The sequence below is a fragment of the Paenibacillus woosongensis genome (genome assembly GCF_009725165.1).
Classification (GTDB): domain Bacteria; phylum Bacillota; class Bacilli; order Paenibacillales; family Paenibacillaceae; genus Fontibacillus; species Fontibacillus woosongensis.
On sequence record NZ_WNZW01000018.1, the window covers coordinates 1 to 56,284 of the forward strand.

General features: G+C 49.3%; 69 protein-coding genes, 1 rRNA gene and 1 other annotated feature (1 of these 71 cut by a window edge). Of the genes, 4 read left to right on the forward strand and 66 right to left on the reverse strand.

The annotated features are described in order from the left end of the window. The 3 genes from GNP95_RS23830 to GNP95_RS23840 all read right to left on the reverse strand — a co-directional run. Positions 1-201 (reverse strand): 16S ribosomal RNA (locus GNP95_RS23830); the annotation flags it as partial. 309 nt (positions 202-510) lie between these two features. Continuing rightward, complete coding sequence (locus GNP95_RS23835; protein ID WP_155613328.1) at positions 511-741, reverse strand: hypothetical protein; 231 nt, start codon at positions 739-741, stop codon at positions 511-513. 189 nt (positions 742-930) lie between these two features. Then, positions 931-1,542 (reverse strand): stage II sporulation protein M, encoded by a 612-nt coding sequence (locus GNP95_RS23840; protein ID WP_155613329.1) that lies wholly within the window; start codon positions 1,540-1,542, stop codon positions 931-933. Between the two features lie 127 nt (positions 1,543-1,669). Between GNP95_RS23840 and pdaB the strand changes: the two genes are divergently transcribed. Beyond that, positions 1,670-2,479, forward strand: coding sequence for a polysaccharide deacetylase family sporulation protein PdaB (pdaB, locus tag GNP95_RS23845; protein ID WP_155613330.1), 810 nt, complete (start codon positions 1,670-1,672; stop codon positions 2,477-2,479). 144 nt (positions 2,480-2,623) lie between these two features. Here the strand turns inward: pdaB and GNP95_RS23850 are convergent, their stop codons facing one another. Beyond that, positions 2,624-3,232, reverse strand: a complete 609-nt coding sequence (locus tag GNP95_RS23850) for a KinB-signaling pathway activation protein (protein WP_155613331.1) — start codon at positions 3,230-3,232, stop codon at positions 2,624-2,626. A gap of 129 nt (positions 3,233-3,361) precedes the next feature. Here GNP95_RS23850 and gerD point away from each other — a divergent pair, with 129 nt between their 5' ends. Further along, positions 3,362-4,153 (forward strand): spore germination lipoprotein GerD, encoded by a 792-nt coding sequence (gerD, locus tag GNP95_RS23855; protein ID WP_155613332.1) that lies wholly within the window; start codon positions 3,362-3,364, stop codon positions 4,151-4,153. 46 nt (positions 4,154-4,199) lie between these two features. Here gerD and GNP95_RS23860 read toward each other — a convergent pair whose 3' ends face one another. The 39 genes from GNP95_RS23860 to rpsJ all read right to left on the reverse strand — a co-directional run bounded on the left by GNP95_RS23860 (position 4,200) and on the right by rpsJ (position 26,418). After that, on the reverse strand, positions 4,200-5,321 hold the full coding sequence (locus GNP95_RS23860; RefSeq protein ID WP_155613333.1) for an Mrp/NBP35 family ATP-binding protein: 1,122 nt from the start codon (positions 5,319-5,321) through the stop codon (positions 4,200-4,202). 48 nt (positions 5,322-5,369) lie between these two features. Further along, a complete protein-coding gene (gene cwlD / locus GNP95_RS23865; RefSeq protein ID WP_155613334.1) occupies positions 5,370-6,140 on the reverse strand; it encodes an N-acetylmuramoyl-L-alanine amidase CwlD in 771 nt (256 codons plus the stop codon). Positions 6,141-6,225: 85 nt separating this feature from the next. Continuing rightward, complete coding sequence (gene sat / locus GNP95_RS23870) at positions 6,226-7,395, reverse strand: sulfate adenylyltransferase (RefSeq protein WP_155613335.1); 1,170 nt, start codon at positions 7,393-7,395, stop codon at positions 6,226-6,228. A 35-nt stretch (positions 7,396-7,430) separates the two neighbouring features. After that, on the reverse strand, positions 7,431-8,123 hold the full coding sequence (locus GNP95_RS23875; RefSeq protein WP_155613336.1) for a phosphoadenylyl-sulfate reductase: 693 nt from the start codon (positions 8,121-8,123) through the stop codon (positions 7,431-7,433). A 174-nt stretch (positions 8,124-8,297) separates the two neighbouring features. Further along, the gene (gene rpsI, locus GNP95_RS23880) at positions 8,298-8,690 is read right to left on the reverse strand and encodes a 30S ribosomal protein S9 (RefSeq protein ID WP_155613337.1); all 393 of its coding nucleotides are present in this window, start codon (positions 8,688-8,690) and stop codon (positions 8,298-8,300) included. Between the two features lie 20 nt (positions 8,691-8,710). Beyond that, positions 8,711-9,148: a 50S ribosomal protein L13 gene (gene rplM, locus GNP95_RS23885; protein ID WP_155613338.1), complete on the reverse strand. Its 438-nt coding sequence runs from the start codon at positions 9,146-9,148 to the stop codon at positions 8,711-8,713. Positions 9,149-9,403: 255 nt separating this feature from the next. After that, positions 9,404-9,829, reverse strand: coding sequence for a TFIIB-type zinc ribbon-containing protein (locus GNP95_RS23890; protein ID WP_155613339.1), 426 nt, complete (start codon positions 9,827-9,829; stop codon positions 9,404-9,406). Between the two features lie 83 nt (positions 9,830-9,912). Next, positions 9,913-10,686: a tRNA pseudouridine(38-40) synthase TruA gene (gene truA, locus GNP95_RS23895; RefSeq protein WP_330163604.1), complete on the reverse strand. Its 774-nt coding sequence runs from the start codon at positions 10,684-10,686 to the stop codon at positions 9,913-9,915. 301 nt (positions 10,687-10,987) lie between these two features. Then, positions 10,988-11,353 carry a 50S ribosomal protein L17 gene (rplQ, locus tag GNP95_RS23900; RefSeq protein WP_019635795.1) on the reverse strand — a complete coding sequence of 122 codons (366 nt, stop codon included), beginning with the start codon at positions 11,351-11,353 and terminating at the stop codon, positions 10,988-10,990. A gap of 36 nt (positions 11,354-11,389) precedes the next feature. Further along, positions 11,390-12,334, reverse strand: a complete 945-nt coding sequence (locus GNP95_RS23905) for a DNA-directed RNA polymerase subunit alpha (RefSeq protein ID WP_055105094.1) — start codon at positions 12,332-12,334, stop codon at positions 11,390-11,392. 129 nt (positions 12,335-12,463) lie between these two features. Further along, entirely contained in the window at positions 12,464-12,859 is a 396-nt protein-coding gene (gene rpsK, locus GNP95_RS23910) for a 30S ribosomal protein S11 (protein ID WP_019635793.1), read from the reverse strand. A gap of 19 nt (positions 12,860-12,878) precedes the next feature. Then, a complete protein-coding gene (gene rpsM, locus GNP95_RS23915) occupies positions 12,879-13,247 on the reverse strand; it encodes a 30S ribosomal protein S13 (protein WP_019635792.1) in 369 nt (122 codons plus the stop codon). A gap of 21 nt (positions 13,248-13,268) precedes the next feature. Further along, entirely contained in the window at positions 13,269-13,382 is a 114-nt protein-coding gene (rpmJ, locus tag GNP95_RS23920) for a 50S ribosomal protein L36 (RefSeq protein ID WP_068779123.1), read from the reverse strand. A gap of 200 nt (positions 13,383-13,582) precedes the next feature. Beyond that, positions 13,583-13,798, reverse strand: coding sequence for a translation initiation factor IF-1 (gene infA, locus GNP95_RS23925; RefSeq protein WP_019635791.1), 216 nt, complete (start codon positions 13,796-13,798; stop codon positions 13,583-13,585). A gap of 2 nt (positions 13,799-13,800) precedes the next feature. Then, the gene (locus GNP95_RS23930; RefSeq protein WP_155613341.1) at positions 13,801-14,115 is read right to left on the reverse strand and encodes a KOW domain-containing RNA-binding protein; all 315 of its coding nucleotides are present in this window, start codon (positions 14,113-14,115) and stop codon (positions 13,801-13,803) included. 3 nt (positions 14,116-14,118) lie between these two features. After that, positions 14,119-14,871, reverse strand: a complete 753-nt coding sequence (map, locus tag GNP95_RS23935; RefSeq protein WP_155613342.1) for a type I methionyl aminopeptidase — start codon at positions 14,869-14,871, stop codon at positions 14,119-14,121. A gap of 3 nt (positions 14,872-14,874) precedes the next feature. Beyond that, complete coding sequence (locus tag GNP95_RS23940) at positions 14,875-15,519, reverse strand: adenylate kinase (protein WP_155613343.1); 645 nt, start codon at positions 15,517-15,519, stop codon at positions 14,875-14,877. A gap of 99 nt (positions 15,520-15,618) precedes the next feature. Then, complete coding sequence (secY, locus tag GNP95_RS23945; RefSeq protein ID WP_155613344.1) at positions 15,619-16,917, reverse strand: preprotein translocase subunit SecY; 1,299 nt, start codon at positions 16,915-16,917, stop codon at positions 15,619-15,621. Next, positions 16,917-17,357 carry a 50S ribosomal protein L15 gene (rplO, locus tag GNP95_RS23950; RefSeq protein WP_055105088.1) on the reverse strand — a complete coding sequence of 147 codons (441 nt, stop codon included), beginning with the start codon at positions 17,355-17,357 and terminating at the stop codon, positions 16,917-16,919. Before rplO ends, secY begins: the two co-directional genes overlap by 1 nt. Positions 17,358-17,460: 103 nt before the next feature. Beyond that, the gene (gene rpmD / locus GNP95_RS23955; protein ID WP_155613345.1) at positions 17,461-17,646 is read right to left on the reverse strand and encodes a 50S ribosomal protein L30; all 186 of its coding nucleotides are present in this window, start codon (positions 17,644-17,646) and stop codon (positions 17,461-17,463) included. 12 nt (positions 17,647-17,658) lie between these two features. Continuing rightward, entirely contained in the window at positions 17,659-18,156 is a 498-nt protein-coding gene (gene rpsE / locus GNP95_RS23960) for a 30S ribosomal protein S5 (RefSeq protein WP_055105086.1), read from the reverse strand. A 27-nt stretch (positions 18,157-18,183) separates the two neighbouring features. Continuing rightward, positions 18,184-18,549: a 50S ribosomal protein L18 gene (rplR, locus tag GNP95_RS23965; protein ID WP_155613346.1), complete on the reverse strand. Its 366-nt coding sequence runs from the start codon at positions 18,547-18,549 to the stop codon at positions 18,184-18,186. Between the two features lie 83 nt (positions 18,550-18,632). Next, a complete protein-coding gene (gene rplF / locus GNP95_RS23970; protein ID WP_155613347.1) occupies positions 18,633-19,175 on the reverse strand; it encodes a 50S ribosomal protein L6 in 543 nt (180 codons plus the stop codon). Between the two features lie 30 nt (positions 19,176-19,205). Next, complete coding sequence (rpsH, locus tag GNP95_RS23975) at positions 19,206-19,604, reverse strand: 30S ribosomal protein S8 (protein ID WP_155613348.1); 399 nt, start codon at positions 19,602-19,604, stop codon at positions 19,206-19,208. Between the two features lie 31 nt (positions 19,605-19,635). Next, positions 19,636-19,821, reverse strand: a complete 186-nt coding sequence (locus tag GNP95_RS23980; protein ID WP_013312154.1) for a type Z 30S ribosomal protein S14 — start codon at positions 19,819-19,821, stop codon at positions 19,636-19,638. Between the two features lie 48 nt (positions 19,822-19,869). Next, positions 19,870-20,412 (reverse strand): 50S ribosomal protein L5, encoded by a 543-nt coding sequence (rplE, locus tag GNP95_RS23985; protein WP_019635780.1) that lies wholly within the window; start codon positions 20,410-20,412, stop codon positions 19,870-19,872. Positions 20,413-20,445: 33 nt separating this feature from the next. After that, a complete protein-coding gene (gene rplX / locus GNP95_RS23990; protein ID WP_055105082.1) occupies positions 20,446-20,799 on the reverse strand; it encodes a 50S ribosomal protein L24 in 354 nt (117 codons plus the stop codon). A 46-nt stretch (positions 20,800-20,845) separates the two neighbouring features. After that, positions 20,846-21,214 carry a 50S ribosomal protein L14 gene (gene rplN / locus GNP95_RS23995; protein WP_155613349.1) on the reverse strand — a complete coding sequence of 123 codons (369 nt, stop codon included), beginning with the start codon at positions 21,212-21,214 and terminating at the stop codon, positions 20,846-20,848. Between the two features lie 36 nt (positions 21,215-21,250). After that, a complete protein-coding gene (rpsQ, locus tag GNP95_RS24000) occupies positions 21,251-21,514 on the reverse strand; it encodes a 30S ribosomal protein S17 (RefSeq protein WP_110931223.1) in 264 nt (87 codons plus the stop codon). 50 nt (positions 21,515-21,564) lie between these two features. Continuing rightward, positions 21,565-21,765 carry a 50S ribosomal protein L29 gene (gene rpmC, locus GNP95_RS24005; protein ID WP_019635776.1) on the reverse strand — a complete coding sequence of 67 codons (201 nt, stop codon included), beginning with the start codon at positions 21,763-21,765 and terminating at the stop codon, positions 21,565-21,567. Further along, positions 21,755-22,189 carry a 50S ribosomal protein L16 gene (rplP, locus tag GNP95_RS24010; RefSeq protein ID WP_155613350.1) on the reverse strand — a complete coding sequence of 145 codons (435 nt, stop codon included), beginning with the start codon at positions 22,187-22,189 and terminating at the stop codon, positions 21,755-21,757. The genes rpmC and rplP overlap by 11 nt, the downstream gene beginning before the upstream one ends. Before the next feature lie 2 nt (positions 22,190-22,191). After that, positions 22,192-22,860, reverse strand: a complete 669-nt coding sequence (gene rpsC / locus GNP95_RS24015; RefSeq protein WP_330163605.1) for a 30S ribosomal protein S3 — start codon at positions 22,858-22,860, stop codon at positions 22,192-22,194. 13 nt (positions 22,861-22,873) lie between these two features. Further along, positions 22,874-23,206: a 50S ribosomal protein L22 gene (rplV, locus tag GNP95_RS24020; RefSeq protein WP_019635773.1), complete on the reverse strand. Its 333-nt coding sequence runs from the start codon at positions 23,204-23,206 to the stop codon at positions 22,874-22,876. Positions 23,207-23,242: 36 nt separating this feature from the next. After that, entirely contained in the window at positions 23,243-23,521 is a 279-nt protein-coding gene (gene rpsS / locus GNP95_RS24025; RefSeq protein ID WP_019635772.1) for a 30S ribosomal protein S19, read from the reverse strand. Positions 23,522-23,642: 121 nt separating this feature from the next. Next, the gene (gene rplB / locus GNP95_RS24030; RefSeq protein WP_110931219.1) at positions 23,643-24,473 is read right to left on the reverse strand and encodes a 50S ribosomal protein L2; all 831 of its coding nucleotides are present in this window, start codon (positions 24,471-24,473) and stop codon (positions 23,643-23,645) included. 29 nt (positions 24,474-24,502) lie between these two features. Continuing rightward, a complete protein-coding gene (gene rplW, locus GNP95_RS24035; RefSeq protein WP_155613351.1) occupies positions 24,503-24,793 on the reverse strand; it encodes a 50S ribosomal protein L23 in 291 nt (96 codons plus the stop codon). After that, the gene (gene rplD, locus GNP95_RS24040; RefSeq protein WP_155613352.1) at positions 24,793-25,416 is read right to left on the reverse strand and encodes a 50S ribosomal protein L4; all 624 of its coding nucleotides are present in this window, start codon (positions 25,414-25,416) and stop codon (positions 24,793-24,795) included. The genes rplW and rplD overlap by 1 nt, the downstream gene beginning before the upstream one ends. 27 nt (positions 25,417-25,443) lie before the next feature. Beyond that, a complete protein-coding gene (gene rplC, locus GNP95_RS24045; RefSeq protein ID WP_155613353.1) occupies positions 25,444-26,067 on the reverse strand; it encodes a 50S ribosomal protein L3 in 624 nt (207 codons plus the stop codon). Positions 26,068-26,109: 42 nt separating this feature from the next. Further along, positions 26,110-26,418: a 30S ribosomal protein S10 gene (gene rpsJ, locus GNP95_RS24050; RefSeq protein ID WP_006676490.1), complete on the reverse strand. Its 309-nt coding sequence runs from the start codon at positions 26,416-26,418 to the stop codon at positions 26,110-26,112. Between the two features lie 437 nt (positions 26,419-26,855). Between rpsJ and GNP95_RS24055 the strand changes: the two genes are divergently transcribed. Next, positions 26,856-31,124 (forward strand): glycosyl hydrolase, encoded by a 4,269-nt coding sequence (locus GNP95_RS24055; RefSeq protein WP_155613354.1) that lies wholly within the window; start codon positions 26,856-26,858, stop codon positions 31,122-31,124. A gap of 533 nt (positions 31,125-31,657) precedes the next feature. Here the strand turns inward: GNP95_RS24055 and tuf are convergent. The 21 genes from tuf to cysE all read right to left on the reverse strand — a co-directional run bounded on the left by tuf (position 31,658) and on the right by cysE (position 53,914). After that, positions 31,658-32,851 carry an elongation factor Tu gene (gene tuf / locus GNP95_RS24060; RefSeq protein ID WP_155613355.1) on the reverse strand — a complete coding sequence of 398 codons (1,194 nt, stop codon included), beginning with the start codon at positions 32,849-32,851 and terminating at the stop codon, positions 31,658-31,660. A gap of 93 nt (positions 32,852-32,944) precedes the next feature. Beyond that, positions 32,945-35,023 (reverse strand): elongation factor G, encoded by a 2,079-nt coding sequence (gene fusA, locus GNP95_RS24065; protein WP_155613356.1) that lies wholly within the window; start codon positions 35,021-35,023, stop codon positions 32,945-32,947. Positions 35,024-35,073: 50 nt separating this feature from the next. After that, a complete protein-coding gene (rpsG, locus tag GNP95_RS24070; RefSeq protein ID WP_155613357.1) occupies positions 35,074-35,544 on the reverse strand; it encodes a 30S ribosomal protein S7 in 471 nt (156 codons plus the stop codon). 52 nt (positions 35,545-35,596) lie between these two features. Next, positions 35,597-36,016, reverse strand: a complete 420-nt coding sequence (rpsL, locus tag GNP95_RS24075) for a 30S ribosomal protein S12 (RefSeq protein WP_155613358.1) — start codon at positions 36,014-36,016, stop codon at positions 35,597-35,599. Between the two features lie 144 nt (positions 36,017-36,160). Next, entirely contained in the window at positions 36,161-36,412 is a 252-nt protein-coding gene (locus GNP95_RS24080; RefSeq protein ID WP_155613359.1) for a ribosomal L7Ae/L30e/S12e/Gadd45 family protein, read from the reverse strand. Between the two features lie 191 nt (positions 36,413-36,603). Beyond that, entirely contained in the window at positions 36,604-40,215 is a 3,612-nt protein-coding gene (gene rpoC / locus GNP95_RS24085; RefSeq protein WP_155613360.1) for a DNA-directed RNA polymerase subunit beta', read from the reverse strand. Between the two features lie 183 nt (positions 40,216-40,398). Next, complete coding sequence (rpoB, locus tag GNP95_RS24090; protein WP_155613361.1) at positions 40,399-43,944, reverse strand: DNA-directed RNA polymerase subunit beta; 3,546 nt, start codon at positions 43,942-43,944, stop codon at positions 40,399-40,401. A gap of 369 nt (positions 43,945-44,313) precedes the next feature. Continuing rightward, positions 44,314-44,910, reverse strand: coding sequence for a class I SAM-dependent methyltransferase (locus GNP95_RS24095; protein WP_155613362.1), 597 nt, complete (start codon positions 44,908-44,910; stop codon positions 44,314-44,316). A gap of 195 nt (positions 44,911-45,105) precedes the next feature. Continuing rightward, the gene (rplL, locus tag GNP95_RS24100; protein WP_155613363.1) at positions 45,106-45,471 is read right to left on the reverse strand and encodes a 50S ribosomal protein L7/L12; all 366 of its coding nucleotides are present in this window, start codon (positions 45,469-45,471) and stop codon (positions 45,106-45,108) included. 69 nt (positions 45,472-45,540) lie between these two features. Beyond that, positions 45,541-46,050 carry a 50S ribosomal protein L10 gene (gene rplJ / locus GNP95_RS24105; RefSeq protein ID WP_155613364.1) on the reverse strand — a complete coding sequence of 170 codons (510 nt, stop codon included), beginning with the start codon at positions 46,048-46,050 and terminating at the stop codon, positions 45,541-45,543. 132 nt (positions 46,051-46,182) lie between these two features. After that, positions 46,183-46,338 (reverse strand) — a sequence feature (ribosomal protein L10 leader region). A gap of 80 nt (positions 46,339-46,418) precedes the next feature. Continuing rightward, positions 46,419-47,111, reverse strand: coding sequence for a 50S ribosomal protein L1 (gene rplA / locus GNP95_RS24110; protein ID WP_155613365.1), 693 nt, complete (start codon positions 47,109-47,111; stop codon positions 46,419-46,421). Positions 47,112-47,252: 141 nt separating this feature from the next. After that, complete coding sequence (rplK, locus tag GNP95_RS24115; protein ID WP_110931205.1) at positions 47,253-47,678, reverse strand: 50S ribosomal protein L11; 426 nt, start codon at positions 47,676-47,678, stop codon at positions 47,253-47,255. A gap of 67 nt (positions 47,679-47,745) precedes the next feature. Next, positions 47,746-48,279 carry a transcription termination/antitermination protein NusG gene (gene nusG / locus GNP95_RS24120; RefSeq protein WP_055105058.1) on the reverse strand — a complete coding sequence of 178 codons (534 nt, stop codon included), beginning with the start codon at positions 48,277-48,279 and terminating at the stop codon, positions 47,746-47,748. Between the two features lie 23 nt (positions 48,280-48,302). Further along, entirely contained in the window at positions 48,303-48,494 is a 192-nt protein-coding gene (gene secE / locus GNP95_RS24125) for a preprotein translocase subunit SecE (protein ID WP_055105057.1), read from the reverse strand. 21 nt (positions 48,495-48,515) lie between these two features. Continuing rightward, positions 48,516-48,665, reverse strand: a complete 150-nt coding sequence (rpmG, locus tag GNP95_RS24130; protein ID WP_071784256.1) for a 50S ribosomal protein L33 — start codon at positions 48,663-48,665, stop codon at positions 48,516-48,518. Positions 48,666-49,062: 397 nt separating this feature from the next. Beyond that, entirely contained in the window at positions 49,063-49,719 is a 657-nt protein-coding gene (gene sigH / locus GNP95_RS24135; RefSeq protein WP_373871013.1) for an RNA polymerase sporulation sigma factor SigH, read from the reverse strand. A gap of 159 nt (positions 49,720-49,878) precedes the next feature. Beyond that, positions 49,879-50,400: an NYN domain-containing protein gene (locus GNP95_RS24140; RefSeq protein ID WP_155613366.1), complete on the reverse strand. Its 522-nt coding sequence runs from the start codon at positions 50,398-50,400 to the stop codon at positions 49,879-49,881. Positions 50,401-50,405: 5 nt separating this feature from the next. Continuing rightward, complete coding sequence (rlmB, locus tag GNP95_RS24145; protein WP_155613367.1) at positions 50,406-51,158, reverse strand: 23S rRNA (guanosine(2251)-2'-O)-methyltransferase RlmB; 753 nt, start codon at positions 51,156-51,158, stop codon at positions 50,406-50,408. A 66-nt stretch (positions 51,159-51,224) separates the two neighbouring features. Further along, the gene (locus GNP95_RS24150; protein WP_155613392.1) at positions 51,225-51,644 is read right to left on the reverse strand and encodes a Mini-ribonuclease 3; all 420 of its coding nucleotides are present in this window, start codon (positions 51,642-51,644) and stop codon (positions 51,225-51,227) included. Between the two features lie 167 nt (positions 51,645-51,811). After that, positions 51,812-53,215, reverse strand: coding sequence for a cysteine--tRNA ligase (gene cysS / locus GNP95_RS24155; protein ID WP_155613368.1), 1,404 nt, complete (start codon positions 53,213-53,215; stop codon positions 51,812-51,814). A gap of 36 nt (positions 53,216-53,251) precedes the next feature. After that, complete coding sequence (gene cysE, locus GNP95_RS24160) at positions 53,252-53,914, reverse strand: serine O-acetyltransferase (RefSeq protein WP_155613369.1); 663 nt, start codon at positions 53,912-53,914, stop codon at positions 53,252-53,254. A 247-nt stretch (positions 53,915-54,161) separates the two neighbouring features. Between cysE and GNP95_RS25870 the strand changes: the two genes are divergently transcribed. Continuing rightward, positions 54,162-54,302: a hypothetical protein gene (locus GNP95_RS25870; protein WP_196427306.1), complete on the forward strand. Its 141-nt coding sequence runs from the start codon at positions 54,162-54,164 to the stop codon at positions 54,300-54,302. Positions 54,303-54,469: 167 nt separating this feature from the next. Here GNP95_RS25870 and gltX read toward each other — a convergent pair whose 3' ends face one another. Both gltX and ispF read right to left on the reverse strand, forming a co-directional pair. Continuing rightward, the gene (gltX, locus tag GNP95_RS24165; RefSeq protein ID WP_213595321.1) at positions 54,470-55,933 is read right to left on the reverse strand and encodes a glutamate--tRNA ligase; all 1,464 of its coding nucleotides are present in this window, start codon (positions 55,931-55,933) and stop codon (positions 54,470-54,472) included. 47 nt (positions 55,934-55,980) lie between these two features. Then, positions 55,981-56,284, reverse strand: the 3' portion of a protein-coding gene (ispF, locus tag GNP95_RS24170) for a 2-C-methyl-D-erythritol 2,4-cyclodiphosphate synthase (RefSeq protein ID WP_155613371.1). The gene runs 185 nt beyond the window's last position; 304 of the gene's 489 nt are visible here — the last part of the coding sequence; its start codon lies beyond the right edge, outside the window; the stop codon is at positions 55,981-55,983.

The window sequence follows — 56,284 nt, forward strand, 5'->3', positions numbered from 1 at the left end:
CATGCGGCGAAATGATTTATCCGGTATTAGCTACCGTTTCCGGCAGTTATCCCAGTCTTACAGGCAGGTTGCCTACGTATTACTCACCCGTCCGCCGCTAAGTTATTTCGGAAGCAAGCTTCCAAAATAACTCCGCTCGACTTGCATGTATTAGGCACGCCGCCAGCGTTCGTCCTGAGCCAGGATCAAACTCTCCATTAAAGTTTGACTTGCTCATTTTGAATCTGACGAGATCAGATTTGCATCTGACTCTATTATTTAGATTTCACTTCCGTGAAACCCGCTCACTCGTTGTTCAGTTTTCAAAGATCAACCTTGTTTCGCGTGTCACCGTTGTTTCAGCGGCGACTTTTATAATATATCATAGTTAGCTAGGTTTTTGCAAGAGTTTTTTTAAACTTTTTTTATTTCTTTTATAAACTCTTACTTTCCCGGCTGCCGTACCTCAAAAGCGGCACGAATGATAATTTATCACACCCCTTCCCTTAAAGTCAATACCTGTTTTTCATCTTATTGCTTTGCCTGGGGAAAACGAGCTTTTCGCGCATATTTGGAGAGTTCCTTCGAGGGTGCAAACCGGGCATACATTCGAAATATGGTTTTGTATCTATTGGCAATGGCATGCCTGATATCCTGATCCAGGCGGTGATCACTCATATCCAGCAGCATTTCATCCAGTTCCTTGCGTAGGACATAATCTAATTCTTTACATTCTTTCTCATTAAATAACATACCCAACATGGCTCACAGCTCCTCTTTCATCTAAATTACGATCGTTGCAGGGAAAATGACCATAAGATGAAACAAATCTCATCTGTCGTTGGTTAACGATGATTAACCTTTTTGCCAAATTAAGAAACTCGGTCTTTTGAACCGCTTTAATGGTATGCACAACTTTTAGGGAAAATATGAATGCAATCCTAATTTTTATCATTGAACCAGATGAAATGTAATCGTGCTTTCAATAATGGCCGCGATGAGCAAGGCCACAGTAATCCAGAACGCTGCGGTTCCCGCCGCACGGAAATAAGCTCCCCATTTTACACTGCGTTCATGCCTTTCTCTTGCTCCAAGCTCCCCCAAGCTTTTCAGCACCAAATAACCGAATTGCAGACCGTAGGTAGCGGCGATCAGAATAGCCGGAATTTCTATAATGCCATGCGGCAGCAAGCCCTTTACAATCAATTCGAACATGTCTGCCCCTTGGGCCGATGTCTCGCGAACCAGGTATCCAAGCACCATTCCGTTCATCACCAGGAACACGACGGGCATAAAACCGAAGAACGCGCCGAGGCCGATAACCAGCAAGCTTTTGATGGCATTGTTCAAGAAAATGAATATAAAGAAACTTAGCTCCGGCGAGGAAGACTGCGACAAAGTGCCGCTCACCTCACGTAGTGCATGAATTTGTGGCTTCAGCATGGCGCCAAGATAGTCCGAATATACATTGCCAAGCACAATTCCGGCAACGAACAACGTCAGTGAAACAAGCAGCATTTTCCGATAATGGGCCAAATCTTGAATAAAACAACGAAAAGACATAAATACCTCCTAGTGCTGTCTCTGATGTTTTCCTCTAAAGCGGACGAGAACGGTTATATTCGCAAAAGGTACGAGCATATATTGTAACAGCGGACAAATTTATTTTGAAACGAGAGGGGCTTAACTTATGAATAATTTCTTCTACGTCCTCAACGGAAAAAAGATCAAACGCTTCATGTTTGTATTTGCCGCGGCCCTGTTTGCAGCCGGTATCATCTATGTAGAGAAAGAAAATATTACGGTATTCTCCGAAGAGAGCAATCATTCGGCTATCTACAGCGTATCTACCGACAAGAAGGTCATTGCTCTCACCTTTGATATCAGCTGGGGGGATACAAGAACAGAGCCAATACTTCAGGTGCTTAAAGATAAGGACGTGAAAAAAGCGACCTTCTTCCTCTCCTCCCCTTGGAGCAAAAGCCATCCCGAGCTCGTCAGGGCCATTCAGCAGCAAGGCTTTGAAATCGGCAGCCATGGCCATAAGCACGTCAACTACAGCGGCCTTGAAGATGAAGAAATTAAGCGGCAGCTTACGACGGCTCATTCTATTTTAACCGATTTGACCGGAAAAGCACCTGCCTTGCTCCGGCTGCCGAACGGGGATTTTGATAAGCGCGTGCTAAAAATTGCCGACGAGCTTGGCTATAAAGTGATCCAGTGGGATACCGATTCGCAGGATTGGATGAACAAGGGCGTTCAAACGATCGTAAACCGCGTCGTCAGCAAAGCGCATCCCGGTGATATCGTTCTCTTTCATGCCAGCGATTCCGTTAAACAGACACATGAGGCGCTTCCAATCATTATCGACGAGCTCCGTAAAAAAGGATACGAATTCGTTACCGTCACCGACCTGCTCCAGGAAGCGGGCGTCAAAGGCGCTCAGGTGAGGGATCAGGCCTGGATACAGGAGCAAATCGACATCGCGGCAGGAATGTAAACAGATGGCAGATGTAGCGGCACAAACAGCGGCATAAGGAAGACTTGTTGGCTTCATGGACTTCCGTTTTAACGGAGGTCTTTTTTATGGCTTGGATAAAACAAAAAGCCCAGTATTCATACTGAGCTTCTTCGCTTGCTTCTATTATTGCGGGCTTTGCGCAGACCCTGCAGGAGCCGCAGGCTTTAATACTTTATGCAGGATTAGTATCTGATACGCATTGCATGCCAAAAGCGGAGCAACGATCCATGCTGTCGCCGCATTAACTCCGATCTTAAGCACCCCGATCATTTCTACGATCGTCACAGCGATCATGAAGAACAAGGTTGGAATCCATGCTGTTCCATTGGTCAGCTTCGCCTTATAAAAAGCTACGGCACAAGCCACAATAAGTATAACCGCGCTAAGAACGATATCGGAGCCGCCCTGCCCTTCTCCTACAAACGTCCGGAAGAACATCAGCTCAAGCAGCGCAAGCGCGGTGAGCACAATTTGTACGTATTGCCAGGTTCTTCTGGTAAAAACGCCTGTGCCCATGTAGTTGATCATCAAATAAGCAAAAAAGCCCATTTGGGAATATACGCTAACCATAATGCCTACCCCAAGCAAAATACCGACATTCACCAAAAAATCCACCGCTCCGTTTAACTGCACGGTATCCGTCCATTGCAGGATTAGGCCTACGGCCAGCGATCCAACTGCTCCAACCAGCAAGGTGGTCCAGAACAAATAAAGCCAATTTTTCAAATTCAAAACCTAACACCCCCACTAACGAATTATTTTACCAACGATTCCGGTAAAACACCATGCTTTTCAAGGGGATAATTCCTATTTCACGTCCGCATACTACATACAGCGATCACGATGAAGGAGGAAGGAACCATGAAACGGCTGAACTACCGATGGATGCTGTGCCTTATATGTGCTTGTATACTTCCGCTAACGGCTTGCGGTTCTGAACCGAGCTCCTCTTCTGCTCAGGGAGGGGGATACAAAGAGACGAAATCCATGATCATTGACATACTTAAAACCGATGAAGGTAAAAAAGCCATTTACGAAGCGCTCAGCTCCCCGCCATCCGAAGGCGGAAGCGGACAATCGGGCGGAGGCGGAGGCTCCAGTTCCGGGGGGTCAGGCGGATCTTCTGGCGGGAGCGGGGGCTCTAGTTCCGGCGGGGGCGGCACGATGGGGATCAAAATGATCCTGCCAACCCAAACCTCGGAGCAGGTGAAAATGGCCGTCAAGGAAACAATCACCTCCCCGGAATACAAAAAAGAGTTCGAAAAGATTATGACCGACCCCAAATTCGCTGGCGATTTCGCCAAAGCGATCAATTCGCAGAACAAAGAGCTGCATATGCAGTTGATCAAGGACCCGCAGTATCAGAAGTCTGTCAGCGAAATTATGAAATCGCCTGAGGTTATGAAAATGTTCCTCGATCTTACCCAAACGCCCGATTTCCGCAAGCAGTCCATGACTGTCATGCAGGAAGCGATGCAAAGCCCGCTCTTCAAAATGGAAGTGATGGATCTGCTCAAAACGGTGGTGCAGGAGCAGCTGCAGCCCAAGCTTGAAAAAGAATCTACTTCCGGCAAAGGCGGTGCTGGCGGAAAAGGCGGCGGTGGCGGAAAAGGCGGCGAAGGCAACGGGGGCGGCGGAGGCGGAGGCTCCTAGACAATTAAATTTTCCTAGCTGCCATAAAATAAGACTGACCATCGGGTCAGTCTTTTGCGTACTTATTGATAACCTGCAGGGCTATGTCATCATAGATCCGGCCAACTGTGCTGTCCTGCTTATACACGCAAGGCGAAAAGTCCGGTTCGGCCGGATGGTTGTCCGGAGCGCCAAGCGGAATTTGCGCCAGCAATCCAGTGTGCAGCGTCTCGGCAAGCCGCGCTCCGCCTCCCCGGCCAAAAATATAGTCCTTCTGGCCGCAGGCCGAACATTCGTAGTAAGCCATGTTCTCAATTACGCCCAGCACCTCGTGGTTCGTCTTCAGTGCCATCGCTCCGGCACGGGCCGCCACGAAGGCAGCCGTGGCATGAGGCGTCGTCACGATGATTTCGCTGCTATGCGGAATCATTTGATGCACATCAAGCGCCACATCTCCTGTTCCCGGGGGCAGATCAAGCAGCACATAATCGAGCTCCCCCCAATCTACATCGCTAAAGAACTGGCGAAGCATCCTTCCCAGCATAGGCCCCCGCCAAATGACAGGATTATTCTCCTGAATGAAGAAACCCATCGACATTACCTTTACGCCAAAGCGCTCGACAGGAATAATCGCCCCTTCATCCAAGTTAGGAACTTCTTCAATGCCCATCATATCCGGAACACTGAAGCCGTATATGTCCGCATCGATTAAGCCGACACGCTGTCCACGCCGGGCAAGCGCAACAGCCAAATTTACAGTAACAGTAGATTTGCCAACTCCGCCTTTGCCGCTGGCAATCGCAATGAACTTCACGCCGGACTTCGGATCCAGAATTGGCAGCTTCTCGAGGCCGGCAGCATGTCCTTTGCGCAGCACCTCCTCATCGGAAGGTTCTTTTCCCCCTGCTTCTCCCGGCTGCTCGCCCACAGCCTCTTCGCGCTCCCGCTCGGAAGCTTCCCGGAATCTCAAATGAACATGACTGACGCCAGCATCCGCCAGACGGTCACGAATCTCCCGCTCCAGCAGCTTCTGCGTCTCTTCATCCTTCTCTAGGCAGACTACTGTTAGAGAGACACGATCTTCTTTCACCATCATATCGCGAATCCATTGCAGCTCAACCAAGCTTCGTTTCAGCTTCGGCTCGGCAATAGGGCGCAAGGCCGCTTGAATATGCTCCTTGGATAACAATGACAGCACCTCGACTTCGTATCATATCGTGTAAATATGTATATTATATCACTCTCCGCTCTTCTTTGCCCTTTTTCCCGTCTCTCCGGCGCTATATCTTAAAATGCCCTGATAAATCGAGGCCGCCACCTTCTGCTGGTACTGTTCGCTGCCGAGCATCGCCGCCTCCCCCGGATTGGATAAAAAACCGACTTCCACGAGCGCAGACGGGATTTTCAAAGCTTTCAGCAAATAAACGGATTTATCGTTTTGCTTCGCTACACGATCGCTGTTCTCCAAATTACGTATCAGCTCATCCTGAATCAAGTAGGCCAAATCGTAGCTTTTTTCATCCTCCTTGGTAAAAAACGTCTGTGCCCCGCTCCATTTACTGGAAGGGACGCTGTTCACATGAATGCTGATCAGCAGTTTGGCCTGCTTCTCTTTGATGAAGCGAACGCGGCGTTTTAGATCCTCGGTTTTGCGTTTGCTGTACCCTTTTGTTCCTGCATCGGCTAAATCTCGATCATCTTCCCGGGTCATGACGACAATTGCCCCAGCCTGCTGCAAATAGTCGCGCAGATAAAGAGCTACAGCCAGATTGATATCCTTCTCGATGAGGCCTTGCCGGCTTACGGCTCCCCCGTCCGGCCCGCCATGTCCGGCATCCAATGCTATAGTGACTCCGGCTAAAGGCAGACTCCAATAATTCCAGGCGTTCCTTGCCGGAACTTCGTATACCGCAATTCCCCATAGTAAGCCCAGCAAAACGAGGCCGAGCATCAGCTTTTTAATATGACCTAATGAAATCCATAGCGTCACCTTATCCCTTGATCCCATAAAAAAGCCACCTCCGAACCCATATGATTCTAATCATCTATATGGGACGAGGTGGACAAATATACCTCATATTCGATTTATGACATTAAATAACGACCTGGTGGCTCATGCCCTCAATCAATACTTTCGCTACTTCTGGTCTCGTGAACTCTGGCGGCGGGCATACACCATCGCGCAGCAAAGCTCTTACCTTCGTACCCGACAGCGTCAAATGCGCCTCTTTCGGATGCGGGCACGTCTTGCTTGAAGCCATGTTGCCGCAGGTCGTGCAGAAGAAGCTGTGCTCGAAGAAGAGCGGAGAAATCCCAAGCTCCTCCGGCGTAAAGTTCAGGAAGATTTCCTGTGCTTCATATGTTCCGTAATAGTCGCCGACACCCGCATGATCACGGCCAACGATGAAGTGGGTGCAGCCGTAGTTTTTGCGGACCATAGCATGGAAAATCGCTTCCCGTGGTCCGGCATAACGCATCGCGGCCGGGAACACGCCAAGGAAAGTACGATCCGCAGGATAATAATTGTCCAGCAGCGTAAGGTAGCTCTTCATGCGCACGTCCGCCGGAACGTCATCCGACTTCGTTTCGCCGACCAACGGGTTCAGGAACAATGCATCAACAATTTCCATCGCGCTCTTCTGAATATATTCATGCGCGCGGTGCACCGGGTTACGTGTCTGGAATCCGACCACGGTACGCCAGCCCTTCTCGGCAAATAAGCGCCGAGTTTCTGCTGGATCAAAGTAAAACTCGCCGAAGCGCTCCGGCTGCGGACGATTGAGCACCTGCACTGGTCCACCCACGTAATAAGGCGAACGTTCGAAAAGCTTAGCTACTCCCGGATGCTCCTTATCTTCCGTTTTGAATACATTTCTCGCTTCCTCAGCCTGGTCCACTTTATAGACGCTCTCCACGTCAAGCAAGCCGTAGACGACGCCGTCTTGTTCCCCTACAAGCGCAACACGCTTGGAGATTTCCAACTGCTGCGCCTGATCCTCGCTCACGGACAAGGTAATCGGAATACTCCACACCGTACCGTCAGCGAGTCTCATCTTCTGGACCACGGATTCGTAATCTTCTTGATTCAAGAATCCTTCCAGCGGAGAAAAGGCTCCGACACCGATCAAATCCAAATCCGAAATCGTCCAGGCATTGATCGAAATTACCGGAAGGTCTTTAGCTAGCGCGAGTAATTCTTCTCTTTCCTTACCTGTCACAACCCGATTTACCAGTTTGCCACCATGTGGCAAAATTGCTGTCATCTCCATCTCTCCCTGCATATTGAATGTATATATTATTATTTATGAAGTCCGCATTCGGTTTTATCCGTTCCTGACCAGCGTCCTGCCCGTGGATCTTCTCCCGGCATAACTTGACGAGTACAATACTCGCAGCCGATGCTAGGATAATTCTGATCGTGCAGCGGATTGTATACCACATTGTTAGCCCGGATGTAGTCCCATACATCCTCCGAAGTCCAGCTAGCTATCGGATTGAATTTGACCAGCCCGAATTTCGTATCGTATTCCACTTTCTTCGCATTGGCGCGCGTTGGCGCCTGATCGCGCCGGATCCCCGTGATCCAGGCATCGTATCCGGACAATACCCGGGTCAAAGGCTCGACCTTGCGAATGTTGCAGCAGGCATTCGGATCGCTCTTCCAGAGCTCTTCGCCGTGCTGAGAGGCTTGCTCCTCCGGCGTAATTAGGGGAGATACCCGCACGAATTCAAGATTGTACTTGGAAGCCATTTTATCGCGTGTTTCATAGGTTTCTTTAAAGTGGAAATCCGTGTCCAGATAGAAAATATCCGTCGACGGGCTGATCTTCTGCAGCATATCCACCAGCACGACATCCTCTGCACCGAAGCTGCACGCAAATGTAATATTCGGGAATGTCTGAACTGCCCAAGCGATAATCTCTTCAGGAGATGCGTTCTCGAACTCCTCCGCCTTAGTCTGAATCAACTGTTCTTTCTCCAATAAATTCATGGTTTTGTCCCCCTCGCAGCAAATTTACATAAACAAGGAAATATTCCTACTAATCAGATTTGAATTATAATTTAAAGTATAGAACTTTTTAACAATAAGTCAATATGAACGCAAGAAAAAAGCCCCTGGCCAATAAAGGCCAAGGGCTTTCTTTCCTTGTTCTGCAAGGGAATATTAACGTTTGGAGAATTGTGGCGCACGACGAGCAGCTTTAAGTCCGTATTTCTTACGCTCTTTCATACGTGGGTCACGAGTCAAGAAGCCTGCTTTCTTCAGTGCAGGACGGAATTCTGGATCTGCTTTGAGCAATGCACGGGAAATACCGTGGCGAATTGCTCCTGCTTGACCAGAGATACCTCCGCCGTGAGCGATAACGATCACGTCGTAGTTAGTGCTTGTTTCTGTCAAGTTCAGCGGTTGTTTAACGATCAGTTTGAGTGTTTCCAAACCGAAGTAGTCATTGATATCACGTTTATTAATGACAATGCGTCCTTCACCCGGTACAAGGCGAACACGAGCTACCGAATGTTTACGACGACCTGTCCCATAGTATTGTACTTGTGCCATGAAACTGTCCTCCCTTTTAATTATCCGCGAAGTTCGTAAACTTCTGGTTTTTGTGCTGCATGTGGATGCTCAGTACCCGCATATGCTTTCAATCTCAGCTTCATTTTCTCGCCTTGACGAGTTTTAGGAAGCATGCCGTGAACCGCAGATTCGATCATGCGCTCAGGTTTTGTTCTCAACAGGTCTTGAGCAACCGTCACTTTAAGGCCACCTGTGTGCTGGGAGTGACGATAGTATTTCTTGTTTTCCATTTTGTTGCCGCTAAGTCTGATTTTCTCAGCATTGATGACGATAACGAAATCACCGCCGTCAACATGAGGTGTAAATCCTGGTTTGTGTTTACCGCGAATCAATGCCGCAGCTTCGCTTGCCAAACGGCCCAGCGTTTTGCCTTCGGCATCAATGATGTGCCATTTGCGCTCAACTTCGCTTGGCTTAGCCATATAGGTGGTACGCATGTAAAGATCCTCCTTCATTCTCGTCCGAAATGGTTCATGGTTCATAGATACCAGACATGTTCATGCTCTTTGGGCGCAGAACGAATCTGGTAAATTTATCTTCGTTCCTATGCTTATTCGCATTTAAATTATCATAGATGTATCGTCTTCTTATTGGGGGCTGTGGGATAGCCATAAGAAAACACAACTTATATTTTACAGGATGCACATTTATTACGCAAGTCTTTTTTAGAGCAAATTGAATTAAACTCGGTATTAATCGAACAAGTCTCCAAGAACGTCGAGAACCGACTTTTTCTTCTTATACTTGTAGTGATCCTTATGATATTTACCGCCGCCATAAGGATTGCCGTAACGAGGATCATAGCCCTGCTGCGGAGCCTTGGACCCATACCCAGACTGACTACCCGGCCGGGGCGCTCCCGGATCGAATCCCGGGTTGTAGCTTGACCCAGGCCCTGGCTGGCGATACCGCTCATCTCCCTCACGATAAGCCTGTCCACCCTCGCGGCTTTCATACCACTCGTCAAATGCAGGCCGCAGCTCACGGATTTCTCCAAGCAGCTTCTCCAGCTCGCCGCGGTCCAGCCATACGCCTTTGCAATCCGGGCAAACATCGATCATAACGCCATCCTTCTCTATTTCCCTCATGCGAACGTCATTGCAAACAGGACATTTCATAGTCGTGTACCCCTCCTAGAAACTAGTTGAGTATGATACGTTTCGTAGACTTGATGGTTTCACTTAAGCTTATGGCCTCTGCCCTAGTGCTGTTCGTATTCCACGCTCCACAGCATAAGCCCCTTGCTTTCCGCGGTTGGCCCAGCTGCCTTGCGATCCTTCGCCTCCAGAATTTGCTTCATCTGTTCTGGAGGGCGCTTGCCCTGACCTACCTCAAGCAGGGTTCCCACGATGATCCGCACCATATGCTGCAGGAAGCCATTCCCGCTAATATACAGATGAATCACGCCCTGATCCCTGGTGCCTGGCACAGCCAGCGACATATCTACTTCGATTCTCGTCTCGTCGATCGTCCGGACATGGCTGGCCTTCGTAGAATGACGGGAAGCAAACGACGTATAATCATGCGTTCCCAGGAGGCAGTTCAAGCCCTCACGCATCGCATCCACATTAAGCTTTCCCGGATGATGAAGCTGGTAGCTGCGCTGGAATACGTCAGTAAACCGGTTAGCATTAATCGTGTAACGGTACGTCTTCCGTTTGGCTGACCGCCTGGCGTGAAAATCAAGCTCTACTTCCTTGGCAGACGTAACGCGAATATCTGCAGGCAGGCGCCCGTTTAACGCAAGGCACCAGCGTCCTACCGGAATTTGCGACGAGGTCAAGAAATGAAACGGCTGCGCCCGGGCATGAACCCCGGCATCGGTGCGGCCGGAGCCATGGATTTTAACCGTCTCGCCTGTTAAATTCTGAATAGCCGCTTCCAGGCAATCTTGGATCGTATTGCCTCCCGGCTGCGTCTGAAAGCCATAATAATTGCTTCCGTCATAACAGACCGTCATCAGTAAATTACGCACGACCTTGCCACCTTCCTGAACGCTTGCTGCATGCTTGTGTTAATAAATGAAAAACTCTCTGAACGAACTAGCCATATCCAGGCTTGGCGTACAGAGAGTTTGCATCATATATGGCCGAGCCCAATGCGTGCCCCCAGACACGCAACTGTCCTCTAATAAGAGCAAAGCCCCGCTCAAGCCGCCCATGGCTCGTTCGGGGCTGAAAGCCGCTGAACCGAAAGTCCGGCTCCTTCCGCTGTCGCTCTCCTTATGAATAAGCTATATTTCCCTGTGGGAAAATAGAGGCAATTCACGAAGAATATTATGCCCGGTCTACCAGTTCAAGATAAACCATAGGGGCAGAGTCACCACGACGAGGTCCCAGTTTCAGGATACGAGTGTATCCGCCTGGACGCTCGGAGTAACGAGTTGCGATTTCTGTGAACAGCTTTTGGATTGCATCTTGCTCTCCGTCGATCGATTCGCGGCGAACGAACGCTGCAACTTGACGGCGGGCATGCAAATCACCGCGTTTTGCTTTTGTAATGAGCTTCTCAGCGATAGAACGAACTTCTTTCGCTTTCGCTTCTGTCGTTTGGATGCGCTCATACAAGAACAGGTCTGTTACCAGGTCACGGAACAAAGCTTTACGTGCACTAGAGTTACGTCCCAACTTTTGGTATGCCATGTGTATTCCCTCCTTCGCTAAAACGATTCAAGCAATCTATTCTTCCGTACGAAGTCCGAGTCCAAGCTCTTCCAGCTTCTCTTGGACTTCCTCCAAAGATTTGCGTCCGAGGTTACGAACCTTCATCATATCTTCTTCGGTTTTCGTCGTCAGCTCTTGCACGGTATTGATACCGGCACGTTTGAGGCAGTTGTAGGAACGAACGGAAAGATCGAGCTCTTCGATAGTCATCTCAAGCACTTTCTCTTTCTTGTCCTCTTCCTTCTCTACCATGATTTCCGCGTCCTTCGCTTCGTCTGTGAGACCCACAAACAAGTAAAGATGCTCAGTCAATATTTTCGCACCGAGACTAACCGCTTCCTCTGGTTTAATGCTGCCATCTGTCCATACTTCAAGCGTGAGCTTGTCGTAGTTGGTCACTTGGCCAACCCGTGTATTCTCTACGACGTAGTTGACACGTGCAATCGGGGTATAGATCGAATCCACAGGAATGACACCGATAGGTTGGTCATCTCGTTTATTCCGATCTGCCTGAACATAACCGCGGCCCCGGCCTGCGAATATGCGCATGTGAAGTCTGGAACCCGGTTCAAGCGTAGCAATATGCAAGTCCGGATTCAGAATTTCAACATCGCTATCCGCACGGATATCACCTGCTGTAATAACTCCTTCGCCTTCCGCATCGATTTCAAGGATTTTCTCCTCATCCGAATGGATTTTGAGAGAGAGAGCTTTCAGATTCAGAATGATCTCCGTAACGTCTTCCATTACACCCGGAACGGTCGAAAATTCATGCAGAACGCCATCGATCTGGACCGAGGTTACCGCTGCACCCGGTAGAGAAGAGAGCAAAATCCGACGCAGCGAGTTACCCAGAGTGGTGCCATACCCACGCTCAAGTGGTTCTACTACAAATTTCCCATAGGTGCCATCATCGTTAACTTCTACGGTCTCAATTTTCGGCTTTTCGATTTCTATCACGAAATTACCCCTCCTTCAAAACGTCGTTCCTAAAAAACAGCCATGTCTTCTGAAGTGTACCATGTAGTATGCCTAAACAACCATTGTTACCAAGTTGCAATGTTGTTATACACACCTTATGCAACTTCATTAAACACGACGGCGTTTTGGAGGACGGCAACCGTTATGCGGGATTGGAGTCACGTCTTTAATCATGTTGACTTCAAGGCCTGCCGCTTGCAGGGAACGGATAGCGGCTTCACGGCCGGCTCCAGGACCTTTAACCATAACCTCAACGGATTTCATGCCGTGTTCCATTGCAGCTTTAGCAGCTGTTTCAGCAGCCATTTGCGCAGCGAATGGAGTAGATTTACGGGAACCTTTGAACCCTTGGCCGCCGGAGCTTGCCCAAGAGATCGCATTACCGTGCGGATCCGTAATCGTTACAATCGTATTGTTGAATGTGGAACGAATATGCGCCACACCAGATTCGATATTTTTACGGTCACGACGTTTAGTACGTACGACTTTTTTTGGTTTAGCCATTGTCAGTTATCCTCCCTTCTTATTTCTTCTTGTTCGCTACTGTACGACGAGGACCCTTACGAGTACGGGCATTCGTTTTCGTACGTTGTCCGCGAACAGGCAGGCCACGACGATGACGCACACCACGGTAGCAGCCAATTTCGATCAAACGTTTAATATTTAAGGAAATTTCACGACGCAGGTCACCTTCAACCTTAACCTCTTTGTCGATCGTTTCGCGTAGTTTGCTAACCTCATCTTCCGTCAAATCACGAACACGAGTGTCCGGATTGATGCCTGTAGTATTCAGGATTTTCTGAGAAGTCGTTTTACCGATTCCGAAAATGTAAGTCAAGGCGATCTCAACGCGTTTGTCACGTGGCAAATCCACACCAGCTATACGAGCCATTTTACGCTACACCCCCTTCTATTAACCTTGTTTTTGTTTGTGCTTAGGATTCTCACAGATTACCATTACATGGCCTTTGCGACGAATGACTTTGCATTTTTCGCAAATAGGCTTTACAGAAGGTCTTACCTTCATGTTAATTACCTCCCTAAAGTTTTGCGAAGCAAAACTTTCTTCGTAAGGATTAGCCTAGCTTTACATCAAGTAAAACTAACTTTGAAGCATTGACTTCGAGAATAACTTCGTTTCACAGGTCACCACAAAAAATAAATTATATGCAGTGACAAACTCAACCTGAATATCATACCACATATTCGCAATAAATGATATGGTATCTATTTACGGTAAGTAATACGACCTTTTGTGAGATCGTACGGTGATAGTTGAACGACCACTTTATCTCCCGTCAGAATACGGATGAAATGCATCCGCAGCTTACCGGAAACATGAGCGAGAATTTGATGACCGTTCTCAAGCTCTACTTTGAAAGTAGCATTCGGCAGCGGCTCAACAACTACACCTTCGACTTCAATGACATCTTCCTTAGCCACAGTCAGTCTCCTTTCTCTTCAGCATTTGGATTGGCGGATTGAACGAATGCGCGCACGGCATGCCGCAGCTTCGCATTAGTCACCCGACCGCTTTCCTGCAAACTATGAACAACCTCGCTGCTAATGATTGGCGAAAGTTCGAGATGCTGTACATTCTTCCGTTTGGGCTGATCAAACTTTCGTTTGTTCCCATCCGCGATCAGTACGAACTTGGTGTCCACAATCGCTACAACAACAGCAACCGACCCGGCTTCTTTGCCCTTCAACACTCTCACCATTTGGCCGATCTTGGCTTCTGAGCAGTGCTCCACCTTCATCGCCTATTCGTCCAGCTTTGTAAGAATTTCCATACCGTCCGCAGTAACTGCTACAGTATGCTCGAAATGAGCGCAGAGCGAGCCGTCCACTGTAACGACTGTCCAGTTATCTTCCAGCGTTCTTACATATCGCTTGCCTACGTTGACCATAGGTTCGATAGCCAGAACCATACCTGGCTTCAGACGTGGCCCCCGATCTGGAATGCCGTAATTCGGAATCTGCGGTTCCTCGTGAAGATTCGCGCCGATGCCGTGACCGACATATTCGCGAACGACCGAAAAGCCTGCATCCTCAATGTAACGCTGAATAGCATGCGATATCGTGTATAAGCGAACATCGGGTTTGACGAGCTCCAGTCCGGCAAAAAGAGATCCTTCAGTAACTTCGAGAAGTTTCTTCGCTTCCTCTGAAATCTTGCCAACCGGATAAGTCCATGCCGAGTCGCCATGAAAGCCGCGATACTCCGCACCGATATCAAGACTGATGATGTCGCCTTCATTCAGTTTGCGTTTGCCGGGAAATCCATGTACCAATTCTTCGTTAACCGAAGCGCAAATGCTGTAAGGAAAGCCGTTGTAATCTTTGAAAGACGGCACCGCGCCTTGACTGCGAATGTACTTATCAGCAATTTGATCGAGTTCCCCCGTCGTAATCCCGGGCTCAATCGATTGTGCCATGAGCCTGTGCGTCTCCGCGACGATCCGCCCTGCTTCTCTCATAAAGCCAAGTTCCGTTTCGGATTTACAAATGATCATTACTTAACCTCGCAGTAAAGATACGATTTCTTTCGTTACCGTATCGATTTCCTGTTCTCCATCAATTTCGCGCAGCAGCCCTTTTTCTTCATAGAACTGAAGAAGCGGCGCTGTCTTGTTGATGTATTCGTCCAGCCGTGTGCCTACGCTCTCTTCATTATCGTCAGAACGTTGGTACAATTCTCCGCCGCACTTATCGCAAACACCTTCCTGTTTAGGAGGATTAAAGATCACATGATAAGTAGAGCCGCAAGATTTGCAAATCCGTCGTCCCGTAAGACGAGCCAGCAATTTGTTACGATCCACTTTCAGGTTGATGACGTGCGTAAGCTTGCGATTCAGTTCGCTAAGCAGCTCCTCCAGCGCTTCCGCTTGCGAAAGGGTTCTTGGAAATCCATCCAGTAAGAAACCATTTTCGCAATCGGACTGCTGAAGTCTTTCGCGAACGATACCTACGGTGACATCATCAGGTACCAGCAGGCCTTGATCGATATACTCCTTGGCTTTCAGCCCAACAGGCGTTCCTTGCTTGATCGCCAGACGAAATGCATCGCCTGTCGAAATATGAGGAATGCCAAATTCGTTAACGATCGCCTCTGCTTGTGTTCCTTTTCCCGCTCCAGGAGGTCCCATGAATAGAATGTTCATGTCAAGCACTCCCTTCGAGACTGGTTCACTTCGCTAAGAAAACAGAACAATAGGCGCCAGGAGAGTTCGTTAACCAAGCTCAATCCTGGAACCTATCTCCTATTTATTAATGAAGCCTTTGTAGTGACGTTTAATCAATTGCCCTTCGATCGTCTTCATCGTATCAAGCGCAACACCGATAACGATCAGAATGGAAGTACCTCCGATTTGCACGGTACGCGGCAATCCTGCCAATGCACCGAGAATAACCGGGAGTACGGAGATAAAGGCGAGGAACAATGCGCCGGTCATCGTCAAACGGGATAGAACCCGAGTCAGATAAGTGGCCGTTGTTTTCCCCGGACGGATCCCCGGAATGTAGCCGCCGTTCTTCTTCATGTTATCCGCCATTTGCTGCGGGTTCATCTGTACAAACGTATAGAAGAACGTAAATCCAATAATCATGATTACATACAACACAATACCCAACGGACGGTCAATGTTCATGTTGTTGCTGATCCATTGTGCCCAAGTGTGTGTTGACCAGAAGCTTGCAATGACTATCGGAAACTGCAGCAGGGATGATGCGAAGATAACCGGAATAACACCCGCTGCGTTAATTTTGAGCGGAATGTGCGTGTTCTGCCCGCCATACATTTTGTTTCCGACAACACGCTTAGCGTATTGTACAGGAATTTTACGGATGGCTTGCTGGATGTAAATTACACCGATAACAATTAACACCAACACGATGATAATCGCAATTGCTTTAACAATGTTCATGAACGTTTGCCCAGTAACTATGAAATCAGACATTGCGATATTTTGTATATGAGTTGGTATCGAGGCGACGATACCCGCGAAAATAATCAGCGAAATACCGTTACCGATTCCCTTATCCGTAATTTGCTCACCAAGCCACATCAAGAACGACGTACCCGCGGTCAAAACAATCGCGATCAACATATAATCCCCGAACGTAGCGTTCGGCACCATCTCCGTATAATACAGCCGGTTGAACCCGATCGATGTCGCAAAGGCTTGAATGAGGGCCAAGACCACCGTTAAGTAACGAGTGACTTGGGCCGTCTTCTTCTTGCCATGCTCACCTTGTTTCGCCCATTCTGCCAGCTTAGGAATAACATCCATGGACAGGAGCTGAATAATAATGGAGGCGGTGATATAAGGGAAAATCCCGATTGCAAAAATCGAGAAATTATGCAGCGCGCCGCCCGAGAAGATGTTCAATAGCCCGAGCAAATCGCTCCCCGCTACGTTTGTCGTTTTGAACACTTCTTTATTAACGCCCGGAACCGGAACAAATGTACCGATCCGGTAGATAATAAAGATAAAGAGAGTGAACAAAATACGGGTCCGCAGATCCTTAACGTGCCATATGTTCTTCATGGTTTTAAACATTAGATCACCTCGGTTTTACCGCCGGCAGCCTCGATTTTCTCCACCGCGGATTGAGAGAACTTATTCGCTTTAACCGTCAATTTGACAGTCAGTTCACCGTTGCCAAGAATCTTGATGCCGCTTTTTGCGTCTTTCACGATTCCTTGTTCAAACAACAGCTCAGGAGTAACCTCTGTATCCGCCGCAAAGTTGTTCAATTCCTGGGTGTTCACAATCGCATACTCTTTCCGCGTTGGATTCGTAAATCCGCGTTTTGGCAAGCGACGATACAACGGGTTTTGACCGCCTTCGAAGCCCGGACGGACACCGCCGCCGGAACGAGCATTTTGACCTTTGTGACCACGTGTTGATGTTTTACCCATGCCGCTTCCTGTACCGCGTCCTACGCGTTTGCGTTCTTTGCGGGAACCAGGAGCTGGGGAAAGCTCATGTAACTTCATCGTTCGTTGCACCTCCTTATTTATTGTTTCACTTGCGGGTAAAGGTAAACCTTAGGTCCACCAATTTCATTCGTTAGCTAATCCGCTAATACTTGTCAGGGAGTTATCCTTGGAGTTCTTCAACGGATACCAGATGGCTTACATGATTGATCATGCCGCGAATGGCAGGATTATCTTGTTGAACCACGGATTGGTTTACCTTACGCAGTCCCAGTGTTTTAACAGTCGTGCGTTGTTTCTCCGATGTGCCGATCAAACTACGTACGAGGGTAATTTGCAGCTTTGCCATGAGATTCCCTCCTTAACCGAGAAGTTCTTCGACGGTTTTACCGCGTAATTTCGCAACATCTTCAGCGCGTTTCAGACGGGACAAGCCCTCCAAAGTCGCGTTAACCATGTTGATGGAATTCGAAGAACCTAAAGATTTTGTTAGAATGTCGCCTACGCCAGCAAGTTCGAGTACCGCACGAACTGGACCGCCTGCGATTACCCCGGTACCTTCGGAAGCCGGTTTAAGAAGAACGCGGCCTGCACCGAAGTGACCGATTACTTGGTGAGGGACTGTCGTTCCCACAAGCGGAACGAATACAAGGTTTTTCTTAGCATCTTCGATTCCTTTGCGAATCGCATCAGGAACCTCGCCTGCCTTACCGATCCCAGCGCCAACCCAGCCTTTGCCGTCCCCGACAACTACGAGCGCACTGAAGCTAAAACGGCGTCCGCCTTTTACTACTTTAGCTACGCGGTTAATATTTACAACTCTTTCAGTCAGTTCTAAAGTATTCGGATCTACACGCAAGTCGTTAACCTCCTTTTAGTGATTATTTTAGAATTCAAGGCCTGCTTCGCGAGCCGCGTCTGCCAGAGCCTGAATACGTCCGTGATACAAGTATCCCCCACGGTCAAACACAACGTTTTTGAAGCCTTTTTCCTGAGCGCGTTTTGCGATCAGTTCGCCAACTTTTTTAGCAGACTCCACATTGCCGCCGTTTGTAATTCCGCTCAATTCTTTATCAAGTGTCGATGCCGATGCCAGAGTAACCCCAGCCACATCATCGATCAGCTGTGCATAGATATGTTTGGCAGAACGGAATACGTTCAATCTTGGACGAACAGCCGTTCCTTGGATTTTTCTCCGTACGCGCAAATGTCTTTTCAGACGAGCTTTGTTCTTATCAGCTTTTGTAATCATGACTTCCATTTCACTCCCTTCGGTTTACCTAAACAACACAAATCGTTCAACTCGCCAGAAGGATTGGTCCGCTAAGAAGAAAGTTATTTCTTCTTACCGGCTTTACCTTCTTTACGGATAATGCGTTCACCTTCGTACTTGATCCCTTTGCCTTTGTATGGCTCAGGCTCGCGTACGGAACGAATTTTAGCAGCATATTCGCCAACACGCTCTTTGTTAATTCCGCTAACGACGATCTTCGTGTTCGAAGGCACTTCAAATGTAATGCCTGGCTCTGGAGTGATTTCTACAGGATGGGAGTACCCTACGTTGAGTACGAGCTTCTCTCCGGATTTGCTTGCGCGGTATCCGACCCCAACCAGCTCAAGGTTTCTAGTGAAACCTTCAGTTACTCCACTAACCATGTTGCTCACTACACTGCGCGTTGTACCGTGCAGGGAACGATGCGTTTTATGATCAGAAGGACGTTCTACTGTGATCTCATTGTTCTCAACAGTAATTTTCATGTCCTTGTGAAGTTCACGAGTCAAAGAACCTTTCGGCCCTTTTACTGTAATCACATTATTATCAAGTGTGATATCCACACCACTTGGTACTGTAATTGGTTTGCGACCAATTCGAGACATTTGCTGCACCTCCTTGTTTTGTGACGTTAATTACCAAACGTAGCAGACAACTTCGCCGCCGGCTTTAGACTGACGTGCTTCTTTGTCGGTCATAACACCTTTGGAAGTGGAAATAATCGCGATTCCCAGTCCGCCCAGAACACGAGGAACCTCAGTGCTCTTTGTGTAAACGCGAAGACCTGGTTTACTGATTCTTTTCAAGCCAGTAATAACGCGTTCGTTGTTAGGGCCGTATTTCAGGAAAAGACGGATCATCCCTTGTTTGTTGTCATCAATATATTCTGCATCGCGGATGAAGCCTTCACGCTTCAGAATCTCGGCGATTTGCTTCTTGATCGTTGAGGCAGGCAGTTCCACCGTTTCGTGGCGAACCGTGTTCGCGTTACGAATACGAGTAAGCATATCTGCAATTGGATCTGACATAGTCATACGTGTAAACCTCCTTCCCGTTGTTGATTGTTTACCAGCTTGCTTTTTTCACGCCAGGAATCTGGCCTTTATAAGCTAATTCACGGAAACAAATTCTGCATATTTTAAATTTTTGCAGTACCGAATGTGGACGACCGCAACGCTCACAACGGGTGTATGCCCGTACTTTAAATTTCGGTGTGCGTTGTTGTTTAACTTTCATCGAAGTTTTTGCCACTTAGCCTGACACCTCCTAAATAGTTTCGGAGAATTCGTTACGACCTACTTATTTTACGAAAGGCATTCCCAGTCCTGTGAGCAATTCACGGGACTCTTCATCCGTCTTAGCCGTTGTTACAATAACAATGTCCATACCGCGAACTTTGTCGACTTGATCGTATTCGATCTCAGGGAAAATCAATTGCTCTTTCAAACCAAGCGTGTAGTTACCGCGTCCGTCAAACGCTTTGTTCGATACGCCGTGGAAGTCACGTACACGCGGAAGCGTTACGTTGAACAATTTGTCGAGGAAATGGTACATGCGCTCACCGCGAAGAGTTACCTTCACGCCGATTGGCATGTTCTCACGAAGCTTAAATCCGGCGATGGATTTCTTAGCACGCGTGATGACTGGCTTTTGACCAGCGATCAGCTGCAAATCGTTAACCGCGGAATCAAGAACTTTCGAGTTTGCTACGGCTTCACCAACACCCATGTTGATAACTACCTTCTCAACTTTAGGTACTTGCATTACCGTTGTATAGTTGAATTTTTGAATCAAAGCAGGCGTTACTTCATTCAAAAAACGTTCTTTCAATCTTGCTGCCATGAATCATGGACCTCCTTTCTTTGCGTTACTGGATTAGTCGATTACTTCACCCGATTTTTTAGCAACACGAACTTTTTTGCCATTGTCCAATACTTTGTAACCGATACGGGTTACGCTTCCGCTCTTAGGATCAACGTGCATAACGTTCGAAACGTGAATCGGAGCTTCCTTCTCAATAATTCCGCCTTGCGGGTTCAGCTGATTTGGTTTTTGGTGTTTCTTAACCATGTTCACGCCTTCCACAAGTACGCGGTTTTCGCGAGGATACGCAGCGATGACGCGGCCTTTTTTGCCTTTGTCTTTACCCGTAATCACGATAACCGTGTCGTCTTTTTTGACATGCAGTTTATTGTTATGGGATTCTAGAACCTTCTTCAGTCTAGGCATTCTTTACACCTCCTGTTTCGTCGAAACTTCATGTTTCACATACGTACTAGATAACTTCCGGAGCCAAGGAAATGATTTTCATGAAATCTCTATCACGAAGTTCACGAGCAACAGGTCCGAAAATACGTGTACCGCGCGGGCTCTTGTCGTCTTTAACAACAACCGCTGCATTTTCGTCAAACGAGATATAAGAACCATCTTTACGACGAACGGAACGTTTCGTACGAACGATTACTGCTTTAACGATGTCACCCTTTTTGACAACGCCGCCTGGTGTTGCTTGTTTTACGGAACAAACGATCAAATCTCCAATATGCGCTGAACGACGACCAGTACCACCTAGAACGCGGATACACATCAATTCCTTCGCACCAGAGTTGTCGGCTACATGCAATCGCGAGAATGCTTGAATCATGGTTATTTCCTCCTTTCAGTTTAAGCTGCCATGCTGTTAGATAATAATCGCTGCTTCGATGATCTCTGCTAGTCTCCAACGCTTGTCTTTGGACAGCGGACGAGTTTCGACGATTCTAACCGTATCACCAATTTTTGCAGTGTTGTTCTCATCATGCGCTTTAAATTTTTTCGTATATTTAATGCGTTTATGGTACAAATCATGTTTCTTGTAAGTCTCAACAGCTACAACGATGGTTTTATCCATTTTGTCACTGACAACTTTACCAACTTGCACTTTACGGGCATTGCGTTCGCTCATGGTTAGCCTCCTTCCTGGACTTAGGCGCTTCGCTTACGTGGAGCGCAGTATTAGCTAGTAATACCAAGTTCTCTTTCATGTAAAATGGTTTTAGCACGAGCTATATCTTTCCGCACGTCACGGATTCGAGTCGGGTTATCGAGCTGGCCGGTGGCCAATTGAAAACGGAGGTTGAAAAGCTCTTCCTTAAAACCCGCAATTTTTTGTTCGATTTCAGCAGTGGTTAAGTTGCGAAGTTCATTAGCTTTCATTTGCTTCACCACCCAATTCTTCACGTTTCACAAACTTTGTTTTGATTGGCAGTTTGTGAGCGGCAAGCCGCATAGCTTCACGAGCAATTTCCTCGGGTACACCAGCAAGCTCAAACAAGATTTTGCCTGGTTTCACAACTGCAACCCATTTCTCAACGTTACCTTTACCGCTACCCATCCGCACTTCAAGAGGCTTTTGAGTAATTGGCTTGTCAGGGAAAATTTTAATCCATACTTTACCGCCCCGTTTGATATAACGAGTCATCGCGATACGCGCAGCCTCGATTTGGCGGTTCGTAATCCATGTAGGCTCAAGAGCTTGCAGGCCGTATTCGCCGAAGTTCAGCTCAGTTCCGCCTTTAGCTTGGCCTCTCAAACTACCGCGCTGCTGCTTGCGGTGTTTTACACGTTTAGGTACCAACATGATTAATTGCCTCCTTCCTGGGCAGCTTGTTGTTTCTTAGCCGTAGGAAGAACCTCTCCACGATAAATCCATACTTTTACGCCAAGACGTCCATAGGTCGTATGAGCTTCAGCCGTACCGTAATCAATATCAGCGCGAAGCGTATGAAGTGGAACAGTTCCTTCACTGTAGCCTTCCGAACGAGCAATCTCAGCACCGCCAAGACGACCGCTGACTGCTGTTTTGATCCCTTTAGCACCTGCGCGCATTGTTCTTTGAATCGCTTGTTTAAGCGCACGACGGAAAGAAACACGACGCTCCAATTGTTGTGCGATGCTCTCAGCGACAAGAATCGCGTCAAGATCAGGTTTTTTGATTTCAGAGATATTGATGTGAACTTTTTTGCCGCCTGCGATTTTCGTAATTTGATTACGCAGGTTTTCAACTTCCGAACCGCCCTTACCGATAACCATGCCCGGCTTAGCAGTATGGATCGTTACATTCACACGATTAGCCGCTCTCTCGATTTCGATCCGAGATACCGCGGAGTCTTTCAGTTTGTTTTTCAGGTGCTCACGAATTTTAACGTCTTCAAGCAAAAGATCACCGAAATCTTTGCCTGCGTACCATTTGGATTCCCAGTCACGGATAATCCCTACTCGTAGTCCGACCGGATTTACTTTTTGGCCCACGCGTTTTCCCTCCTTATTTTTCGGATACCACCAAAGTAATGTGGCTGGTGCGTTTGTTGATCCGACTTGCACGTCCCATTGCCCGCGGGCGGAAACGTTTCATTGTAGGACCTTGGTTTACGTACGCTTCCGTAACAACCAATTTATTTACATCCAGAGAATAGTTGTGCTCTGCATTGGCAATCGCTGAATTCAAGAGCTTCTCCACGATTGGGGAAGCCGCCTTAGGCGTGTGGCGAAGAATCGCGATAGCATCGCCAACTTGCTTGCCACGGATCAAATCGATAACCAATTTAGCTTTCCGCGGAGCAATACGGATGGACCTTGCATGTGCTTTAGCTTCCATTGTGTGTTACCTCCTCTCAAACGAAGAACTTATCGCTTAACGTCTCGTTTTCTTATCGTCGTCCGTATGACCTTTATAGGTACGGGTTGGAGCAAATTCGCCGAGTTTATGTCCGACCATATCCTCAGTAACATATACCGGAACATGCTTGCGGCCATCATATACACCGAATGTATGTCCAATGAATTGCGGGAAAATCGTAGAGCGACGGGACCAAGTTTTGATAACTACCTTCTTGTTCGATGCGCTCGCTTCTTCCACTTTCTTCAACAGGTAACCATCAATAAATGGCCCCTTTTTCAGACTGCGACTCATGTATTTTTCCTCCCTTCGCCACTTTGAAAAATGACTTCGCCTTCTTTTAGGCTAAGCCGGCTTATGCCAGCTGTTGATATCTCTCGTTGCCGCAACCAGGAAGTGATCCGCTAGCAGCGGATTACTTCGTACGGCCGCGAACGATATATTTATCAGAAGCTTTGCCTTTTTTACGCGTTTTGTAACCAAGCGTCGGTTTGCCCCATGGAGAAAGCGGAGACTTACGTCCGATTGGCGCACGGCCTTCACCACCACCGTGTGGGTGATCGTTCGGGTTCATGACGACACCGCGTACAGATGGGCGCTTGCCAAGCCAACGGCCGCGGCCAGCTTTACCGATCTTGATCAATTCATGGTCTTGGTTACCTACAGAACCAATCGTCGCGCGGCAAACTTTAAGAATTTTACGCACTTCGCCAGAAGACAGGCGAACGGATACGTACTTATCTTCTTTACCGAGCAATTGTCCTTCTGTACCAGCCGCACGAACGAGCTGTCCGCCTTTGCCTGGTTGAAGTTCAATGTTGTGGATAACTGTACCTACTGGAATGTTCTCCAAAGGAAGAGCATTACCGATTTTGATGTCAGATCCAGGTCCTGACTCGATCATGTCGCCTACTTTCAGTCCTTTCGGAGCCAAAATGTAGCGTTTCTCGCCGTCAACATAGTGGATCAGAGCGATATTGGAAGTCCGGTTCGGGTCGTACTCGATTGTAGCAACGCGACCTGGAATTCCATCCTTATTACGTTTGAAGTCGATGATCCGGTAGTTACGTTTGTGTCCTCCACCATGGTGGCGAACCGTAATTTTACCGTGGTTGTTACGTCCAGCCGTTTTGCTCAGTGGAGCAAGCAACGATTTCTCCGGACGATCCGTAGTAATTTCTTCAAAAGTGGATACAGACATATTCCGTCTTGCTGGAGATGTCGGTTTATACTTTTTAATTGGCACTGTTTTTCCCTCCTTGCTCTAACGTTCTATTATACCGATTCAAAAAATTCAAGCGGCTTGCTGTCAGCCGTTAGCGTAACGAATGCTTTTTTCCATTCAGGAGTATATCCGAAGTGGCGTCCGTAACGTTTAGGCTTGGCAGGAACACGCAGTGTATTCACATTGCTCACTTTAACATTGAAGATCGCTTCTACAGCTTGTTTGATTTCGGTTTTGTTCGCACGAATGTCTACTTCGAAAACATATTTGTTCTCGCTCATGTAATCAGCCGTACGTTCCGTAATCAGGGGACGTTTAATTATATCACGAGGATCTTTCATTACGCGAGCACCTCCTCTACCTTCTGAACTGCTTCTTTCGTAATGATCAGTTTGTCGTGCGTCAGCACGTCAAGAACATTAATGCCGTCAGCTGCAACGAATTTAACACCTGGGATGTTGCGTGCGGACAATGCTACATTGTCATCATAGCTAGGCGCTACGATCAATGCTTTGCGGTCTACTTTCAGGTTGTTCAGAATCGCTGCGAACTCTTTCGTCTTAGGAGCGTTCAGGCTGAGCGCATCCAATACGATAATGTCTTGGTCGATCACTTTCGAAGAAAGAGCCGATTTGATTGCCAAACGACGAACTTTCTTAGGCAATTTGTACGCATAGCTGCGTGGAGTCGGACCGAACACGATTCCGCCGCCAACCCATTGTGGGGAGCGGATCGAACCTTGACGAGCACGACCTGTGCCTTTTTGTTTCCATGGTTTACGGCCGCCGCCGCGAACTTCGGAGCGTCCTTTTACTTTATGAGTACCCAAACGCAGGGAAGCGCGCTGCATAACAACTGCGTCGTGAAGAACGTGAACGTTCGGTTCGATTCCGAATACCGCGTCATTCAGTTCAACTTCGCCCACTTGGCTACCGCTGACATTATATAGTGCTACTTTAGGCATTGCTTGTTCCTCCTTTCCTTAAGGCGATTACTTCTTAACCGCTTGTTTGATTTTAACTACGCTATTTTTAGGACCTGGAATGGATCCTTTAACGAGCAATACGTTACGCTCTGCATCCACGCGGATGACTTCAAGGTTCTGGATCGTAATCGTTTCGTTACCCATATGCCCTGGCAATTTTTTGCCTTTAGGAACACGGTTGGCTTGGATGGAACCCATGGAACCTGGACCGCGATGGTAACGGGAACCGTGAGACATAGGCCCGCGGCTTTGACCCCAACGTTTGATGTTACCTTGGAATCCTTTACCTTTAGAAATACCTGTTACGTCAACAAATTCGCCTTCAGCAAAAATATCAACTTTGACCTCTTGGCCAACTTCATATGTTGCCAAATCAATACCGCGAATTTCACGAACGTAGCGCTTAGGTGCTGTATTCGCCTTCTTAGCGTGACCTAATTCAGGTTTGTTAGCTCTGCTTTCTTTCTTATCGGCATAACCGATTTGAATCGCTTCGTAACCGTCGTTCTCCACATCTTTCTTCTGCAGAACAATGTTGGACTCAGCTTCGATAACCGTTACAGGAATAACAACGCCCTCTGGGGTAAACACTTGAGTCATTCCGAGTTTTTTCCCTAAGATACCTTTCATGTTGACACCTCTTTTCCTTTCCTAATCAACTCACGATTGATATTACAATTTGATTTCGATATCTACACCGGACGGCAGGTCCAAGCGCATCAAGGCATCCACAGTTTGTGGAGTCGGGTTCACAATGTCGATCAGACGTTTATGTGTACGCATTTCGAACTGCTCCCGGGAATCCTTGTACTTGTGTACCGCACGGAGAATAGTAATAACTTGTTTCTCAGTTGGAAGCGGAATTGGTCCGGATACGCCAGCACCTGAACGTTTTGCCGTTTCAACGATTTTCTCTGCGGATTGATCAAGAATTCTGTGATCATAAGCTTTCAAACGAATACGAATTTTTTGCTTTGCCATTTTAGTCCCTCCTTCTATCGCCCAATTTATTATCGGACATACTCCGTGAAAATTTTCTGACCGCCCTCCCATGGCAAAGGGGCCGGGTGTGTCAGTAACCTCTCACATCATCGCACAGTCACAGAACAACATTCACTATTATATAGAAAAGATAGATGTAATGCAAGCAAAATATTAGACATTTTTATTGGCCATTTCCTCGGCACATATATATAGAAGAAACTCGTTTTTTCGTGCCCGCAAAACGACAATTGAGGAACATAAAAACAAATACAGTACATATATCAGCTTGGTGAGACCTGCTATAATTCGTTGTTAAGCGCTTACATTATATCGATTTGAGCTTTTCTCCAATTTGCACAGGGAGGTGATACGCCGAATCTGGTTTTGATAGTTATTTGAAGGATTAGAAACCGATCAACTCTAGGAGGGTGAGCATGGAAAAACGACAGTATTACTTTTCCTTAGCTTTGGCACTTATTTTGATCTTATCAATGATTCCGCCCGCATTCGGAGCAGCAACAGAACAAACGGGCACCCACTGGGCTGCTGCCCCATTGAATCGCTGGCAGGAGCGCGGCGTCGTCCACGGATATGAAGATGGCTCGTTCAGACCAGATGGGAAAATAACCCGAGCCGAGTTCGTGACCATCATCAACAAGATATTCGGTGTTTCAGACCAGGGAGACAGCAACTTCTCCGACGTGCCTGCGAGCGCCTGGTTCGCCGTTCAGATGGCTGCCGCCAAAGCGGCCGGCTATTATGAAGGTTTTCCTGATGGTTCAGGCAAACCTGCAGCTAACATTAACCGGCAGGATGCGGCAGCACTTATGGCAAGAGTGCTGCAATTAAAGGGAGGAATGGATGACGACGCTCAAGCTGTATCCGGTTTAAGTTTTAGCGATGCTGCTTCCATCAGCCCTTATGCCAGGGAGGCCGTTCAGACTCTAGCTGCCAATCATGCCTTATCCGGATATGCTGATGGGACCTTCCGTCCGCAGCAGGATATGACACGGGCTGAAGCCATAACGCTGATCGATAGATTGGTCGCGGCCTACTACGCTGTCGAAGGCGATTATACGGGCGGCCTGATCGCTTCTCATACCGTTATTAACCAACCCGGGGTCACTCTAAAGAATTCTACCCTCTCTCGCAATCTCTATCTGGCCCGGGGCATTCGTAATGGAGATGTTACCCTGAACGGTGTACAGGTGAAGGGAACGGCCTTCATCTGGGGCGGCGAGAGCACGATTAGCGTACGCGACTCTATACTGCAGGATGTGCTGATCGATCGCAAAAACGGCCGCGTTCGCCTACATGCCGGCGGAACAACGAAGATTGTTAAGCTTATAGTCAACAGCTCCGGAACCATAGAGCTCGACGAGAATGCATCCATAGACCATCTTATCGTCAACCACCCTGCTGCCATCCTCATTCCAAAGGGCACTGTCATCCATACACTGGTCATTCATCCCGAGGCAGCCAATACAATCATTACCGGAGAAGGCGATATTGAACAGGCCGATGTCCGGGCAAAAGATGTGATGCTAAACGGTCAGCCGCTGCCGATTGGCACGGCCATCATCGTCGGAGGCAAGGTAAGCTCCCCATCCCCGGACCATAAGCCAAGTACAACTGCCGGCGCTACCTCCAGTAATCGAAGCGGCTCTTCAGGGTCCTATCCGGGAACGGGGCAGCAATATCCCGTCATTGACCTGGCCGATGCCCAAGCGACGGACAGTACGCGTTCCCTCTTCGCTTACTTGCAGGAGATCCGCGGAAAGCATATTCTTTTCGGGCATCAGCACCCGACGGATGAGGTATTGTCCACTACCCCTCCGGGTCAGCCGAAATCGGAAACCTACAGTGCTGTAGGCGATTACCCTGCGATGTTCGGGTGGGATACGCTAAGCCTGGAAGGATTTGAGAAGCCGGGTTCCCTCACGAATACACCGCAGCAGAATCGTGATAATCTGGTCGCCTCGATGAAAGAGGCTTATAAACTGGGCGGCGTGCTGAGCTTAAGCGCTCATATGCCAAACTTCGTAACCGGCGGCGATTTCTACGATACGAGCGGGAATGTAGTGTCGCATATTTTGCCGGGCGGCGACAAGCACGAGGACTACAACGCCTTCCTGGACCGAATCGCGGATTTCACGCACCATCTCAAGGATGAGAACGGCAATTTGATTCCGGTTATTTTCCGGCCATTCCACGAGCAAAACGGCGGCTGGTTCTGGTGGGGAGCTCCCTATACGACAAAAGAGCAATATATTGAAATTTATCGTTACACTGTAGAATACCTAAGGGATGAAAAGGGCGTGCGTAATTTCCTCTATGCCTTCTCTCCAGGAAGCCCGTTCAACAATTCGGAAGCTACCTTCTTAAAAACGTATCCGGGTGACGACTATGTCGATATTCTCGGATTTGACACTTATTACGACGGAAACAACCAAGCCTGGTTCGAAGCGGTCGTCGACGATGCTAAGCTGATATCGCAGATCGCCGATGCACGCGGCAAGGTCGCTGCCTTTACGGAATTCGGCTATTCCAATGTCAAACCGACTGGGACAGCTGATTTGCATTTCTTCACCAAGTTGAGCGCAGCCCTCCAGTCCGATCCGGATGCGAAGCGGATGGCCTACATGTTAACCTGGGCGAACTTTAATTATAATTCTATCTTCGTGCCTTACCGCAACTCGGCGATGTATGGCGATCATGAGCTCCTGCCTGATTTCGAACAGTATTATGCCGATCCGTACACATATTTCAGCCGCGATCTAAGCGGGGTGTACAACAAGAAGCTCAGAACAGCAAAAGAAAAACCGTTTATGCACATCGTGTCCCCTACCGGACAAGAGACGATCAGAAATGCCTCGACCACGATTCGGGCCAAAGTATTAAACCAGAATGTCAGCAAAGTCGTTTACCTGGTCGGCGACGAAATAACCGAACATGAAATGTCCATGAACGACAAAGGCTTTTATGCCGCCGAATGGCAGCCTCCAGCAGAGCTAAACGGCAAGGAAACCACATTGACCGTTAAAACCTATGGCAAAGACCATTCAGTCCTGTCTCAGACCATTACGATTTACATTGGTATCCAGGAAAAAGTGTTGAAGCAGTTCACTTTCGATCAAGATATTGCCGGCGTGGCAAGCAACGGCAATTGGCCTGATACGATTCAAACGCAGTATGCACACGGTATGCTTGCCAACGATGGAAAACTGAAAATTAACGTCAGCGGCCTGACAGGATCCGACAGCTGGCAAGAGCTGAAGATCGGCCTACCCGACATCGCCGGGCAAGTTACACTGCCATACGTGAATCGGGTTAGTTTCGAAGCTTGGATACCAGCAGCCGCCGGAGATCACGACGCTGCTCATGTAAATCTGCGGGCAGCCGCAGAACTGCCGCCAAATAACACTAAATTTGAGACAACGAGCGTAACCGCATGGAGCGAGCTTCCAAGAATTACGATCGGCGGCGAGGAATATGTCGCCTATAGCGCCCTGATGGACCTGACCGATCAGGATCAACTCGCAGCAGCTGAAGGCTTACAGTTAGCCCTGATTGGCAGCGGCCTGAATTATGACGGCCCGATCTATGTTGATAATATCCGGCTAATCAATGCCTATACCGGAGAAACTAATGATCCTGCCCACGTTGATGATTTCGATGGGTATAAGGGGAGTAATGAGCTGCTCCGTTCAGGCTATAGCCCAAATGGGGATGCCAATTCCATCTCGCTTGATGCGGAGCATAAGCAAAGCGGTCAATTCGGATTAAAATTGGACTACACTTTGGCCGGGCAGGGATATACGGGAATTACTAAAAATCTTGGCAGCCGTGACTGGTCTCAGACCGGGAAGCTGAAATTTTGGCTAGAGCCAGATGGCAGCGGCAAAAAACTGGTCATCCAGATCAAAGCGAACGATATTCACTTTGAGTATTATCCTTCGCTTGCGGACAGCGCGCCCCGGTGGATTGAGATTCCGTTCAAAGATTTCTCCGTTGCGCCTTGGGATTCCGCCAATCAGAGCAAGAAGCTGGACACAACTCATGCGAAAAAAGTGCAGGCATTTTCGATCTATGTCAATGCACTAGCCAATGATTCGTATTCCAAAGACAATCCTTTCCTGGGTACGCTTTACCTGGACAGCATTCATGTCATCCCCGGCAGTTCCGGAGACATCCCGAAGGGTGAAGATGACGGGACTGACCCTGGAAACGGAGGCGGGATACAGCCTGGAACGCTGTATGGCTTTGAGACAGACACTGCAGGCTGGGAGGTCGAGGCTACTCAGAATTTTGCCAATGCTGCACCTCCAACCGTAACCACGGATGTGTACGCCGAAGGCATCCAATCGCTGCTAACCACCTTCGAGCTGGACGGTACCTCCTTTGAACTGACAAAATACGCGGATTTTGACTTCAGCGGGCTGCAAGCCTTAAACGCAAAAGTCAAATTATCCACAGGTTCTGCCCATATCTATTTCTATGTAAAAACAGGCAGCTCCTGGACTTGGTACGACAGCGGCATCACCCTTGTCGAAGCCTCTGAAGCAGGCTTCAAAACGTTAAGCATCGATTTGTCCCAGGTTGAGAATCTCCATCAGGTCAAATCTCTGGGCTTCAAAATCGAGCCGGTTCCCGGCGAAACGGGAGCAGCGACCCTGTACATTGATGATATTTCCTTATTTTAAGTAGAACCGTAAATAGGCCGAGTCAAGTGAATGCTTGATCCGGCCTATTTCTTATAGTTCGTTTGCTATGAATTCTTGCCTTATTCGGGTAGAAAAGATCTAGGCTAATTGGTTGGCTACCCCCGTAATGCTTACGGACACAGATGCCGCTATACTTGCAAAATACGACCATTCAGTGTGCTAACGGACTATGGGGGCGCTATTCATTAAAACAAGCCTGACTTCATCTCCATTTCAGGCCAATAAGGCCTCCTGGGTCCGTTACTCCCCAAAAGTGATCCCTTTTACTAAAATAACGGAATGAGGGTCCGCTAGTCTTATGTCTCAGCTATACACAGCCTGATTTTAACATTAAACTTTTGGCCTCTAGCATCACGTTACCATTTTAGTATAACTGTGGATAGTCTTGAGATCACGTTATTCTATCAACTTGAATCTTACTTCAAGCTTAAGAATACAGCCCATACAAAAAAGCTGCCCTAAGGATCTAATGACCCTCAGGGCAGCTTGGCAATAAGGTTTAAGAAACCTTATTATTTTTGGATGGAAACAACCGCACCGGATCCAACTGTACGGCCACCTTCACGGATGGAGAAGCGAGTTCCTTCTTCAATCGCGATAGGAGCGATCAGTTGTACAGTAACTTCGATGTTGTCGCCAGGCATAACCATTTCAGTACCTTCTGGCAGGTTGATGATACCTGTAACGTCAGTTGTACGGAAATAGAATTGTGGACGGTAACCTGTGAAGAAAGGTTTGTGACGTCCGCCCTCTTCTTTAGTCAATACGTATACTTGAGCAGTGAACTCAGTATGCGGATTAACGGAAGCTGGCTTTGCAAGAACTTGACCGCGCTCGATTTGTGTACGGTCTACACCACGGAGCAATGCACCGATGTTGTCGCCCGCTTCAGCGGAATCAAGCAATTTACGGAACATTTCAACGCCCGTAACAACGGATTTTTTAGTTTCTTCAGCAATACCAACGATTTCAACCTCGTCGCCGACTTTAACAGTACCACGCTCAACGCGGCCTGTAGCAACCGTACCACGACCAGTGATGGAGAATACGTCCTCAACTGGCATCAGGAATGGTTTGTCAACCGGACGCTCTGGAAGCGGAATGTACTCGTCGATGATTTCGAACATTTCGATGATTTTCTTAGCGTAGTCGCCATCTGGGTTTTGAAGTGCTTCACGAGCAGATCCACGGATGATTGGAGTGTCATCGCCTGGGAACTCATATTCGTTCAACAGGTCGCGAACTTCCATTTCAACCAGTTCCAGAAGCTCTTCGTCTTCAACCATGTCGCATTTGTTCAAGAATACAACGATGTAAGGAACGCCTACGTTACGGGACAACAGGATGTGCTCGCGAGTTTGCGGCATTGGGCCGTCAGCTGCGGATACAACCAGGATTGCGCCGTCCATTTGAGCCGCGCCAGTGATCATGTTTTTAACATAGTCGGCGTGACCTGGGCAGTCAACGTGAGCGTAGTGGCGGTTAGCCGACTCATACTCAACGTGGGAAGTGGAAATTGTGATACCGCGCTCGCGCTCTTCTGGAGCTTTGTCGATTTGGTCGTAAGCGATCGCGCTACCTCCACCGTAAGTTTTAGTCAAAACGGTAGTGATTGCTGCAGTCAAAGTAGTTTTACCATGGTCAACGTGACCGATTGTACCGATATTAACGTGCGGTTTTGTACGTTCGTATTTTGCCTTTGCCATTTTAAACAGTTCCTCCTTAAATATGGATTGTTATGTTGGACTGATCGGAGGGGCTCCCATGAAGGAATTCCCTCCGATCAGCAGATACAAAAATTATTCTTCGCCTTTATACTTCGATACGATTTCTTCGGAGATATTCTTAGGAACTTCTTCGTAGTGGGAAAGCTCCATCGAGAATACACCGCGTCCTTGCGTACCGGAACGAAGTGTTGTTGAATATCCGAACATTTCGGAAAGAGGCACTTTGGCACGAATGATTTGCGCGCTACCGCGGGAATCCATACCTTCGATACGTCCGCGACGGGAGTTCAGCATACCCATAACGTCACCCATGTACTCTTCCGGAACCGTAACTTCAACTTTCATGATTGGCTCAAGAAGAACAGCTTGACATTTGTCTTTAGCTGCTTTCAAAGCCATGGAACCAGCGATCTTAAACGCCATTTCACTGGAGTCAACATCGTGGTAAGAACCGTCGACGATTGTAGCTTTAACGTCTACAAGCGGGAAGCCTGCAAGAACACCATTCTTCATAGCTTCTTCGATACCTTGTTGTGCAGGAGCAATATACTCCCGAGGTACCGCACCACCGACGATTTTGCTGTCGAACTGGTTACCAGAACCAGCTTCCAGCGGTTCGAATTCAACCCAAACGTGACCGTATTGTCCACGACCACCGGATTGACGTACGAACTTACCTTCAACGCGCGCAGGTGCTTTGAATGTCTCACGGTATGCAACCTGTGGTTTACCCACGTTGGTCTCAACCTTGAATTCGCGGCGCATACGCTCGATGATGATATCAAGGTGAAGCTCACCCATACCAGCAAGGATCGTTTGACCCGTTTCTTCGTCTGTATGAGCACGTAGCGTAGGATCTTCCTCGGTCAATTTGCCGAGGGCAACGCCCATCTTGTCTTGGTCAGCTTTCGTTTTAGGTTCAACTGCGATTTCGATAACCGGATCAGGGAAGTTCATGGACTCCAGGATAACCGGATTCTTCTCATCACACAGTGTATCACCTGTGCCTGTATCTTTCAAACCAACCGCAGAAGCGATATCACCTGCGTAAACTTCAGTGATCTCTTGACGGCTGTTTGCGTGCATTTGCAGGATACGGCCGATCCGCTCACGTTTGCCTTTCGTTGCATTCAGCACGTAAGATCCCGATTGAAGAACACCGGAGTATACGCGGAAGAACGTCAGCTTACCAACGTAAGGGTCTGTCATGATTTTGAACGCCAATGCCGCGAACGGCTCTTCATCCGAAGAATGACGCTCTACTTCCGAACCGTCTTCCAGATGACCTTTAATGCTCGGAATATCAATTGGAGCAGGCAGGTAATCTACAACGGCATCCAGCATCAGCTGAACCCCTTTGTTACGGTAGGAAGATCCGCAAATAACTGGGAAGATTTTAACTTCAACAACACCCTTGCGAAGTGCTGCCTTGATTTCATCGACACTGATTTCCTCGCCTTCGAGGTATTTCATTGTCAACTCCTCGTCCAGTTCCGCAACCTTCTCAACTAGTTCAGCACGAAGTTCCTCTACTTGAGCTTTGTACTCCTCAGGAATTTCGGTCTCTTCGATGTTTTGGCCCATGTTGTCTTTGTACATGTACGCTTTCTCAGCAACAATGTCGATGATACCGACAAAGTTGTCCTCTGCACCGATTGGCAGTTGGATTGCAACTGCGTTCGCTTGCAGACGCTCGCGCATATCTTTAACAACGTTAAGGAAGTCCGCACCGATGATATCCATTTTGTTGACATAAGCAATACGAGGAACGCTATATTTGTCAGCCTGTCTCCATACGGTTTCCGACTGCGGCTCTACGCCTTCCTTGGCACTGAACACACCAACTGCCCCGTCCAATACACGAAGAGAACGTTCGACTTCAACAGTGAAGTCGACGTGTCCCGGGGTATCAATGATATTGACGCGGTGACCTTTCCAAGAAGCGGTCGTAGCAGCGGAAGTAATCGTAATCCCGCGCTCCTGCTCTTGCTCCATCCAGTCCATCGTTGCGGAACCCTCGTGGGTTTCGCCGATTTTATGCGTGCGGCCTGTGTAGAACAAGATACGCTCCGTGGTCGTCGTCTTACCGGCGTCAATATGCGCCATGATCCCGATATTACGTGTATTCTTCAAGGAGAACTCTCTTGCCATGAAATTTTCTCCCTTCGAATTATAGATTTATGTTGTGAATCAACCGAATCCTACCAGCGGTAGTGTGCGAACGCTTTGTTCGCTTCGGCCATTTTGTGCGTGTCTTCACGTTTCTTAACGGAAGCACCAGTGTTGTTGGATGCGTCGATAATCTCGGCAGCCAAACGCTCTTCCATAGTCTTCTCTCCGCGGTTGCGGGAGTAGTTTACGAGCCAACGTAGTCCCAGAGCTGTACGTCTCTCTGGTTTTACTTCGATAGGTACTTGGTAGTTGGAGCCGCCCACACGACGAGCTTTAACTTCGAGTACCGGCATGATGTTCTTAAGCGCTGCTTCAAATACTTCCATCGGGTCATTCCCTGTACGCTCTTGAATAAGTTTAAAAGCGTTATAAAGGATGCTTTGAGCAACACCACGTTTACCGTCGAGCATAATGCGGTTGATCAAGCGAGTAACAAGTTTGCTGTTATACACCGGATCCGGCAATACGTCTCTTTTGGCAACTGGACCTTTGCGTGGCATAGTTATCCCCCTTTCAGTGTTAGTTCAAACGTATAGCTATGACTCTAGCTAATTATTTTTTTGCTTTTGGACGTTTTGCGCCGTATTTGGAACGAGCTTGCATACGGTTGTTCACTCCAGCCGTATCCAGCGCTCCGCGAACGATATGATAACGTACCCCTGGAAGGTCTTTGACCCGGCCACCGCGAATCAGCACGACACTGTGCTCTTGCAGGTTGTGTCCGATACCTGGGATATAAGCAGTCACCTCAACACGGTTCGTCAAGCGAACACGCGCGTATTTACGAAGTGCGGAGTTCGGTTTCTTAGGAGTCATTGTCCCTACCCGAGTGCACACACCACGTTTTTGAGGAGAATTCAATTCGGTAGCTTCGCGTTTGAGAGCGTTAAACCCTCTGTGCAATGCTGGTGATTTGGATTTGTAAATCTTGTCTTGACGACCTTTACGTACCAATTGGTTGATTGTTGGCATGTTGTTGCCACCCCCTTCCTCAGTAATAAATGTTTCTTTACAAACCTTTTGTTAAGCCCACAGACCCAGGCGGTTCATAAAAGAACAAAGGAAAAGTTTTTGCCGAAAGGTTTGCCCTAAATCAGCAAAAACGATTTTCTCAAGCTATCTCTTTACAATCGCAGCCATCGCTGCCCCTACTTCAATCCCGCAAGCAATGCCGAGATTGTGCATCGTATCCACATAAGTCAATTTGACACCATGTTGGTTACACAGAGCGATAATCTTCGATGTAAGGCGCGGATCTGCATCTTCAGCCACATATACTTCTTCGGCACGACCGAGCTCTACTGCCCGCATCGTTTGTTTCGTGCCGATTTTGACATGAGCGTCCTGTAGCCCTCTATCGTTAGACATCATCTAGTCCTCCAATTTACAGGGATTCACCGTACTCACGCACTTTGATATATTAGCATTTTGCTATAGGCGATGTCAAGCAATTTATTTACAAGAAAATAACCGCCTTATAGCTATCCTCGAACCTTAAACAAAGTAACGGTGCAGCCGAGTACATGTTCCACTTTCGGCTGCACCGCTTTTCAGGTTGTTTATTCGACCGTTACCGGCTCCTGACCTTCTTCAGCCTCGGTATTCTCCGGCTCTTCGAACTGTACGCTGCGGTAGCGGTTCATGCCCGTACCGGCAGGGATCAGCTTACCGATAATGACGTTCTCTTTCAGGCCAAGCAATTTATCTACTTTGCCTTTGATCGCGGCATCGGTAAGTACCCGGGTCGTCTCCTGGAAGGAAGCGGCCGATAGGAAAGAATCCGTCTCAAGCGACGCCTTCGTGATACCAAGGAGAACAGGCTTCGCAACCGCCGGCTCCTGGCCGGACAGAATCGCTTCCTTGTTCGCCATCTCATATTCATAGAGATCAACGAACGCTCCCGGCAGAAGAGGCGTATCCCCAGCATCAACGATGCGGATCTTGCGCAGCATTTGCTTGATCATAACCTCGATGTGCTTATCGTTGATTTCAACGCCCTGGTTACGGTATACGCGCTGAACTTCCTGAAGAATATAGTTCTGAACACCGCGAATCCCTTTGATGCGCAGAATTTCTTTCGGGTCAATGGAGCCGTCTGTCAGCTCGTCGCCCGCTTCGATTTCCTGTCCTTCGCTGACACGCAGGCGGGATCCGTAGGTGACGGAATAGACCTTCGTTTCCGCTTCGCCTTGAACCTCGATTTCCCGGCGGTCTTTGGCTTCGCGGATTTCTTTGATTACGCCGTCGATTTCACTGATCGTGGCTTGCCCTTTCGGGTTACGCGCCTCGAACAGCTCCTGAATACGCGGCAAACCTTGGGTAATGTCATCACCCGCAACGCCCCCGGTATGGAACGTACGCATTGTGAGCTGGGTTCCCGGTTCACCGATGGATTGTGCGGCGATGATACCCACCGCTTCACCGATCTCCACATGTTTGCCTGTCGCCAAGTTTCGCCCGTAGCACTTCTTACATACGCCATGGCGAGCGCGGCAGCTCAGCACGGAGCGGATTTGCAGCTTCGTAACGCCTGCGTCCACAACTTCATGCGCTTTGTCAGAATCGATCAGTTCATTGCGATGAACGATGATTTCCCCTGTCTTGGGATGCTTGATCGTCTCGAAGGAATAGCGTCCTTCAATACGGTCGTACAGATCCTCGATGACCTCTTTACCATCCTGGATGACGCCGACGGTAAAGCCTTTATCCGTACCGCAGTCTTCCTCGCGGACGATAACGTCCTGTGCAACGTCAACGAGACGGCGGGTCAGGTAACCCGAGTCAGCGGTCCGCAGCGCGGTATCCGCCAGACCTTTACGCGCACCGTGCGTCGACAGGAAGTACTCGAGAACCGTGAGGCCTTCGCGGAAGTTCGACTTGATTGGGAGCTCGATGATCCGACCGGACGGGTTGGCCATCAGACCCCGCATACCGCCAAGCTGCGTAATCTGCGATTTGTTACCCCGCGCCTTGGAATCGACCATGAGCATGATGGAGTTGAAGCGATCCATCGATTTCATGAGCACGTCGGTAATTTGGTCTTTCGATTTGGACCAGATGTCGATAACCCGGTCGTAACGCTCTTCGTTCGTAATCAGACCACGGCGGTACTGATTCGTAACAACGCGAACCTTCTCATCCGACTCTCGCAGGATCTCTTGCTTCGCATCCGGAACGACAACGTCGGAGACAGCAATACTAACGCCTGCACGAGTAGAGTAGGTGAAGCCGGTTTGCTTGATTTTATCGAGAATAACCGACGTTTCCGTCGTATGGTATATTTCGAAGCAGCGGCCGATAATTTCTCCAAGGTACTCTTTCCCGATTCCCCCGGTTTGCGGCACGGCCATAATGCGTTCAAATACGTTGGCGCCTTTGTCATAAATAAAGTAATGATCCGGCGTTCCTTGGAACAGGTTGCTGCGCGAAGGCTCATTAATGTACGGGAAGCTGGCTGGGAAAATTTCATTGAAAATAATCCGGCCAACCGTCGTCACAAGCAGCGCATTTTGCTGAGCTTCGGTAAATCCTGTTTTGCCAAGCGCTTTAGCCGGGATGGCTACACGCGCATGCAGAGATACCGTTCCCCGCTGATAAGCGGAAACTGCTTCGTGAGTGGACCCGAGAATCATTCCTGATCCCTTAGCTTCCTTATTGTCCATCGTCAGATAGAAGGAGCCGAGAACCATATCCTGTGAAGGAGTAACAACCGGTTTACCGTCTTTCGGGTTCAGGATGTTGCCGGAAGCAAGCATCAGAATCCGGGCTTCCGCCTGCGCTTCTGCGCTGAGCGGTACGTGCACAGCCATTTGGTCACCGTCAAAGTCCGCGTTATATGCAGTACATACGAGCGGGTGCAGACGGATCGCTCGGCCTTCGACCAGAATCGGCTCGAACGCCTGAATTCCCAAGCGGTGAAGCGTAGGAGCACGGTTAAGCAGAACCGGATGCTCTTTAATGACTTCTTCTAGCACATCCCATACCTCTGGGCTGACGCGTTCAACTTTACGTTTCGCGCTCTTGATGTTGTGAGCCAGGCCTTTATTGACCAGTTCCTTCATCACGAACGGCTTGAACAGTTCCAGCGCCATTTCCTTCGGCAGACCGCATTGGTACATCTTCAAGTAAGGACCTACGACGATAACGGAACGACCAGAGTAGTCAACCCGTTTTCCGAGCAGGTTCTGACGGAAGCGTCCTTGCTTCCCTTTCAGCATGTGGCTGAGGGATTTGAGCGGACGGTTACCTGGGCCCGTTACCGGACGGCCGCGGCGGCCGTTATCGATCAAGGCGTCAACCGCTTCCTGCAGCATGCGCTTCTCATTCTGCACGATAATATCCGGCGCACCGAGATCGAGCAGACGTTTCAAACGGTTGTTGCGGTTAATCACGCGGCGATACAAATCATTCAGGTCAGACGTCGCAAAACGGCCGCCATCCAGCTGGACCATCGGACGAAGCTCAGGCGGAATAACTGGAAGCACGTCGAGAATCATCCATTCCGGTTCGTTGCCGGAATTCCGGAAGGCTTCGATGACTTCCAGGCGTTTGATCGCACGGTTGCGGCGTTGGCCTTGAGCCGTGCGGAGCTCTTCTTTCAAAAATTCAAGCTCTTTGTCGATATCGAGATCCTGGAGCAGCTTCTTAACCGCTTCAGCGCCCATGCCGGCTTGGAAGCCATAGCCGTATTTTTCACGGTAGCTGCGGTATTCCTTCTCGGACAGGAGCTGTTTTTTCTCCAGCGGCGTCTCGCCTGGATCGGTAACAACATAAGATGCAAAGTAAATAATCTCTTCCAATGAACGAGGCGACATATCGAGCGCCAGGCCCATCCGGCTTGGAATCCCTTTGAAGTACCAAATATGGGATACCGGGGCGGCGAGTTCAATGTGACCCATGCGTTCACGGCGAACTTTAGCTCTAGTTACTTCGACGCCGCAGCGATCGCAGACGACGCCTTTATAACGGACACGCTTATACTTACCGCAATGACATTCCCAGTCTTTGGTCGGGCCAAAGATTTTCTCGCAGAACAGCCCTTCCTTTTCCGGTTTTAGCGTACGGTAGTTGATCGTTTCCGGTTTCTTCACTTCTCCGCGGGACCAAGAACGAATTTTGTCTGGGGAAGCAAGCCCAATTTTCATAAACTCGAAGTTGTTGACGTCCAACAAGGAGCATCCCTCCTTAACCAAGTCCTGATTTTAGCATTATACACAGATCAAAATACACTGAATACGTCCGTCTATTCGATCCATCTGTCTAGGGAAATATCGGCCTCCCAAAGGTAGGCCGATAATCCAGGCAGGCAGCTTCCGCTGCGGTTATCATTATCACATGGCGGCAATCGCCACGTGTTATTCTACGCCGACTTCCGCGCCTTCCAGGTTCAGGCTCAGTTTATCTCCGGTCGCGTCGTCTTCGTCGTCGATTTCCTTCATCTCGATCTCTTCTTCGTTCTCAGTCAGGATCTTGACGTCCATACCCAAGCTTTGAAGCTCTTTAATCAAGACTTTGAACGACTCAGGCACGCCCGGCTCTGGCACATTCTCGCCTTTAACGATCGATTCGTAGGTTTTCACCCGACCGACCACGTCATCGGACTTGACGGTAAGGATTTCCTGGAGCGTGTATGCTGCGCCATAGGCCTCGAGCGCCCACACTTCCATCTCCCCGAACCGCTGTCCGCCGAACTGGGCTTTACCGCCGAGCGGCTGCTGTGTAACCAGCGAGTAAGGACCCGTGGAGCGAGCATGGATTTTATCGTCAACCATGTGCGCCAGCTTAATCATGTGCATGACGCCAACGGTAACTTCACGTTCAAATCTTTCACCGGTTCTTCCGTCATACAGCACGGTTTTACCGTTGCGCTGCATACCGGCTTCTTCCATCGTATCGAACACATCATACTCGTTCGCACCGTCGAAGACCGGTGTGGCCACGTGAATTCCGAGTTGGAGCGCAGCCATCCCAAGGTGAATCTCCAGCACCTGTCCGATGTTCATCCGTGAAGGAACCCCCAGCGGGTTGAGCACGACTTGAACCGGTGTGCCATCTGGCATAAACGGCATATCTTCCTCAGGCAGAATACGGGCTACGACACCTTTGTTACCGTGGCGTCCGGCCATTTTATCCCCCTCGGAAATTTTACGCTTCTGAGCAATGTAGACGCGAACGAGCTGATTAACGCCCGGCGGCAACTCATCGCCATTCTCACGCGTAAACACCTTAACGTCAACAACGATTCCGTCCGTTCCGTGAGGAACACGCAGGGAGGTATCGCGAACTTCGCGTGCCTTCTCGCCAAAGATGGCATGCAGCAAGCGTTCTTCTGCTGTCAGCTCCGTAACACCCTTCGGCGTCACTTTACCAACGAGAATGTCGCCAGCGCTGATTTCCGCACCTACGCGGATAATACCGCGCTCATCCAGGTTGCGAAGCGCCTCTTCCCCTACGTTCGGAATATCGCGGGTAATTTCCTCAGGTCCCAGCTTCGTATCGCGGGCTTCGGACTCATATTCTTCAATGTGAATGGAAGTGTACACATCTTCCTTCACCAGCTTCTCGCTAAGCAGAATCGCATCCTCGTAGTTGTAGCCTTCCCAAGTCATGAAGGCAACGACAACGTTGCGGCCCAATGCCAATTCTCCCATTTCCGTGGACGGTCCGTCAGCCAGAATATCACCTTTCTTGACGACGTCTCCACGCTTAACGATCGGACGCTGGTTAATGCAAGTTCCTTGGTTCGAACGCATAAATTTGTGTAATTTATATTTAACAAGGTCACCGCGTACTTCCTTGCCATCCACAACCTCGACGCGGCGCAGCCAAATTTCGTTCGCTGCGGAACGCTCGATAATTCCATCGTATTTGGACACAATACATACACCGGAATCTTTGGCGGCTTTATGCTCCATACCTGTACCTACGAGAGGTGCTTTAGGAACCAGAAGCGGCACAGCTTGCCGCTGCATGTTCGATCCCATCAGCGCACGGTTGGAGTCATCGTTCTCCAGGAACGGAATTAATGCGGTAGCTACGGATACAACCTGCTTCGGCGATACGTCCATATAGTCGACGCGATCACTCGGCATCGTCAGAATGTTATCCGATTGCTTGTTGTAACGGACAATGACGTTCTCATCCTGGAACGTATTATCCTCATTGAGGATCGCGTTCGCTTGGGCGATAACGTAGTTGTCTTCCTCGTCAGCCGTCAAATAAGCGATTTGATCCGTGACTTTGCCAGTCTTCGGATCAACCCAACGATACGGCGCCTCGATAAAGCCGTACTCGTTAATCCGAGCGAATGTCGAGAGAGAGTTGATCAGACCGATGTTCGGTCCCTCCGGCGTCTCAATCGGACACATCCGGCCATAGTGACTGTGGTGAACGTCCCGAACCTCAAAGCCCGCACGCTCACGAGTCAGACCGCCAGGCCCGAGCGCAGACAGACGGCGTTTATGCGTCAGCTCGGCAAGCGGGTTCGTCTGGTCCATGAACTGGGACAGCTGGGAGCTTCCGAAGAACTCCTTAATGGACGCGATAACCGGACGGATATTGATCAGCGCCTGTGGCGTAATCACGTTCGCATCCTGAATCGACATTCTCTCGCGCACAACGCGTTCCATCCGGGACAAACCGATGCGGAACTGGTTCTGCAGCAGCTCGCCAACAGAACGCAGGCGGCGGTTGCCGAGGTGGTCGATATCATCCGTGTCGCCGATACCGTGCAGCAAATTCAGGAAGTAACTGATCGACGAAATGATGTCGGCCGGCGTAATGTGCTTGACCGATTTGTCGATATTGCGGTTCGCGATAACTTTAACGACCTTGCCATCCTCAATCGGCGAGAAAATATCGACCGTTTGCAGAGGCACGTCGACGGAATCGAGAACGCCGTTAGCTACATGGTAGTTCTTGAAGCCAACGCCCTCTTCCAGATAAGGAAGGATCTCGTCCAATAGACGGCGGTCAACGATTTGACCCGCTTCCGCGATAATTTCTCCGGTATTCGTATCAATCAAGCTCTCAGCGAGACGCTGATTGAACAGCCGGTTCTTGATATGAAGCTTCTTATTGATTTTGTAACGGCCAACATTGGCCAGGTCATAGCGTTTTGGATCAAAGAAGCGGGCCACGAGCAAGCTCTTCGCATTATCAAGCGTCGGCGGCTCGCCCGGACGGAGGCGTTCATAAATTTCGATCAGCGCCTTCTCCGTGGAGTCCGTGTTATCTTTGTCCAGCGTGTTGCGGATATATTCATCATTGCCCAGCAAATCCAGAATCTCGGCATCCGTACCGAAGCCAAGCGCGCGAAGCAGCACGGTAACCGGAATTTTACGAGTACGGTCGATCCGGACATAGATAATGTCCTTCGCGTCCATCTCCAACTCCAGCCATGCGCCGCGGTTCGGAATCACTGTGGCAGTATACGTCTTTTTGCCATTCTTATCGATTTTCGTACTGAAATAGACGCTAGGAGAGCGCACCAACTGGCTGACAATAACCCGTTCCGCACCGTTAATAATAAAGGTGCCGGTTTCCGTCATCAGCGGGAAATCTCCCATAAACACTTCCTGCTCTTTGACTTCGCCGGTTTCTTTGTTAATCAGCCGGACTTTAACCCTAAGCGGAGCCGCATACGTTACGTCGCGTTCCTTCGCATCGTCAACCGTATACTTCGGTTCGCCGAGGCTGTAATCGATAAATTCCAACACCAAATTCCCGGTAAAATCCTGAATTGGCGAAATGTCCTGGAACATCTCCCGGAGACCTTCCTCCAGGAACCAATCGTAGGATTTCTGTTGGATTTCGATCAGGTTCGGAACTTCGAGTACCTCGTTAATTCGTGCATAACTTCGCCGAGTGCGTCGACCATATTGAACAAGATGTCCTGCCAACTTATACTCACCCCTCATGTCTACTCACTTTAAAAAAATACATTGCGAACCCGTGTTTGCACCTATATAATAGGTTCAAGGCGGGTTGCAGCTGCTGCACAAATAAAGAAAAGCCCTTATCGAATGCTTTCGAAAAAAGAGCACCATTATCCGTGTCGTTTCTGCCTAACTATCCCCCGTATTCAGTAGATTTGCCCAAAATGTACACATTATACGTTAAACAAGATGATTTTATTCATTGTTTCGTAAAAACCCTTGACATTTCAGCAAACTAAAGTCACAAGGGGCATCCTAATACTGACATTTTATAATAATATCACAACCAGGTTCTCAGGTCAACCTTTTTCTGCTCTGTTTTCAGAGCCGTTTTTATTTTACCGCTCGATAAACTCTGTACCCCTTGTCCTTCGTCACTTCCTCAACCTGTGCGAATAACGACTCCAGCTTCTGTTTTGCCGACGGCGCCCCTTGCTTCTTTTGTATCACGATCCATAGTGCTCCGCCCTCTCGCAGCCGTTCATAGGCTCCCTCAAAAATGGCATGAACGACTTCCTTGCCAGCGCGAATAGGCGGGTTCGTCAATATCACATCAAATTGTTGCTCACCTAACGCCGCGAATAGATCACTTTCCACGATCGTTACGTTGGCAATTTTATTGTTCGCCGCATTTTCTTTGGCAAGCTCGACCGCTCTCTGGTTGACATCAATCATAGTGACATGGCCGCGGCCCGCAAGTCTAGCTGCCGTAAGCCCGATCGGGCCATAACCGCACCCGACATCAAGCACCTGCGCAGCTTCCGGAATATCCATCGCTTCGATGAGCACTCTGCTCCCGTAATCTACTCCGCCTTTTGCAAAAACCCCCGCATCGCTAATGAAGCGGAATTTCTGTCCGCGCAATTGAGCGTCCCATATTTTCCGGTCATGCGCCGTAGAAGGTTGATTCGTATAATAGTGATCTGCCATCTGGCATACCTCCACCCGATATGTCTTACAGCGAAATCTGATATCATTGAATACATCTTGTCATTCCATTTTAACCAAGAATCAGCTGTTTATTGCCATTTTCCAACAAACAGGATTCACGATACTGCTCATTGCACTTGCAAACAAACCCCCTTGAACTCGGTTCAAGGGGGTTGTCATCAAAGAGGCGTAGAATTATTTTACTTCTACAGTTGCGCCTGCTTCTTCCAATTTTGCTTTTACAGCTTCTGCTTCTTCTTTGCCCACTTTTTCTTTCAGTGGTTTTGGAGCGTTGTCAACGAGTTCTTTCGCTTCTTTCAGGCCAAGACCTGTGATTTCGCGAACAACTTTGATAACGTTGATTTTGGATGCACCAGCGTTAGCCAGGATTACATCGAACTCGGATTGCTCAGCAGCTTCAGCAGCACCGCCGCCACCGCCAGCTACAACAACAGGAGCTGCTGCAGTAACGCCGAATTCTTCTTCGATTGCTTTAACCAGATCGTTCAGTTCAAGAACGGACATGCCTTTAATTGCTTCTAAAATTGTTTCTTTGCTCATGGTAGAACCTCCATTTTATAGTTGATAAGAGTTAAATTCATTTATTAACTGACTGCATGAAAAGCAAGCTTACGCGCTTGCGCCGCCTTCTTCTTTCTCTGCAACGGCTTTGACTGCCAGTGCGAAGTTGCGAACTGGAGCTTGAAGCACGCTGAGGAGCATCGAAAGGAGACCTTCGCGGGAAGGAAGATCCGCGAGCGCTTTGATTTGGTCGACGCCGACTACACGGCCTTCAACCACGCCACCTTTTACTTTAAGCGCATCGTTCTTCTTTGCGAAATCGCTGATGATTTTAGCCGGAGCTACCGCATCGTCAGCACTGAACGCGATTGCTGTAGGACCAGTCAATACTTCGTCCAGTTCAGTAAGTTCCGCAGCCGCAGTTGCGCGGCGAACGAGCGTGTTTTTCAATACTTGGAATTCTACGCCAGCTTCACGAAGCTGTTTACGCAGTTCCGTTACTTGAGTAACGTTCAGTCCACGGTAGTCAGCAACAACAGTTGTTGCGCTCTCGCGAAGCTTAGCTGTTACCACATCAACGGCTTCCTGCTTTGCTTGAATCACTTTTGCGTTTGCCAAACTGTACACCTCCTGATAGATATGCTGGGCACAAGCCGAGGTACAAACCTCGGTTGACGTCCCTTTCCGTAGCGGTTCAAAACCTCGCTCTAGAAAGACTTTTAAAGAACCTGACAGCCCGCAAGCCGATCCCAGTCCATTAAAAAAGCCTCCGTAGAATCACGAAGGCCTGATGAATCATCATTCCGCAGTTAACCTGCAGCATGCTGACGTTCTATCACAACACCTCGGTAGGAAATTAAGCCTTGCAAGGGCACCTACTGTCTACGGTAAGCATATTCGAATTTAGTTACTTTTCAAAACAACTCGTTCAGTATACCAAGGGAAAGAACATATGTCAAACCCTTCCCCACGAACCGCGGGAGGTATTATCTGAATGCAGCTGCATTAACGCGAGCACTTGGTCCCATCGTGGAAGAAACCGCGATGTTCTTCAAGTAAACACCTTTGGCAGCAGCAGGTTTAGCACGGTTCAATGCATCGATGAGAGCTTTCAGGTTCTCGTCAAGCTGCTCGGCACTGAAAGATACTTTGCCGATCGGCGCATGAATTTGGCCTGCTTTGTCCAAACGGTATTCGATTTTACCCGCTTTGATTTCTTGAACCGCTTTAGCTACGTCAAATGTAACCGTACCAGCTTTAGGGTTAGGCATAAGGCCTTTACCACCGAGCAAGCGTCCAAGTTTACCAACTTCACTCATCATGTCTGGTGTCGCTACGCAGACGTCGAAGTCGAACCAGCCTTGTTGAATTTTGTTGATCATGTCTTGATCGCCAACAAAGTCCGCTCCAGCCGCTTCCGCTTCCTTCGCTTTCTCACCTTTGGCGAATACCAATACGCGCTGCGTCTTACCCGTGCCGTGAGGCAGGACAACGATACCGCGAACGGCTTGGTCTTGTTTACGAGGGTCTACGCCCAAACGAACCGCTACTTCAACGGTTTCGTCGAATTTAGCACTTGCTGCCTTCTTCACCAACTCAACGGCTTCGGAAGGCTCATAAGTTGCTTCGCTGTCGATCAGCTTGGCAGCTTCAAGGTATTTCTTACCGTGTTTAGCCATGAAAATATTCCTCCTTGTGTGGTGTTAGCGGAAATTCCTCCCACTGATCTCTAAATTACATAGTTACCCTAAAGGCTAACATGCAATTTAGAGGCAACTTCTGTTGCAATGGCAACATCCGTTGTTCGGCCGCTCCAAGAATTAGTCTTGGATCGCGATACCCATACTGCGAGCAGTACCTTCGACCATACGCATAGCCGCTTCAACGGAAGCTGCGTTCAGGTCTTGCATTTTTTGCTCCGCAATTTGACGAACAGCGTCGCGTTTAACGGTAGCTACTTTCTTCTTGTTCGGTTCACCGGATCCCTTCTCAACTTTCGCAGCAACGCGAAGCAGAACGGCAGCTGGTGGAGTCTTGGTGATGAAAGTGAAAGAACGGTCTTCAAACACCGAGATTTCAACCGGAATAATCAAACCTGCTTGATCGGCAGTACGTGCGTTAAACTCTTTACAGAATGCCATGATGTTGACACCTGCTTGACCCAGCGCCGGACCTACCGGAGGTGCAGGATTCGCTTTACCTGCAGGAATTTGCAGTTTTACCATTTTGATAACCTTTTTTGCCATGTAAGACACCTCCTTGCCCTAATAGTGGTCGACGGGAATTTCTCCCCTCCCACGTAACCTAAGAAACCTATATTTTTTCCACTTGAGTGTAATCCAGTTCAAGCGGGGTTTCTCGTCCAAACATGTTGACGTGAACCTTGAGCTTGCTCTTGTCGACGAGAATTTCTTCGATCGATCCGACAAAATTAGCAAACGGGCCAACCTTGATACGTACGGATTCTTTGACTTCGAAATCGATGACCGGCTTCGGTTCTTCCATGCCCATATGACGCAAAATCTGATCTACTTCTTCAGGAAGCAGAGGAGTCGGCTTGGAACCGGAGCCTGTCGAGCCAACGAATCCCGTAACCCCTGGCGTGTTGCGGACAACGTACCAAGAATCATCGGTCTGGATCATTTCCACCAAGACATAACCGGGGTAAACTTTACGCATGACGGTCTTCTTCTTCCCGTCTTTGTTTACCACTTCTTCCTCCATCGGAACAAGAACGCGGAATATCTTGTCTTCCATGCCCATCGACTCAACGCGTTTCTCCAAATTGGCTTTGACCTTGTTCTCATACCCGGAATAGGTATGTACTACATACCATCTTTTCTCCATATCAAGCCACCTAAGGACCCTTCTTAAATTATCGCTTCGATCACAGCGGAGATGCCGATATCAAGTACCCAAAAATAAATCGCGACTACTACAATTGTACCGAGCACAATCATCGTATAATTGGTCAGCTCTTTACGATTAGGCCAGCGAACCTTTTTAAGCTCAGCCCAGCTTTCAGAGAAAAAAGAGAACAACGATTTGAAACTTCGTTTCATACGCGACTACACCTCCACAGACTATCTGGTTTCGCGATGAGGAACTTGCTCGTTACAAAACTTGCAAAATTTCTTCATCTCCATGCGGTCGGGGTGGTTACGCTTGTTCTTCGTTGTTGTGTAGTTTCTTTGTTTGCAATTCGTACAAGCCAACGTAATAATTACCCGCATGATGTGCACCTCCCGAAGACCTTCATCAAATTTGAGAAGTCTCTTAATTGAGCCCAAACATCCAAAAAACGCAAATTTAGGCCTACCTAAAACACTTTATCATAAGGCCATATCCATGTCAACGAGGCTTCGAGCTTCTCTTTATTCGATTACAAACAGTATAACACATCATTTTACAAGATAAACCCTTGTCTGAACTTATCCTACTAAATGCTCTGCCTATCGTTCGAATCCTGACGGCTTCCAAATTGTAATAAATTACATAATATTATAGAATTAATAATTAACCTAATAAAGATTTCATCAACTCTAAAGGCTAAAGAAAAACGACTATAGTCATAGTCGTCTTTGCGCTGGCTATTCTGTTCAAGCGGGCCATGCAACCGGCACAGCCGCCTTACACCGCTCCATCACGAACCTCTAAATATCGTTCCAATTTGCGTTTGACCCGCTGCAGAGCATTGTCGATCGACTTGACATGCCGATCTAAATCCACTGCAATTTCTTGGTACGAGCGTCCATCCAGATACAGCATCAACACTTTGCGTTCCAAGTCACTAAGAATTTCCGACATTTTATCTTCCAAACCAACGAACTCTTCCTGGTTAATGATCAATTCTTCCGGATCACATACCTGGGAACCACAAATGACATCCAACAATGTCCGATCCGAATCTTCATCATAAATCGGCTTGTCCAAAGATACATACGAATTTAGCGGAATATGCTTCTGCCGCGTTGCCGTCTTGATCGCTGTAATGATTTGCCGAGTTATGCATAACTCGGCGAACGCCTTGAACGAGGCAAGCTTATCACCACGAAAGTCCCGGATCGCCTTATATAGGCCGATCATCCCTTCCTGGATAATATCCTCCCGGTCTGCGCCAATCAGAAAATAGGATCTGGCCTTTGCACGCACGAAGCTCCGGTACTTGTTGATCAAGTACTCCAGCGCTTCACTGTCGCCTTCGCGGACCGCTTCGACAATGTCTTCGTCACTTTGGATCTCATAGTCAAACCTAACCCACGTCGTCTCGAGATTGACACTCACCACAAATCCCTCCGGCTGCAACGCACGGTGCCCCGTCACTTCAGTCAAGTAATACGATCAGTATATATGATGGCATATATTAGCGTCAACTATAAAAGTACCAAAAGATGTAAGGTCGAACTTTGTCAAGAGTATTTGGAAGGATAACGAATGAATGCCCCTTCATTCCCTGCGCCAACGTTCAAACATCATCCGTACTTCTGGGCTAAGCTTGGCATCAATACTATTTCGACTCGATTTGGAGCTGCGTTCGGCAATTTTCGATTGAATCTCTCTCTCACTCTCTTCGACTTGGTTCAGCAATTCCCGCGCTGAGACCCGAAGTGCTCCTTGTCCAAATATAACATGCTGCTCTACAGTATCGCTTGTGGCGACGTAGATTTGCCTGCGCCGATGCGACAGCTCGCGGACCAGGCGCTCTATGCACTCATCTGCCGTTTCTTTCTCTTTCGTAAAATGAACCTCTACCTTGCTCTGATTAAAAGACTTTCCCAGACCGGGTACGCGATAGGCATCAAATACCACGATCACTTTCCTTCCGGAGAAGGCTTGATGATTGGCCAGCCTCTCTAACAGACGGTCGCGGGCCTCTTGCATTCCCACCTTGGACAGTGCGGCAAGCTCGGGCCATCCGCCAATCATGTTGTAGCCATCTACCAGAAGGATGTCGCGCATTTCGCGCATGCCGCTTAACCTATGGCGCGGCGTCTGCGCAGCGCTTCGTACATAATAACGCCCGCCGCGACCGAAGCGTTCAGGGAGTTAAGTCTTCCCGCCATGGGCAGCTTAAGCAGGACGTCGCATTTCTCGCGAACGAGCCGCCCCATACCCTTGTTCTCATTGCCAATGACGATAGCAACAGCGCCGGAGAGTACCTGGCCTGCGGCATACATGTCCTCTTTGGCATCCACATCCGTGCCGGCAATCCATACTCCCGCTTCCTTCAACTGCTCCATCGTCTGGGCTAAATTGGTCACCCGGGCTACCGGAACGTATTCCACTGCGCCAGCCGACGTCTTCGACACCGTTGCCGTAATGGATGCAGAGCGGCGTTTGGGGATGATCACCCCATGCACGCCGGTGCATTCCGCCGTACGCAAAATCGATCCTAAGTTGTGAGGGTCTTCGATTTCATCCAAGATCAGCAGAAAAGGAGGCTCTCCGCGCTGCTCCGCCCTCTGCAGAAGATCTTCCACTTCCACATAGGCATAAGGGGCAACCTGTGCGACAACCCCCTGGTGCTGAAGGCCAGGCGCCATTTGATCGAGTTTGCGCTTGTCGACAAACTGCACGATAATTCCATGTTGTTTGGCCTCAGCAATAATCGGCTGGGTCAAATGCTTCTGGGCGCCTTCGGCTACCCAAACTTTATTGATCGTCCGTCCGGCGCGCATCGCTTCCAGCAGCGAATGCTTCCCGCCGATCCATTCTTGATCGTCCATACGACATCCTCCCGGGGATTTCGAGCAATTTCGCTTCTTTTCCCTTGTTGTAATTTAATATGATCTTTAACCGTCAGCCCGTTCCAGCAGTTCGAAGCCCTGTAAAATCAGTCCCCGGAGACGATCATGCGCCCCGGTATAGTAGAGGTACCCGACCAAGCTTTCAAAGGCAGTCGCATGGCGGTAGTCGAGCACGTCCGCATTTTTGGGAACCGTGCCGGACTTCGCATTCCGTCCTTGCCTCACCACGTCCTGCTCCTGCTCTGTGAGCTGGGGCTCAATAAGCGCGAGCAGCCTGGCCTGGGCCTTGGCGGAGACGAACTTCGTCGACTCGCGGTGCAGGTGATGCGGGCGCAGGTTCGGCCGGGCTATGACGTGCTGGCGTACGGCGACCTCGTATACGGCGTCTCCGATGTAGGCCAGCGCCAAGGGCGGCAGCAGCCTGGCTGGCTTGGACGGCGGCTCGGGGAACCAGAGGGCGGCCATAGCTTCGCCCGAAGCCTCCGGCCCTCCACGTTCCCCCTTCCTCTCATGGGCTCCCTCGCAAGTCCCATCAGCAGCCCCTTTGCCAGCCGCTTCCCGATCCTCGGCAAGCCCCTCTCTCAACGCCTCGCCGCTCACCGTACCATTCCCTTCCTCGTACTGATGCCCGCTCATTTCCGCCGCCATCTCATGCCCTGCGGCGTATCCTCGAGAATGATGCCTTTGGCGTCGAGCAGGTCGCGGATTTCGTCAGCCCGGGCCCAGTTCTTCGCTTTGCGCGCCTCAGCCCGCTCGGCGATCAGCGCCTCCACGTCGCCATCCAGCAATTCCGCCGCTTCCTCCTTGGCGATGCGCAGCACGCCGTTCATCTCGGCGAACAGCTTCTGCGCCGCTTCCAGATCGGCCCGGCTGACAATCGGACGCTGCAGCAGGGAATTCACTTCGTTCACCCATTCGAATACTGCAGTGATGGCATCCGGCGTATTGAAGTCGTCCTGCATCTTCGTATGGAACAGAGTCCCAATTTCGCGCAGCTTCGCTTCCCAATCCGGTGTAACTTCATCCGTGCCCGCCGCAGCTGTCTGCAGCCGGTGACGCAAATTACTTACGGTATTGGCGATGCGCTCCACGCTCCGCTCGGCCTGCTCCATAATCTTCTCGGAGAAGTTGAGCGGATTGCGGTAATGTGTCGATAACATGAAATAGCGGATGGCCTCACATTTGTATTCGGCCCGCAGGTCCTTGACGAGCACGCCGTTGCCGAGCGATTTCGACATTTTCTCGCCATCGATATTAATATAACCATTATGCATCCAATAATTTGCAAGCGGCTTGCCAGTTGCCGCTTCCGATTGGGCAATTTCGCATTCGTGATGCGGGAATTGCAAATCCTGGCCGCCGCCGTGAATATCAAGCGTATCGCCAAGCAGCTCGCGAGACATCGCGGAGCATTCGATATGCCAGCCCGGTCTGCCTTCGCCCCATGGGCTAGGCCAATGGATTTCTCCCGGCTTCGCCGCCTTCCAGAGCACGAAATCCTCGGGATTCTCCTTGCGTTCATCGACGTCAATCCGGATGCCGAACTGCAGTTCCGAAAGATTCTGACCGGACAGCTTGCCGTAATCCGGAAATTTCTTCGTCCGGAAGAAGACGTCCCCGCCGCTGGCGTAGGCATACCCTTTGCTCTCCAGATCCTTGATGAAATCAATGATGGTCTCCATGCTGTCCGTTACGCGAGGATTAGCAGTCGCCCGGGGAATGTTCAATCCGTCCAGATCCTCGTAATACGCCTTAATGAACATTTCCGCTACTTCAGGCACCGTCGTGTTCATTTCTTCAGCTTTGCGGATCAGCTTGTCGTCGACATCAGTAAAATTGACAACATAGTTGACCTCATATTTCTGATTCTCCAGATAACTTCTTACCACATCAAAAAAGATCATCGGACGCGCATTCCCGATATGGATATACCCGTAGACGGTCGGACCGCACACATAAATGTTCGCCTTGCCCGGCTCCCGGCTTACAAAGGTTTCCTTCGTGCGAGTCAATGTATTGTATATTTGCAGTGCCATACTCACGTTCCTTTCGCAAGCTGTTGTTGGTATGATTTACTCTGATGTCACATGCTCCTGGCGGCGCAGCTGCCCCTTCAGATCGGCAATCTCGGACTGCAGTTCTTCGATCTGGCTCTGCAGCGCCTTCATCGAGTCGACGACCGGATCCGGAAGCTGATGGCTAAGCCGGTCGAGCGGCTTCCCGCGAAGACGCACCACTTTGCCGGGAATCCCGACCACCGTGCTCTCGGGCGGCACTTCCTTCAGAACGACAGAATTGGCCCCGATATTCGATTGGTCTCCAATTTTAAAGGAGCCAAGAATTTTGGCACCCGATCCGATGACAACGTTATTGCCGATGGTCGGGTGGCGTTTGCCCTTTTCCTTGCCGCTGCCGCCAAGAGTAACTCCTTGATAGATAACCACGTCATCCCCAATTTCGCAAGTTTCCCCAATGACGACGCCCATGCCATGGTCAATGAACAGCCGATTGCCGATCCGTGCTCCCGGATGAATCTCGATTCCCGTAAAGAAGCGGCTGGTCTGCGAAATGATCCGGGCGATCGTGAACCACCGACGGCGATAGAAAGCATGCGCCAGCCGATGGCTCCATATGGCATGCAGCCCGGAGTAGGTGAAGATGATCTCGAACCAGCTTCTCGCGGCCGGGTCATTATCGAAAACGGCTTGAATATCGGATCTCATCCTTTTAAACATCATGCTTCCCTCTTTTCTCTTCCGGTCTCTCGCCTTGCTCTTAGCCTTGCTGAGAAGGTCAAGCCTCCCTTGCTTATCTCTCTAGTGTTTGCTGTCTGCAATAAATATTGCCTTCAAAAAAAAAAAGCGTCTCTGCAGCCTTAGCTGCAGAGACGCTTAACGCGCGGTTCCACTCTGCTTCGGACGTAAGGCCGGACTCCCGCTGCCTGCCCGCAGGCAGAACGGTCTTCAGGTTCCTCCATCCCTCTTGGCGTCCTTAACGGGGACGATGCGGCAAAATTTACCTGCGCCAGGCGCTGCGCATGCGGTTAATGACCGTCATGCCAAGCCAAAAGCGCGCTCAACTCCGCTGCTCCCGGGTGCATTTCCGAAGCATGTATTGAGATAACTTCCACCCCGGTGCCGCTTGTCGGCTCCTCGGTTATCCTCTCTGGGCAATACAATGGGCTGTCGTACTTCTCCCGATCTATGCATTTACAAGATATAGGGGTAATTCAATTCATCTGTCTATATATTACCCGAAAGGCTCTAAAAATGACAACATTTGATTTGTCGCTAAGCCCCGCGGATTTGCGCCTTCAGCCGGTCGATCGTCCGGTCTTGGCCAAGCAAATAAATCGTCTGGTTCAAATCGCGGCCGTGTGTCTGGCCGGTCAGGGCTACGCGAATCGGCATGAACAGATTTTTGCCTTTGTGCCCGGTCTCTTTCTGCACCTCTTTGATCAGTGCAGCGATGTTCTCGGCCGTGTAATCGGCGAGCGCTTCAACCTTCGCGAGGAATGCGCTCAGGACTTCCGGCACCTGCTCTCCAGACAGAACGGCTGCTGCCTCCGCATCCAGCTCCAAATGCGTACGGAAGAACAGATCCGACAGCTCGACGATATCCGACGCCGCGGTCATCTGCTCCTGATACAGGGCAACCAGCGCCTGGGCCCATGCCTCCTGCTCCGGCGTCAGCTCGGCAGGCAGGCGCGAAGCCTTCTGCAAATGCGGAATCGCAAGCTTAGCAATACGCTCAGGCTCGGCGTTCTTAATGTAGTGGTTGTTCAAGTGGGCCAGCTTGTTCGTATCGAACACTGCAGGGCTGCGGGACAGCCGCTTCGCATCGAAGATCGAGATCAGCTCTTCCTTCGAGAAGATCTCTTCTTCGCCTTCCGGCGACCAGCCAAGCAGCGTAATGAAGTTGAACATCGCTTCCGGCAAATATCCCAGATCATCATACTGCTCGATAAACTGGATGACCGATTCGTCGCGTTTGCTCAGCTTCTTGTGGTTCTCGCCGACGATCAGCGTCATATGTCCGAACACTGGCGGCTCCCAGCCGAACGCCTCATAAATCATTAACTGGCGCGGCGTATTGGATACGTGGTCCTCGCCGCGAAGCACGTGTGTAATGTTCATCAGGTGATCATCGAGCACGACCGCGAAGTTGTAGGTCGGAATGCCATCCTTCTTCACGATGACGAAATCGCCGCTCGTCTCGGATTGGAACGTGATCTCGCCTTTGACCAGATCGTGGAACGTATACGTGCGTCCTTCCGGCACGCGGAAGCGGATGCTCGCCTGCCGTCCCTCGGCTTCGTAAGCGGCGCACTGCTCCGGCGTCAAATCCCGGTGCTTGCCGGAATAGCGCGGCGTCTCTCCGCGGGCCATCTGCTCCTCGCGCTCCTGCTCCAGCTCCTCTTCCGTGCAATAGCAGCGGTAAGCCAGCCCTTTATCGAGAAGCTCCTCCCAATATTTGCGGTAAATATCCAGCCGCTCGGTCTGCCGGTACGGACCGTAGTCCCCGCCGACATCGACACTCTCATCCCAATCGATGCCAAGCCACTTCAAATAAGTCAGCTGGTTCTCTTCCCCGCCGGCGACGTTGCGCTTCACGTCGGTATCTTCGATCCGGATGATCATTTTGCCTCCGTGATGTCTCGCAAACAGATAGTTAAACAGCGCGGTTCTCGCATTGCCGATATGTAAATGCCCCGTAGGACTAGGAGCATAACGCACGCGAACCTCCGTCATAATGAATCCCCTCCTGGAATAAATAACGAATCAAATCTTCAAAAATTATTTTAAGATGATAGCATATCTTTCGTCAGGCACACAACACACAAAGCGGTGATGCCTTCCCCCCGCCCGTTGAAGCCAAGCTGCTCCGTCGTGCTGGCCTTTACATTCACAAGCTCCGGCTCCGCCTGCAGTACGCCAGCGATAACCTCGACCATTTGCGGGATGTACGGAGCCATCTTCGGACGTTGGGCAATGATCGTCGCGTCCAGATTTCCAAGGCGATAGCCGCGTTCCACAGCCATGGCCCACACCCGCTCCAGAAGCTTCAGGCTGTCCGCATCCTTATAAGCTGGATCCGTATCGGGA

Bases quoted from the DNA above. Each gene is read 5' to 3' on its own strand.
- sat (WP_155613335.1), bottom strand. From the start codon at position 7,395: ATGACAGCAATTTTGCCACATGGTGGCAAACTGGTAAATCGGGTTGTG.
- rplQ (WP_019635795.1), bottom strand. From the start codon at position 11,353: ATGGCATACCAAAAGTTGGGACGTAACTCTAGTGCACGTAAAGCTTTG.
- tuf (WP_155613355.1), bottom strand. From the start codon at position 32,851: ATGGCAAAGGCAAAATACGAACGTACAAAACCGCACGTTAATATCGGT.
- rpsI (WP_155613337.1), bottom strand. From the start codon at position 8,690: ATGGCACAAGTACAATACTATGGGACAGGTCGTCGTAAACATTCGGTA.
- rpsH (WP_155613348.1), bottom strand. From the start codon at position 19,604: ATGACTATGTCAGATCCAATTGCAGATATGCTTACTCGTATTCGTAAC.
- rpsS (WP_019635772.1), bottom strand. From the start codon at position 23,521: ATGAGTCGCAGTCTGAAAAAGGGGCCATTTATTGATGGTTACCTGTTG.
- rpmJ (WP_068779123.1), bottom strand. From the start codon at position 13,382: ATGAAGGTAAGACCTTCTGTAAAGCCTATTTGCGAAAAATGCAAAGTC.
- fusA (WP_155613356.1), bottom strand. From the start codon at position 35,023: ATGGCAAGAGAGTTCTCCTTGAAGAATACACGTAATATCGGGATCATG.
- rpsL (WP_155613358.1), bottom strand. From the start codon at position 36,016: ATGCCAACAATCAACCAATTGGTACGTAAAGGTCGTCAAGACAAGATT.
- rplR (WP_155613346.1), bottom strand. From the start codon at position 18,549: ATGATTACAAAAGCTGATAAGAACAAAGCTCGTCTGAAAAGACATTTG.
- secE (WP_055105057.1), bottom strand. From the start codon at position 48,494: ATGAAACGAAGTTTCAAATCGTTGTTCTCTTTTTTCTCTGAAAGCTGG.
- rplD (WP_155613352.1), bottom strand. From the start codon at position 25,416: ATGCCTAAAGTAGCACTATATAATGTCAGCGGTAGCCAAGTGGGCGAA.
- rplO (WP_055105088.1), bottom strand. From the start codon at position 17,357: ATGAAGTTACATGAGCTTTCCCCAGCTCCTGGTTCCCGCAAAGAACGC.
- secY (WP_155613344.1), bottom strand. From the start codon at position 16,917: ATGTTTAAAACCATGAAGAACATATGGCACGTTAAGGATCTGCGGACC.
- rpsQ (WP_110931223.1), bottom strand. From the start codon at position 21,514: ATGAGCGAACGCAATGCCCGTAAAGTGCAAGTTGGTAAAGTTGTCAGT.
- rpmG (WP_071784256.1), bottom strand. From the start codon at position 48,665: ATGCGGGTAATTATTACGTTGGCTTGTACGAATTGCAAACAAAGAAAC.
- GNP95_RS24080 (WP_155613359.1), bottom strand. From the start codon at position 36,412: ATGTCTAACGATAGAGGGCTACAGGACGCTCATGTCAAAATCGGCACG.
- rpsM (WP_019635792.1), bottom strand. From the start codon at position 13,247: ATGGCTCGTATAGCTGGTGTGGATTTGCCACGTGACAAACGCGTTGAG.
- cysE (WP_155613369.1), bottom strand. From the start codon at position 53,914: ATGTTTAAAAGGATGAGATCCGATATTCAAGCCGTTTTCGATAATGAC.
- rplF (WP_155613347.1), bottom strand. From the start codon at position 19,175: ATGTCTCGAATTGGTCGCAAACCAATTACAGTACCAAGTGGTGTGGAT.
- GNP95_RS24150 (WP_155613392.1), bottom strand. From the start codon at position 51,644: ATGGCCGCCCTCTGGTTCCCCGAGCCGCCGTCCAAGCCAGCCAGGCTG.
- map (WP_155613342.1), bottom strand. From the start codon at position 14,871: ATGATCATTTGTAAATCCGAAACGGAACTTGGCTTTATGAGAGAAGCA.
- GNP95_RS23875 (WP_155613336.1), bottom strand. From the start codon at position 8,123: ATGAATTTATTGGAGAAAGAACAGTTGATTCAGACTAAGGCGGAGGAG.
- rplX (WP_055105082.1), bottom strand. From the start codon at position 20,799: ATGCCTAGACTGAAGAAGGTTCTAGAATCCCATAACAATAAACTGCAT.
- GNP95_RS24140 (WP_155613366.1), bottom strand. From the start codon at position 50,400: ATGCGCGAAATGCGCGACATCCTTCTGGTAGATGGCTACAACATGATT.
- pdaB (WP_155613330.1), top strand. From the start codon at position 1,670: ATGAATAATTTCTTCTACGTCCTCAACGGAAAAAAGATCAAACGCTTC.
- rpmD (WP_155613345.1), bottom strand. From the start codon at position 17,646: ATGGCAAAGCTGCAAATTACCCTCGTACGTAGTTTGATCGGCACATCG.
- rplM (WP_155613338.1), bottom strand. From the start codon at position 9,148: ATGCGTACCACCTATATGGCTAAGCCAAGCGAAGTTGAGCGCAAATGG.
- rlmB (WP_155613367.1), bottom strand. From the start codon at position 51,158: ATGGACGATCAAGAATGGATCGGCGGGAAGCATTCGCTGCTGGAAGCG.
- rpmC (WP_019635776.1), bottom strand. From the start codon at position 21,765: ATGAAAGCTAATGAACTTCGCAACTTAACCACTGCTGAAATCGAACAA.
- rplL (WP_155613363.1), bottom strand. From the start codon at position 45,471: ATGAGCAAAGAAACAATTTTAGAAGCAATTAAAGGCATGTCCGTTCTT.
- GNP95_RS23930 (WP_155613341.1), bottom strand. From the start codon at position 14,115: ATGAAGGTGGAGCACTGCTCAGAAGCCAAGATCGGCCAAATGGTGAGA.
- GNP95_RS23835 (WP_155613328.1), bottom strand. From the start codon at position 741: ATGTTGGGTATGTTATTTAATGAGAAAGAATGTAAAGAATTAGATTAT.
- rpsJ (WP_006676490.1), bottom strand. From the start codon at position 26,418: ATGGCAAAGCAAAAAATTCGTATTCGTTTGAAAGCTTATGATCACAGA.
- GNP95_RS24055 (WP_155613354.1), top strand. From the start codon at position 26,856: ATGGAAAAACGACAGTATTACTTTTCCTTAGCTTTGGCACTTATTTTG.
- GNP95_RS23890 (WP_155613339.1), bottom strand. From the start codon at position 9,829: ATGAAATGTCCTGTTTGCAATGACGTTCGCATGAGGGAAATAGAGAAG.
- rpsG (WP_155613357.1), bottom strand. From the start codon at position 35,544: ATGCCACGCAAAGGTCCAGTTGCCAAAAGAGACGTATTGCCGGATCCG.
- rplE (WP_019635780.1), bottom strand. From the start codon at position 20,412: ATGGCAGCAAGATTGAAAGAACGTTTTTTGAATGAAGTAACGCCTGCT.
- nusG (WP_055105058.1), bottom strand. From the start codon at position 48,279: ATGGAGAAAAGATGGTATGTAGTACATACCTATTCCGGGTATGAGAAC.
- cysS (WP_155613368.1), bottom strand. From the start codon at position 53,215: ATGGCACTGCAAATATACAATACATTGACTCGCACGAAGGAAACCTTT.
- rplV (WP_019635773.1), bottom strand. From the start codon at position 23,206: ATGGAAGCTAAAGCACATGCAAGGTCCATCCGTATTGCTCCGCGGAAA.
- rplA (WP_155613365.1), bottom strand. From the start codon at position 47,111: ATGGCTAAACACGGTAAGAAATACCTTGAAGCTGCCAAGCTGATCGAC.
- rplN (WP_155613349.1), bottom strand. From the start codon at position 21,214: ATGATTCAAGCATTCTCGCGATTGCATGTAGCCGACAACTCTGGTGCG.
- rplC (WP_155613353.1), bottom strand. From the start codon at position 26,067: ATGAAAGGTATCTTAGGGAAAAAACTCGGAATGACTCAAGTGTTTACC.
- cwlD (WP_155613334.1), bottom strand. From the start codon at position 6,140: ATGGGATCAAGGGATAAGGTGACGCTATGGATTTCATTAGGTCATATT.
- GNP95_RS24095 (WP_155613362.1), bottom strand. From the start codon at position 44,910: ATGGCAGATCACTATTATACGAATCAACCTTCTACGGCGCATGACCGG.
- rplK (WP_110931205.1), bottom strand. From the start codon at position 47,678: ATGGCAAAAAAGGTTATCAAAATGGTAAAACTGCAAATTCCTGCAGGT.
- rplP (WP_155613350.1), bottom strand. From the start codon at position 22,189: ATGTTGGTACCTAAACGTGTAAAACACCGCAAGCAGCAGCGCGGTAGT.
- GNP95_RS23840 (WP_155613329.1), bottom strand. From the start codon at position 1,542: ATGTCTTTTCGTTGTTTTATTCAAGATTTGGCCCATTATCGGAAAATG.
- gerD (WP_155613332.1), top strand. From the start codon at position 3,362: ATGAAACGGCTGAACTACCGATGGATGCTGTGCCTTATATGTGCTTGT.
- rplW (WP_155613351.1), bottom strand. From the start codon at position 24,793: ATGAAAGATCCTCGTGATATAATTAAACGTCCCCTGATTACGGAACGT.
- rpsK (WP_019635793.1), bottom strand. From the start codon at position 12,859: ATGGCTAAACCAAAAAAAGTCGTACGTACTAAACGTCGTGACCGTAAA.
- GNP95_RS23940 (WP_155613343.1), bottom strand. From the start codon at position 15,519: ATGAACATTCTATTCATGGGACCTCCTGGAGCGGGAAAAGGAACACAA.